Raw genomic sequence first — 56,871 nt, 5'->3', positions numbered from 1 at the left:
GATGGCCGCCGCCCCGACCATGAAGGGCAAGATTGGCGAGAATCTGCGCGCAGCGCTGGATCGCCTGCCGCTGAACCGCGATCTGGTGACCATCCGTACCGATGTGGAGCTGGAGGCGAGCCCGTCCACGCTGGCGCTGCGCGAGCAGGACGTGCCGGTGCTGACCGAACTGTATGCGCGCTACGGCTTCACCCAGGCGCTGAAGGAACTGGGCGCGCCGCTGCCTGCCCCGGCCGCCGCCAGCGAAGCCACCCCCAGCCTGCGCGGCACCGCCGCCGGTTTCGCCCGGGGCAGCGCCGAAGCGCCCGCCGCCGGCGAGCTGGACCCGGCCTTGGCGGCGCCCGGCGAGTACGAAACCGTGGTGACCGACGAACAGTTGCAGGCCTGGGTGCAGCGCCTGCAGCAGGCCGAGCTGATCAGTTTCGATACCGAAACCGATGCGCTGGACGCGATGCGTGCGCGCCTGGTCGGTATCAGCCTGGCGGTGGAGCCGGGCAAGGCGGCCTACATTCCAGTCGGCCACGACTACCCCGGTGCCCCGGCACAGCTGCCGCTGCAGCAGGTGCTGGACGCGCTGCGCCCGCTGCTGCAGGACCCGGCGAAGAAGAAGCTGGGCCAGCACGGCAAGTACGATCTGCACGTGCTGCGCCGCCATGGCGTGGAGGTGCAGGGCTACCACGACGACACCATGCTTGAGAGCTTCGTGCTCAATTCCACGGCCACCCGCCACGACATGGATTCGCTGGCCCTGCGCTACCTGGGCTACAACACCATCAAGTTCGAGGACGTGGCTGGCAAGGGCGCCAAGCAGATTCCGTTCTCGCAGGTCGGTATCGACGAAGCCAGCCGCTACGCGGCCGAGGACGCCGACATCACCCTGCGCCTGCACCATGCGCTGCGCCCGCAGCTGCTGGCCGAGCCGAGCCTGGACAGTGTGTACCGCAGCATCGAGATGCCGCTGGTGCCGGTGCTGACCAGCATCGAAGCCAACGGCGTGCACATCGACACCGCCGAACTGCGCCGGCAGAGCCAGGATCTGTCCTCGCGCATGCTGGCCGCGCAGCAGAAGGCCACCGAGCTGGCCGGCCGCAGCTTCAACCTGGATTCGCCCAAGCAGCTGCAGGCCGTGCTGTTCGACGAGCTGAAGCTGCCGGCGGTGGTGAAGACTCCGAAGGGCCAGCCCAGCACGAACGAGGAGGCGCTGGAGGCCATTGCCGACCAGCACGAGTTGCCGCGGGTGATCCTGGAGTACCGCGGCCTGGCCAAGCTGCGCAGCACCTACACCGACAAGCTGCCGGAGATGGTCAACCCGGATACCGGCCGTGTGCATACCAGCTACCACCAGTCCGGCGCCGCCACCGGCCGTCTGTCCTCGTCCGACCCGAACCTGCAGAACATTCCGATCCGCACCGACGATGGCCGCCGCATCCGCCGCGCGTTCGTCGCCCCGGAGGGCTGCCAGCTGCTGGCAGCCGACTATTCGCAGATCGAACTGCGGATCATGGCCCACCTGTCCGAAGACCCGGGCCTGGTGCGCGCGTTCGAACAGGGCGCCGACGTGCACCGCGCCACCGCCGCGGAAGTGTTCGGCCGCACCTTGGACGAGGTGACGCCCAACGAACGCCGCGCTGCCAAGGCCATCAACTTTGGCCTGATGTACGGCATGAGCGCCTTCGGCCTGGCCCGCAACCTGGGCATCGACCGCGGCCAGGCGCAGGACTACGTGGCGCTGTACTTCAGCCGCTACCCGGGCGTGCGTGACTTCATGGAGCGCATGCGCCAGCAGGCGCGCGAGCAGGGCTACGTGGAAACCCTGTTCGGCCGCCGCCTGTACCTGAACGACATCAACGCCCGCAACCAGGGCCTGCGCGCCGGCGCCGAACGCGCGGCCATCAACGCCCCCATGCAGGGCACCGCCGCAGACATCATCAAGCGGGCGATGGTGTCCGTGGACCAGTGGCTGCGCGACAGCCGGGCACCGGCGCGGATGATCCTGCAGGTGCACGATGAACTGGTTTTCGAAAGCGCGGCCGGGTTCACGGAGGAATTGCGTAAGCACGTGGTCGAACACATGTCGCAAGCGGCACAGTTGCGGGTGCCACTGGTGGTCGATACCGGCATTGGCAGCAACTGGGACGAAGCGCACTGAGTCGCATTTCGGCCTTTAGCGACGTGAATTCATTCATTTCAGGGGATTTTCTGACTCGAAGATGAATGTTTCCGGAGGAGCACACGGTTAAATGGGCGCCCTTCACGAACTGTTAGTGTTCGGGGTGTTTCTATAACTCTCGACAGGCGCAACGCCTGTTGTGGATCTCTCCCATCCCCTGGAGCAGATCTCGGAACGGGGGCTCCTCCCCAAGCGCCCGTTCCCCGGCCCCGTTGACCTCCCCCTGGTCAGCGGGGCTTTTTATTTGTGCCGCCGGAAACCGGCGGATCTGACCCGGGTGCTAGGCTGGGGTCATTGGTTCGCAGGGGAAACCGCAATGCACGATCTGTTCGCACTGGCGATGCCCTGGTGGGAATTCATCCTGCGCGCGGTGGTGGTCTACACCGTGGTGCTTGGCATGGTGCGGCTGGGCGGCAAGCGCGCGCTGGGGCAGATCACCCCGTTCGACGTGCTGCTGATCGTGCTGCTGGGCAACGCTGTACAGAACGCCTTGCTGGGCAGTGATACGTCATTGGGCGGTGGCCTGCTGCTGGCTGCCACGCTTATCCTGCTGAACTACGCCGTGGGCTGGCTGACCACGCGCAGCCGTCGCATGGAGCGGCTGATCGAAGGCGAACCGGTGGTGATTGCACGTGACGGCCGGCTGTTCGACAGCGTGCTGCGTCGTGAACAGGTCACCCGGGCCGATGTGGAAGCCGCATTGCGCCAGCAGGGCTGCCTGGGGGTGGATGAAGTCGCCCTGGCGTTGCTGGAAAACAACGGCCACATCACCATCATCCCGCGGCAGAAAGCGGCCGCGTGATACCGCGCCATAGCGCGCGTGCCCAATCGTGCGCACCGCGTTCGCAATGTCGCGCGTGCCGACCGTGGTGCCCGCTTTCGCAATGTCGCGTGCTCGACCCTGCGCCCCGCTCCGGTAGAGTCGAGCTTGCTCGACTGCTCTTGGCGCAATGCGAACAGCAGTCGAGCAAGCTCGACGCTACGGGCATCTCGGCATGGCGCTACACCCAGTCGCGCGGCACCAGGTAATCGGCCAGGCGCGCCTCGGCGCTGCCGGCTTCGGGGCTGAACCCGTATTCCCAGCGCACGCGCGGCGGCAGGCTCATCAGGATGCTTTCGCTGCGGCCGCCGCTCTGCAACCCGAACAGGGTGCCGCGGTCGTAGACCAGGTTGAATTCCACATAGCGGCCGCGACGGTACAGCTGGAACTCGCGCTCGCGTTCACCGTAGGCGGCATCCTTGCGCCGCTGCACGATCGGCAGGTAGGCCTGCAGGAAGCCATCGCCCACCGCGCGCAGGTAGTCGAAATCGCGCTCGAAATCGCCGTGCAGGTCGTCGAAGAACAGCCCGCCCACGCCGCGCGTTTCGTTGCGGTGGCGCAGGAAGAAGTACTCGTCGCACCAGCGCTTGTGGGCGGCGTAGCGTTCTTCGCCGAACGGCGCGCACAGGTCGCGGGCCACCCCATGCCAGTGCTGCACGTCCTCGTCCTGCGGGTAGAACGGGGTCAGGTCGAAGCCGCCACCGAACCAGCTGGCCACTACTTCGCCGTCGCGCTGCGCCTGGAAGAAGCGCACGTTGGCGTGGGTGGTGGGCACGTGCGGGTTCAGCGGATGGAACACCAGCGACACACCGGTGGCGCGCCAGGACGCGCCGGCCAGTTCCGGCCGGTTGGCCGACGCCGACGGCGGCAGGCGGCTGCCGGACACATCGGAAAAGCCGATGCCGGCCTGCTCGAACACCGCACCGTCGCGCAGCACGCGGGTACGTCCGCCACCGCCCTCGGCACGCTGCCACAGGTCCTCCTGGAAGCGCGCGCTGCCATCGGCGGCTTCAATAGCCGCACAGATGCGGTCCTGCAGGTCGGTCAGGTAGGCGCGCACGCGCTCGAATTCGTTCATGCCGCGTACTTTACCGCAGCGACCGCGCAGGCAAGCTCCTTCACTGCTTGTGATTGGGGGTGTGCGGGGCCGCTCTGGTGCGTTCGTCGCCTGCAGCCTGCTCCTGAACAGCGCGGTCCAGCGCCTGGCCCAGTTCCAGCAACCCCCAGTTGCGGGTCGCCAGCACGTCGCATGCCACGTGGCGGCCACCCGCATCGGCGTCGCAAAGGCTTTGAAGCATGGGGCGCACGTCCACCCTGCTGCTGTTTTCCATGACGCTGGCCAGATTTTCACAACCCTCGCGGATGCCCGCCTGGCAGACTTTCAGGTAGTGCTGGCTGGCCTCGATCCACTGTCCCCTCATTCCGGCACGGCTTCCCAGCACATTGCAGCCCTGCATCCTGCCGGCCGTGCAGCAGGCTTCGGCTTCGCCGTCGATCAACGCGCGCGGGCAATCCTGCGAGAACGGGATTTCGTCGAACACCAGCGGTGCGCTGCACCGGGCATCGCCCGGCTGCCGCTGGAAGCGCTCGAACCGCGTCGAATCGTCCAGCCCCAGCAGATCACCGTTGGCCAACGGCTGCAGCACATAGTCTCCCCCCAGCTCGTGGCGCATACGGATCTGGCCGTCCTGCACGCGTGCACGCACCCGCGAGCCGTAACCGACCTCCACCATTCCGCCGTCGCCGAACGTCAGTTCGTCCAGCAGCCCGCCGGAGGCCGCATAGTGGCCGCATGGCACGGCGCTGGCGGCCTGCGGCACCAGCTCGCCATCCAGCGGCAGCAGTGCAGCCGCCTGCCGGCAGGACGTCTCGTCGCCGCCGTCGCAGGCCACCTGCAACGCCGCCCTGCCGTCCTGCAGACTGCCGGCGGTCCACTGCAGCTTGGCGACATCCTGGCAGAAGCCACTTTCGCCCACCTGCGTGCACAGCTCCTGCAGGCGCTGCAGCCGCGCATCCGAAAGTGTGGGACTGGCGGCAGGCGAGAACACTTCAACCATGCTGGCCGCCATCGAGGCCGTGCGAATGGCAGTGGCGACGGCCTCGACGAGCTCCGGTCGCTCTTCCAGAATGGCCATGCAGGCCTCGGCATCGGCCGCAGGATCATCGTCGCGACACTGGTGGGGGAAATCCATCTCGGCCATGGCCTTCTCCATGGTGGCCTGAATCACCGCGATCTGTGCTTCGGTCGGTGTATCGCTGCCGGGTGCCTGATCGGCCTCGCGATAGCGCTCGGGCAGGCGCTGGCACAGAAACGGAACCCCTTCGGAACAGGCCGATTCCAGCGCCGGCAGGCTCAGCTCACGATAGTGCCTGTCAAGGCAGTGCTGGGCATCCGCCAGGCAGCTGCCCGGGGCGTGCTCGACCGGGGGCAGGCACGCCGCCGGTTGGATCAGGCGGTAGCGCGTGTTGCCCTGCTGCAGGACGCGGCCGCCACGCTGGACGTTCAGTCCAGATGCAACTCCGAAGGTGAGGTTGACGAGGCTCAGCTCGCCCTCGATCTCCTGGACAACGAAGGGCCGATCAGAGATGTGCGTGTGCTTCGAAACCCCTCGGTCGGGGCCGTCCACGCGCAACTGGTCGCCGCCCTCGGCCTCGAAAACGCCACAGCGTGGCAGACCAGATGCGGCCGCCTGCTGGGCGCAGAGCAACAGGAACAGCAACGCGAAACAGCGTGCACGCAGGGGGCGCGGGGCGGAATCAGACATTTCGGGGCCAGGGCAGAAAGACGCGGGCCACGATAGCCAGCCCGACCCGATACGCAATCAAACCCGCTGGAACACCTGTGCTGCGGTCAATGTGTCTGCGCTGGGCAGGTCGTTCGCGTCAAAAACGCCCGCAGCCAGCGTTTCAGCGGAACCGCGCACGGATGTCCGGGCGCAGCAGGCGCCAGCCCAGCCAGCCCTGCAGGCCGGCGAACAGCACCGACGTTCCCAGCAGCGTGAGCGTCATCAGCAGGCGCTGCACCTGCAGCTGCTGCTGCAGGTTCGCATCGTTGGCGGTCAGCCCGATGAACTGGACCATCACTACATCCAGCCACCAGGTGATGACGAAGTTGGCCAGGGCGCTCAGGCCCAGCGCCCATACGAAGGCCCACAGGCCCCAGCGGCGCTCGCGCCACAGGCCCCAGCTGGCCAGGGTGGAGCCCAGGCACAGCAGCGCAGCGATCAGGGACGTCGCCACCGGATGCGCGAGCATCCACAGCAGGCTGCCATCCAGCTGGTTTTCCCAAGCCAGCTTCACCAGCGCCTGCCACAGCGCGGTCGGCGCCAGCACGGCCGCCACCGCGGCCTGGCCGAGGAAGTAGAGCACCATCAGCAGGCACAGCCAGAACGAGCCCTGTGCCAGCGGTGTGACCCAGCTGTTGCGCGGGGGCGCGGCCGGCGAGGGAAGATCGGGAATGGAGGGAGACATCCGGTGTCCTTGCGCTGCGATGGCGCCCGCCGGGTCAGCGGGCCGTCGCCAGGGCGGCGACCGCCGGCAGGATATGGTGTTCACTCAAGGGTGCCAAGGGCAGACCGTGCGGCGGTTGCAGCGGCACCCATGCCAGTTCAGCAATCTCGGCCTGCGCGCGGGGCCGCCCCGCCACCTGTACCCACCAGGCCTGGGCCTGCACGCGGTGGCCGGGCTCATTCACGGCCCAGTCCTGGAAGGTGCCCAGTGCGATGGCCGATGCGGCCTGCAGCTGCACGCCCAGTTCTTCGTGCAGCTCACGCGCCAGCGCGATCAGCGCCGCTTCGCCGGGCTCGGGCTTGCCCCCGGGCTGGATGAAGCGCTGGGCGCCGTGCTTGCGCACCACCAGCGCCCGGCCGCGGTCATCCAGGATGACCGCGGCCACGATCTGGATCGTGGCCGCGGCGTCGCTCACTTCAGGTTCTGCTCGAACAGCTTGAGGATGCGCTTGTACTGGTCCAGCCAGGAATCGGCACGGGTGTAGCCGTGGCGCTCCAGCGGGTACGGCGCAATGGACCAGTTGTCCTTGTGCAGCTCGATCAGGCGCTGGGTCAGGTGCACCGAATCCTGGAAGAACACGTTGTCATCCATCATGCCGTGGGCGATCAGCAGGTTGTCCTGCAGGTTCTGCGCGTACTCGATGGGCGAGGACGTGCGGTACGCCTCCGGGTCGATGTCCGGGGTGTTCAGGATGTTGCTGGTGTAGGCGTGGTTGTAGTTGTTCCAGTCCACCACCGGGCGCAGTGCGGCGCCGGCCTTGAACGTGCCCGGCGAACGGAACAGCGCCATGAAGGTCATGAAGCCGCCGTAGGAGCCGCCGTAGATGCCGGCGTGGTCGCGGTCACCCTGCTGGGTGTCCACCAGCCAGTCCAGGCCGTCCTTGTAGTCTTCCAGTTCCGGGTGGCCCATGTTGCGGTAGATGGCCGTACGCCAGTCGCGGCCGTAGCCCTCGCTGCCGCGGTAGTCCATGTCCAGCACGATGTAGCCCTTTTCCACCAGCAGGTTGTGGAACATCTGCTCGCGGAAATAGGCCGGGTAGCGCTGGTGCACGTTCTGCAGGTAGCCGGCGCCGTGCACGAACATCACGATCGGGTACTTCCTGCCCGGTTCCTTGTGCTCGGGTTCGTAGTACTTGGCCCAGACCACGCCGGCGCCATGCTTGGACGGCACCGCCACCAGCTTCGGCTGCACCCACTCGCGCGCCTTGTACTCGGCCGTGCGGGTGTCGGTCAGCACGCGGGCCTGGCCACCGGCGGTCGGCAGCACCGCCAGCTGCGGCGGCAGGTAGGCGCCGGAATAGCGCACCAGCAGCTGCTGGCCATCCGGCGACAGCGAGAAGTCTTCCACGCCGTTCAGGCTGGTCAGCTCACGCACCTGGCGGCTGCCGGTGTCGACGGCACAGACTTCATAGTCATGCGGCGCCTGCTGGTTGCACAGGAAGTAGAAGCCCTTGCCGTCGGCCGACAGCACCGGCGCGGAGGTTTCCCACTTGCCGCTGGTCAGCGCCTGCGGCTTGGCCGAACCGGCCTGGGTGTACAGGTGCGAGAAGCCGGACTCTTCGGACAGCAGCCACAGGGTGCGGCCATCGGCCATCCAGCCGAAATCGTTGAAGCCCCAGTTGATCCAGGCGTTGTCGGTCAGGCGGTGGCGGTTCTGCACGCGGCCGTCGCTGCCGATGCTGACGATCCAGCGGTCCTTGTTGTCGTTGGCGCGCAGCATCACTGCGGCCTGCTGGCCATCGGCGCTCCAGCGCATGCCGCCGCCCATGAAGTCGCTCATCACCTGCACGCTGCGGTCGCCCTTCAGCGGGTCCTTGCCGGCCTTGCGGCGCAGCTCGGCCAGCGGGTCGGTGCCGATGCCCGGCAGGCCTGACAGCGACAGCTTCTGCGCCTTGCTGGTGCGCACGTCCACGTACCACAGCGTGTGCGGCTCGAAGCCGTTGCGGCCGACGCGGGTGCGGGTGTCCTCGCTTTCTTCGTAGCCTGATTCGGTCACGTACAGCGGCATCTTGCTGGTGCGGCCGTCATCGAAATCCTTGGCCTTGGTGGCCACGATCAGGTGGCCCAGGTCCGGCGACAGCAGGCTGTCGACGATCTCCACGTCGGCGCCCAGGTAGATCGGTGCGGCCGCGCGGGTCGGGTCGGCCTGGCGCCAGCGCTGGTCCTGGTCCTTCAGCGCTTCGCGCTGGTCACGGTCGCGGCGCAGGGTTTCCAGCGTGCGCAGCTGCTGGTCGCGCAGCAGGTCATCCTTGGGCTTGCTGGCCGGGTCCTTGTCGGCCTTCAGGCTGGCCACCTGCTGCACGCCGCTGGCGGCGGTCCAGTGGAACCAGTTCTGGCCCACGCGCCAGATCACGCCGTTGTCGGCGGCGAAGTTCACCCCGGCAGCGCGTTCGTTGCTGCGGGTCAGCTGGGTCAACGCGCCGCTGCGCAGGTCGCGCACGAACACATCGCCATTGCGCACGAAGGCGCTGCGGCTGCGGGTACGGTCATAGACCGGATCGGCCACGTCCAAGGTGCCGCGCTGGTCATCGGCCACCTGCGCGGCGGCGCCACCGGCCAGCGGCTGGCGGAAGGTGTCGCGCACCGGGCTGCCCTTGCGCTTGAGCTGGTATTCCACCTGCTGGCTGTTCCACGACCACCAGGCCTTTTCCACCGGCGGACCGATCCAGTCCGGGTCGGCCATGGCCTGTTCGATGGTGATGGGCGTGGGCGCGGCGTGCGCGGCCGGTGCGGCCAGGATGGCCGACAGCAGGAGGGACAGGGGCAGCACTCGGGACATGGGCGGACGGCACCAGTAGAGGAAACCGGGCAAGGGTAGCAGCCGCCCGTGCCGGGGGAGGGGGCCACAGGTCATGGCAGCGGGATCGGCAAAGCCGCTGCAACCGGTCGCCGGCCTCGCGCATCCAATCTCCTGAACCCGCATCATTCACCTAACAGGAGCCCGACCATGCAGGAACTGATCCCGATCACCCTCTTCATCTGCATCGCCTATGCGATCCATGCCCTGGCCGATGCGCGCGCGCGCAGCAAGCTGGTCGCCCCGCACGTGCCGGAGGAGGTGATCCGCTCGCTGGCGGTGCTGGAAGAAGAGCGCCGCCGCCAGGGCGCGCTGCGCTGGGGCATCAGCCTGGTCAGCCTGGCCGTGGCGATGGGCCTGCTGGAGGCGATGGGCGCGCGCGAGCTGACCTTTGGCGCGGCCGCGGCGCTGGCGGGCAGTGCCGGGCTGGGCCAGTTGCTGGCCTGGCATTTCACCCGTCCTGTGCTGCGCAAGGGCTGAGGCCGGCGTGCCACGAGCACAGGGGGCGCCCCGCGCATGAGCCTGCTGGGCGGAGCACTGGCTGCCTTGCGGGGGCGTCGCCGCGACGTCCCCGCAGAGCCCATCCCGGAGGCCGACGACGACCGCGCGCTGGTGCGGGCGATCATCGACGGCTCGCAACCGGCGTTCGCGCAGCTGGTGCAGACCCATCAGCGCACCTGCGCGCACGTGATCGGGCGCATGGTCGGCGACCGCGACCAGGTGGCCGACCTGCTGCAGGAAACGTTCCTGGCGGTGTTCCGCCAGCTGCACCGTTTCCGCTTTGAATCCTCGCTGCGCACCTGGGTTTCGCGGGTGGCCTACACCACGGCGCTGCAGTACCTGCGCCGGCGGCGTCTGGAGGCGCAGTGGATGGTGGCGGTGGAGGTGCCGGAGGAGCTGGGCGTGGGTGACGAAGGTCCCGGCCCGGCGGAACTGAGCGAGGCGCTGCAGGCCGGGCGCCAGCTGGGCGCGGCCCTTGAGCGGTTGAGTGCACCGCAACGGTTGATCGTGGGCCTGCACTACCTGGAGGATTTCGACCTGGCCGAGATCGAGCAGGTGACCGGGTTGCCACGCGGTACCATCAAGAGCCACCTGTACCGCGCACGGCAGACCCTGAAGCAGGAGCTGACCCGACGCGCCACCGCCGGAGAGCTGTTGTGAGCGAAGCCAACGACCCCCGCGATGCCGATGCGCGCGCGCTGTCGCAGGCGCTGCGCGAGCAGGAACGGCAGGTACCGGTGCCGGATGTGAGCGAGGCGCTGCAGCAGCGGCTGCAGGCGGAAACGCGCGACAGTGGCGTGGGCTACGTGGTGGCACAGGTGCTGCTGGTGTGCGCGCTGCTGGCGGCGGGCGCCTGGTATTTCTGGCGCTGACATCTCCCGCTGGGCATGGCCCGGCGCTACCGCGGCCGATTGCAGGGTAGCGCCGGTCCATGCCCGGCGTCTGCCCCCTGCGACAAAGTGAAGCAGCGCGTCACCCGGTCGCATCCTGCCTTAACCAAATCCTCCTAAAGTGGTCCGGTATCCCACCCGTACCCGGCAGGAGGCGTCCCTTGGACGCGTTGTTGTTGTCGCGGATCCAGTTTGGATTCGTCATCAGTTTCCATGTGCTGTTCCCCGCCTTCACCATCGGTACCGCCAGCTGGCTGGCCTTCGTTGAATGGCGCTGGCTGCGCACGAAGTTGCCCGTGTGGCGCGACCTGTATTTCTTCTGGCAGAAGATCTTCGCGGTGTCCTTCGGCATGGGCGTGGTCAGCGGCATCGTCATGGCCTTCCAGTTCGGCACCAACTGGCCACGGCTGAGCGAAGTGGCCGGCACGGTGATCGGCCCGCTGCTGACCTATGAAGTGCTGACCGCCTTCTTCCTGGAGGCCAGCTTCCTGGGCGTGATGATGTTCGGCTGGGGCCGGGTCTCGCCGCGCCTGCACTTCCTGTCCACCTGCATGGTGGCGCTGGGCACGCTGTTCTCCACCTTCTGGATCCTGTCGTCCAACAGCTGGCTGCACACGCCGGCCGGCTACGAGATGGTCAACGGCATCGTGCACCCGGTGGACTGGTGGAAGGTGGTGTTCAACCCGTCCTTCCCGTACCGCCTGGCGCACATGGCGCTGGGTTCGTTCATCACCACCTGTTTCGTGATTGGTGGCGTGGGCGCGTGGTACCTGCGCAAGGGCACGCACGTGGAAGCAGGGCGGCGCATGCTGATCGCCGCCGTGGCGTTCGCGGCGCTGACCGTGCCGGTGCAGATCTTCGTTGGCGACATGCATGGCCTGAACACGCTGAAGCACCAGCCGATGAAGATCGCGGCGGTGGAGGCGCACTGGCATGAAACCAGGGAAGGCGAGGGCGTGCCGCTGGTGGTGTTCGCCCTGCCCAATGAAAAAGAGCAGCGTAACGATTTCGAGGTCGCCATTCCCAGGCTGGGCAGCGTGATCCTGACCCATTCGCTGGATGGCAGCTTCGATCCGCTTACTTCCGTGCCGGCCAGCGAGCGGCCGCCGGTGACGCCGGTGTTCTTCGCGTTCCGCATCATGGTCGGGCTGGGCACGCTGATGCTGCTGCTGGCCTGGGTGTCGGCCGTGCAGCTGTGGCGGAAGAAGCTGCTGGATTCGCCGTGGCTGCTGCGTGGCTGGAACTGGATGCTGCCCAGCGGCTTCATCGCGCTGGTGTCCGGTTGGTTCGTGACCGAGATGGGCCGCCAGCCGTGGGTGGTGTACGGCGTGCTGCGTACCGCCGATGCGGTGGGCCCGCAGAGTGCGTGGATGACCGCGCTGTCGCTGGCGGTCTATGTGGTGGGCTACGCCTTCGTGTTCGGCTGGGGCATCTGGTACCTGGTGAAGATCCTGCGCCATGGCCCGCAGCCGTATGAACAGGGCCCGTCGCTGGACCACGGCAGCCACACCCCGGCGCGCCCGCTGTCGGCCGCCGACGAACCGTTGGAGGAGCGCTGACATGGACCTGATGACCTGGCTGCCGGTGGCATGGTTCGCGGTGATCGGTTTCGGCGTGCTGATGTATGTGGTGCTGGACGGCTTCGTGCTGGGCATCGGCATCCTGGCCCCGTTCGCCGAGGACGAGGAGCAACTGGACCTGATGATGAACACCGCCGCGCCCATCTGGGACGGCAACGAAACCTGGCTGGTGCTGGGCGGTGCCGGCCTGCTGGCCGCGTTCCCCAAGGCCTATGCGGTGCTGCTGTCGGCGCTGTATCTGCCGGTGCTGCTGCTGGTGGTGGCGCTGGTGTTCCGCGGCGTGGCCTTTGAATTCCGCTTCAAGGCGCACCGTTCGCGGCGGCTGTGGAGCGTGGCCTTCGGCCTGGGCTCACTGCTGGCAACCTTCGCCCAGGGCGTGATCCTGGGCACCCTGGTGCAGGGCATTCCGCTGCTGGACGGACGTTTCAGCGGTGGTGCGTTCGTCTGGTTCAGCCCGTTCGCGATGCTGACCGGGGCCGCACTGGTGGCCGGCTACGCACTGCTGGGCAGCACGTGGTTGATCCTGAAGACCGAGGGCCGCGTGCAGGCACTGGCCCGGCAGCTGACCCGGCCGCTGGTGGCCGCGGTGATCGTGGCGATGGGCCTGGTCAGCAGCTGGCTGCCGTTCCTGCATTCGCGGCTGATGGACCGCTGGTTCAGCGATGGCAACTTCTGGTGGCTGTCGCCGGTACCGCTGCTGACCCTGGCGGTGGCCGCCGCGCTGTGGCGCAGCGCCACCCACCCGCGCCGCGACCTGCCGCCGTTCCTGCTCAGCCTGGGCCTGTTCGTGCTCGGCTTCGCCGGTCTGGTGCTGGGCATGTGGCCGTACCTGCTGCCGCCGTCGATGACCCTGTGGCAGGCCGCCGCCCCGGCCTCGTCGCTGGGCTTCAGCCTGGTCGGGCTGGTGCTGCTGTTGCCGGTCATCCTGGGCTACACGGCCTGGTCGTACCGGGTGTTCCGCGGCAAGGTGCACGCCGGCGCCGGCTACCACTGAGGCATGACCCACGGCAGCGGACGGTGACCGCTGCCCGTTGGGGTTTGTGAAACATGTATTCCCTGCGCCGGACGTGCTAGCGTGCGCTCCTTTCCGGCCGCCAGGGGGGCTGCCGGCGACGTCCTGGACGGACGCACGGCTGCAGGAATGGGGGGGCTGCCGCGCGTCGCCGTAACTGGCTCGTGCCTATTGTTTGCCCATCCAAACATCACCGGTAATGATTGAATTTTCCGTAGTCGACTGGGCTGCCTGGGCACCCGGGCTGACCGAACGTAGCCACTGGATGGGCTGGGCACAGGCGCCGTTCCTGCCGCAGGGCGAGGGCACGCCGGCGCTGGCCGAAATTCCCGCCATGCAGCGGCGCCGCATCGAGCGCCTGGGCCGCATGGCCATCCAGACCGCCTGCTGGTGCGAAGACGGGCAGGGCGCCGACAGCCAGGTGCCGCTGGTGTTCGCCAGCCGCCACGGCGACGTGGCCCGTTCCATGGAACTGCTGGGGTCGCTGGCCGCCAACGAGCCGCTGTCGCCCACCGGCTTCGGTCTGTCGGTGCACAACGCGATTGCCGCGCTGTATTCCATCGCCCGCGGCCACCGCGGCAACTACCTGGCCCTGGCCGCCGGCCAGGCCACCGTGGAAGCGGCCTGCCTGGAAGCGGCGGGGCTGTTGGCTGACGGTGCGCCGGAAGTGCGCATCGTGGTCTATGAATCCGCGTTGCCCGACATTTACGCGGAATTCGCCGACGAACCTGACCCGTTCTTCGCCTGGTGCTGGCGTCTGGCGCCGGCCGCCGCCGCGGGAACCGGCCTGCGCCTGGCCTGGCAGGCGGCCGAGGGGGAGCCGCAGACCCGCGCAGGCCTGCTGCCGCACGCGCTGGACCTGCATCGCTTCCTGTTGGGTGACGACGCCTCCCTGGAGCATGTCAGCCAGGGCCAGCGCTGGTGCTGGAGCCGCCGTGTCTGAGGCGCTGCGCCGCCTCGATCACGCCTGGCGGGTGTTCGGCACCGGCCTGAGCTTTGCTGCCTTCGGCGTGGGCGGGCTGCTGCTGGGCGTGTTCGTGATGCCGCTGCTGCTGCTGATGCGCGACCCGGTGGCGCGGCGGCGGCGTGCGCGGCGGGTGGTGCAGGGGGCGTTCGCCAGCCACGTCTGGCTGATGTGCCGGCTGGGGGTGATGACCCTGCAGGTGGACGGGCGCGAGCGCCTGCAGCGTGACGGCCTGCTGGTGCTGGCCAACCACCCCACGCTGATCGACGTGGTCTGCCTGATCGCCCTGCTGCCCAACGCCGACTGCGTGGTGAAGCGGGCGGTGGCCTGCAACCCGTTCATGCGCGGCCCGGTGCGCGCCGCCGGTTACATCGCCAACGACGATGGCGCCGGCCTGGTGGATGACTGCGTGGCGGCCGTGCACGCTGGCGGCACCCTGGTCATCTTCCCGGAAGGCACCCGCACCGTGCCGGGCCAGCCACTGCGCCTGCAGCGCGGCGCGGCCAACATCGCCGTGCGCGGGCGGCTGGACATCACGCCGGTGCGCATCACCTGCACTCCGCCCACGCTGACCAAGGGCCAGAAGTGGTATCGTGTGCCCTCACGTCGTTTTCACGTTCAGCTGCAGATCGGCGAGGATATCGCGATCGCGCCGTTCCTGGCCGAAGATGACTCGCCGAGGGGGGATGCCTTGGCGGCCCGTCGCGTCACCGACCACCTCACTCGTTATTTCGACCTGTCTGGAGATCCGACCCGTGCAAGCACTTGAGCACGAGATCAAGGAATTGATCATTTCCTCGCTGTCACTGGAGGACATCACGCCGGAGGACATCGATCCGACCGCGCCCCTGTTCGTTGAAGGCCTGGGCCTCGATTCCATCGACGCGCTGGAACTGGGCCTGGCGCTGCAGAAGAAGTACGGTGTCAGCCTCTCGGCCGACTCTGAAGAAACCCGTCGCCATTTCTCCAGCGTGCGCGCGCTCGGCGAGTTCGTCGCCGCCCGCCAGTCGTAAGGCGCAGGAACAGCCATGACCAAGAATGAACTTTTCGAGCGCATCGTCCGCATCCTGACCGACAGCTTCGAGATCGAGCCGGCCCGGATCACCCCGGAGGCGCGCCTGTATGACGACCTGGACATCGACAGCATCGATGCGGTCGACCTGATCGTGCAGCTGAAGCCGCTGCTGGGCCGCAATCTGCAGCCGGAAGCCTTCAAGGCCGTGCGCACCGTGCAGGACATCGTCGATGTCGTGCATGGCCTGTTGCCTGGTCAGGCTGCCGCCTGACCGCAGCGCAGACGGCACGGCCATGGCTCGGGCACGCGTGGTCGTGGTGGCAGTGCTTTCGCTGGCCTATCCGGTGCTGGTGTATGCCGCAATGGGGCGCTTCGAGCCCCGCTGGCTGTCGCTGCTGCTGTTCGGCCTGGCGCTGCTGCGCGCGCTGACCACCCGGCAACCGCTGTGGTGGGCCGCCGCCGCCGGTGCCGGCCTGCTGGCCGGGCTGGCCACCGTGCTCAACCAGGCGCTGCCGCTGAAACTGTACCCGGCGCTGGTGAACGTGGTGATGCTGTGCGTGTTCGCCACCAGCCTGCGCTTCGGCCCGCCGCTGGTAGAGCGCCTGGCGCGGCTGCAGGAACCGGACCTGCCCCCGTTTGCGGTGGTCTATACCCGTCGCGTCACCCAGGTGTGGTGCGGCTTTTTTGTTTTCAACGGAGGCCTGGCCCTGCTCACCGCGCTGTATGCGTCGGATCGGGTCTGGATGCTCTACAACGGACTGTTGGCGTACGTAATGATGGGCGTGTTGTTTGCAGGTGAATGGCTGGTGCGGCGGCGGGTAAAGGCGGCACATGCGCATGGCTGACTGGATCGCCTTGGACCGCCTGATGGTCACTGCGCAGCCGGGTCGCCCGGTCGGTCTGTGTGGTGAGGTGGCGCTGGACCACAGCGCGCTGCGCCAGCGTGTGGTGGCCTGGCGTGATGCGTTCGCCGCAGCCGATGGCCGCGACTGGGCGCTGTATTTCGACGATGCGATCGCCTTCGCCGCGGCCCTGTTCGGCGCGTGGCATGCCGGCAAGCGCGTGTTCCTGGCCGCAGACAACCTGCCGGCCACCCTGCAGGCGCTGCAGCCGCAGGTCGCAGGCTTTGCCGGCGACGTCTCGGCCGATTACCGGCCACTGCTTCCCGCTGCCCCCACCGAGGGCGCACTGCACGCGCTGGACGAGCGCGCCTGCGAACTGTGCGTGTTCACCTCCGGCAGCACCGGCCAGCCCAGCGCCATCAGCAAGCGCATGGACCAGCTGGCGCGCGAGGTCGATGCGCTGCAGGCGGCCTTCGGTGCGCAGGTAGACGGCGCGCAGGTGCACGGCACCGTGTCCCACCAGCACATCTACGGTCTGTTGTTCCGCGTGCTGTGGCCGCTGGCGGCGGGCCGGTTGATCCAGCCGCGCCGGTTCTTCCATGAAGACCTGGTGGCGACCCTGGCCGCGGCCGACAGCGTGCTGGTGGCCACCCCGGCGCACCTCAAGCGCCTGCCCGAGCAATTGGACTGGGCCAGCCTGCATGGGCGCCTGCGCGCGGTGTTCTCCTCGGGCGGCCCGCTGCCCGAAGACGCCGCACGGCAGGTGCGTGGCTGGCTGGGCGTGGCCCCCACCGAGATATATGGCAGCAGCGAGACCGGCGGCATCGCCTGGCGCCGCTGGGACACCGACATGCCGCCGTGGCAGCCGCTGCCGGGCGTGCAGTGGCGCATCGAAGAGGACTGCCTGGCCGTGGCGTCGGCGCACCTGGAAAGCGCCGATTGGTGGCGTACCCAGGATCGGGTGGAGGCCTTGGCCGATGGCCACTTCCGCCTGCTGGGGCGTGCCGACCGCATCGTCAAGATCGAAGAGCGCCGGGTCTCCCTGGACGCACTGGAGCGTGCGCTGCGCGACGATCCGGAAGTGGAGGATGCGCGCGTGCTGGTGCTGCAGGGGCACCGGGAACAACTGGCGGCGGTGGTGGTGCCCACCGATGCCGCACTGGTCGCTGCCGGTGACGGCGCGCGCCGTGCGCTGGGCCAGCGACTGGGCGCACGCCTGGCGCAGGGCCACGATGCCGTTACCCGCCCGCGCCGTTGGCGGCTGGTGCAGTCACTGCCGATCAATGCCCAGGGCAAGGTGACCCAGGCGGCACTGGCGGCGTTGTTCCAGCCGTTGCTGCCGGTGCCGCAGTGGGACCAGCGCGGCGAGACCAGCGCGACCCTGCGCATGACCCTGGACCCAGCGCTGCGCGCGTTCCAGGGCCACTTCCCGCAGGCCGCGATCCTGCCGGGCGTGGCCCAGCTGGACTGGGCGGTGCGCTTCGGCCGCCAGGCATTCGCGCTGCCCAGTGGGTTCATGCGCATGGACGTGGTGAAGTTCCAGAAGGTGGCGCGGCCCGGCGATGAGCTGTCCCTGCACCTGGACTGGGATGCGCCGCGCGGCGTGCTGACCTTCCGCTACACGTCACTGCACGGCGTGCATGCCAGCGGCAAGGTGATCCTGACCGATGCGCACTGAGCCGGCGCCGACTGGTGGCGCCTTCGCGCCGCTGGTGGTCATTCCCGTGTACGACCACGAACACGCCATCGGTGTGGTCGTGCAGGGCGTGCAGGCGGCCGGCCTGCCGTGCCTGCTGGTGGATGATGGCTCGTCGCCGGCGTGCGCGGCCGTGCTGCGCGCGTTGTCCACCCAGCCCGGCGTCGATCTGCTGCGGCTGGACCAGAACCAGGGCAAGGGCGGGGCGATGCTGGCCGGCTTTGCCGAAGCGGCGCGCCGCGGCTACAGCCATGTGCTGCAGATTGATGCCGACGGCCAGCATGACACCGGCGACCTTGCGCGCTTCATTGCCGCTGCGCGCGCGCGGCCGCAGGCGGTGATCTGCGGCATTCCCGCCTACGATGCCAGCGTGCCCAAGGCACGCCTGTATGGCCGCTACGCCACCCACATCTGGGTCTGGATCAACACATTGTCGCTGCACCTGCGCGACACGATGTGTGGCTTCCGCGTGTATCCGCTGCCGCCGGTACTGGCGCTTGTCGGCCAGGAAACGATCGGCCAGCGCATGGATTTCGATACCGAGATCATGGTCCGCCTGTACTGGCGGCAGGTGCCGGTGGAGCACCTGGCCACGCGCGTGACCTATCCGGCCGATGGCGTGTCCCATTTCGATGTGTGGCGCGACAACGTGCGCATCAGCCGCATGCACACGCGCCTGTTCTTCGGCATGCTGCCACGCGCGCCGCGCCTGCTGTGGCGCCGCCTGCGGGGGCAGGGCTGACATGGCGCGCACGCAGGACGCACCGCATTGGGCCGACATCGGCGAATCCACGTCGGTGGCCGGTGTGCTGTTCCTGTGCTGGGTGCACCGCTGGTTCGGGCGCTGGCCGTTCCACCTGTGCGTGTGGCCGGTGGTGGCCTGCCATTGGCTGGGCAACCGGGTCGGCCGCCAGGCCTCCCTGCAGTATCTGCAACGGCTGCAGGCGCACAGCGGTGCGCTGGGCCACGCGCCCACCTGGCGCGACAGCCTGCGCCACTTCTTCAGCTTCGCCGATACGATGCTGGACAAGCTGCTGGGCCTGGGCGGCCGCTACCCGCCTGAACGCATCCACCTGCAGCGCGACCTGGTGCTGGGCAAGATCGCGCGCCGCGAAGGCGGCCTGATCCTGACCGCGCACATCGGCTGCCTGGAACTGTGCCAGGTGCTGGCCGAACAGGTCCCCGGCTTCCGCATCACCGTGCTGGTGCACACCGCGCATGCGCAGCGCTTCAATCGCCTGCTGCAGCGGTTGGACCCGCTGGCGGCGGTGGAGCTGGTGCAGGTGACCGAAATGGGCCCGGCCACGGCAATGATGCTGGCCGACAAAGTCGCCTCTGGTGGCTTCGTGGCCATTGTCGGTGACCGCGTGCCGGTGCAGGGCGGGCGCAGCGTGATGGCCGATTTCCTGGGCCACCGCGCGCCGTTCCCGATCGGTGCCTACGTGCTGGCGTCTGCGCTGGCCTGCCCGGTCTACACCATGTCCTGCCTGCACGATGGCGATGGCTATCGCGTGGCGTTTGAACAGTTCGCCGAACGCGTGGTACTGCCGCGTGGTTCGCGTGATGCCGCCCTGGCCGAACAGGCGCAGCGCTTCGCGCGCTGGCTGGAACTCCAGGTCATCCAGTCCCCGTTGGACTGGTTCAATTTCTTCCCCTTCTGGGATCAGGCCCCCCATGACGACTGACGCCGTACCCGTGTGCCGTTTCGGTGATGCACCGTTGACCATTGAAGACGTGGTGGCGCTGGCCCAGCGCCAGTGCGAAGCCGCCCTGAGCGAGGCACCCGCATTCCGCGCGCATATCCAGCGTGGTGCCGATTTCCTCGACCGCCTGCTGCGCGAGGACGGGGTGATCTATGGCGTGACCACCGGCTACGGCGATTCGTGCACGGTGAACATTCCGCCGGCGCTGGTGGCCGAACTGCCGCACCACCTGTACACCTACCACGGCTGCGGCCTGGGCCGTTACCTGGACCCGGCAGAAACGCGCGCCGTGCTGGCCGCGCGCCTGGCCTCGCTGGTGCGTGGCATGTCCGGCGTCAGCGTGCCGCTGCTGGAAGGCCTGGCCACGCTGCTGCGGCACGACGTGCTGCCGCTGATTCCGGCCGAAGGTTCGGTCGGCGCCAGTGGCGACCTGACCCCGCTGTCCTACGTGGCCGCCGTACTGTGTGGCGAGCGCGAGGTGCTGTTCGACGGCCAGGTACAGCCGGCCGGCCCGGTGCTGGCGAAGATCGGCATGACCCCGCTGAAGCTGCGGCCGAAGGAAGGCCTGGCGATCATGAACGGCACCGCGGTGATGACCGGCCTGGCCTGCCTGGCCTGGCAGCGCGCCGACTACCTGGCGCGCATGGCCACGCGCCTGACTGCGTTCAATGTGCTGTCCAGCGACGGCAACGCGCACCACTTCGATGAAACCCTGTTTGCCGCCAAGCCGCACCCGGGCCAGGGCCGCATTGCCGCACGCCTGCGCAGCGACCTGCACAGCGAGCGCCCGCCGCGCAACGAACAGCGCCTGCAGGATCGCTATTCGCTGCGCTGCGCGCCGCACGTGATCGGGGTGCTGGAAGACAGCCTGCCGTTCCTTCGCCAGCTGATCGAAACCGAACTGAACAGCGCCAACGACAACCCGCTGATCGATGCCGACGGCGAACGCATCCTGCATGGCGGTCATTTCTACGGCGGCCACATCGCGCTGGCGATGGACACGCTGAAGAACACCGTGGCCAACGTGGCCGACCTGCTGGACCGGCAGCTGGCGCTGGTGGTCGACGCCCGCTACAACCACGGCCTGCCGGCCAACCTGTCGGCGGCCACCGGCCCGCGGGCGGCCATCAACCATGGCCTGAAAGCGCTGCAGATCAGCGTATCGGCGTGGACCGCCGAAGCACTGAAGCAGACCATGCCGGCCAGCGTGTTCTCGCGCTCCACCGAATGCCACAACCAGGACAAGGTCAGCATGGGCACCATCGCCGCGCGCGACTGCCTGCGCGTGATCGAGCTGACCGAGCAGGTGGTGGCCGCCATGCTGATCGCCGCCCGCCAGGGCCTGGCGCTGCGCGAGCGGGTTGGCCTGAACGCGCAGTTGCATGGCAGTCTGGCCGACATGTACGCCGACCTGGGGCAGCGCATCGCCCTGGTTGAAGAAGACCGCGCGCTGGATCGCGAACTGCGGGAACTGCTGGTGGAGATCCGCGCGCAACGCTGGGAACTGTATGCCGGTGAATGAACACACGGAACTGGTCGGGGAAATCACCCTGACCCCCGCCTTCCATGACTGCGATCCGATGAACGTGGTCTGGCACGGCAACTACTTCAAATACTTCGAGATCGCGCGCTGCGCGCTGCTCGGCCGCTACGACTACGACTACCCGCAGATGCTCGAATCGGGCTACCTGTGGCCGGTGGTCGATGCACGGGTGAAGTACGTGCGCCCGCTGCTGTTCAACCAGCCGCTGCGCGTCGTTGCGCGCATCGTGGAATGGGAGAACCGGCTGAAGATCGAGTACGAAATCTTCGACGCGGGCAGCGGCCAGCGCTTGACCCGTGCAATGACCATCCAGGTCGCGGTGGACGCGGCCAGCAAGGAAATGCTGTACCAGTGCCCGCCGGTGCTGTGGCAGCGCCTGGGAGTGCCTGCACCATGAAGACCCTGTTCACCGTTCCGCGCGCGCTGCTGTGCGCGCTGCTGTTGGCCGCCGCGCCGCTGGTCCAGGCCGCCGATCCGGCGGTGGATGCGATCACCCAGGCGGTGGCGCGCCCCGACGTGCTGCGTGGCCAGTTCACCCAGGAAAAGCAGGTCAGTGGCTTCAAGAACCCGCTGCGCTCGCAGGGCCAGTTCGTGGTCGCACGCCAGCACGGGGTCATCTGGACCACGCTCAAACCCTTCCCGTCGGAAGTGGTGGTCACCGCCGACCGCATCCTCAGCCGCCAGCGTGATGGCAGCACCCGGGTCGAACTGGATGCGCGGCAGCAGCCGGCCATGCGCTCGGTGAACGCGATCATGTTCGCGCTGATGAGCGGTGACGTGCAGGCGCTGTCCAGCCAGTTCAACGTGCAGGCCAGCCGCGAAGGGCAGGGCTGGAAACTGAAGCTGACCCCGAAGTCGGCGATGCTGGCCAAGGCCTTCGAATCGCTGACCCTGCAGGGCGACCGCTACGTGCGCCAGGTGCAGATCGTGGAGGCCAACAAGGACCGCACGCAGATCCAGTTCAGCGCGCTGAGCGAAGCACCGGCCACGCTGACTGCCGACGAGGCGCGCCGCTTTGACTGATCTGGGTAGCGCGAACGGAGCGGACCGCCTGCGCCGCTGGTGGCACTGGCTGGGCATTGCCTGGCTGCTGGTGCTGCTGGTGCTGGGCGTGCAGCAGTGGCGGCTGTGGAGCGAACAGTCGCGGATCGACACCGACATCCTCGCCCTGCTGCCGCAGGACGCGCACGACCGCCTGCTGAGTGATGTCACCCGGCGCATCGCCGATGGCAGCTCGCGCCAGGTGGTGGTGCTGCTGGGCAGTACCGATGGCGCCGCCGCCAAACGCGCGCAGGCCGCCTTCGCCAAGGCCATGGCCAGCGATGCCGACAGCGGGCTGCTGGTACCCAGCGGTTCGATCGAAGGCTGGTTCGATGAAGCGCGCGCATTCTACGCGCCGTATCGCGACCGCCTGCTGACCCCGTCCCAGCGAGAACAGCTGCAGCAGGCCGAACCGGGCGCGCTGGCCGAACAGGCGCTGGGCGCGCTGTACGGTCCGATGGGCGCACCGCGGCTGACCGATTGGCGGCAGGACCCGCTGTCGTTGTGGCCGCAATGGTGGCAGCAGCAGGCACAGGGCTCCGGCCTGCGCCTGGGCGATGACGGCCTGCTGGAAGCCGAAGGCAAGCATTGGGCGGCATTGCAGTTCGATACGCCGGGCTCGGCCTTCCAGCTCGATGGCGAACGCCATATCGATGGCCTGCTGGAACGTGCCGGCCAGGCCGCCAAGGCGGCTGCACCGGATCTGGAGATCCTGCATGCCGGCGTGCCGCTGCATGCCGAGGCGGCCGCCGTACAGGCCAACCAGGAAATCAACACCATCGGCTGGGGCTCGCTGGCCGCCGTGCTGCTGCTGGTGTGGCTGGCGTTCCGTTCGCTGCGGCCGATCCTGCTGGTGGCCGCATCGCTGCTGATCGGCTGTGGCGTGGCGCTGGCGGTCACCGTGCTGGTGTTCGGCAAGGTGCACGTGCTCACCCTGGTGTTCGGTGCATCGCTGGTAGGCGTGGCCGAGGACTACGGCATCCATTGGTTTGCCTCGCGCCAGGCCGAACCGGCCGACCGCCGCTGGAAGCTGCTGCGGCACCTGCTGCCCGGCTTGTGGCTGGCCCTGCTGACCAGCGCGCTGGCGTACCTGGCGCTGGGCCTGGCCCCGTTCCCCGGCCTGCGGCAGATGGCGCTGTTCTCGGTGGTGGGCCTGGCCGCCGCGTTCCTGACGGTGATCTTCTGGTTCCCGTGGCTGGACGGCGGTGACATCCGCCAGACCCGTTTCTCGCAGTGGCTGGGCAACACCCTGGAGCGCTTCCCGCGCCTGCACGGTACGCGCCCGGTCACGGTGTTCATCGTCGCTGCACTGGCGCTGTCGGCCATCGGCATCGCGCGCCTGCAGAGCAACGACGATCTGCGCAGCCTGCAGTCGTCGCCGCCGGCGCTGATGGCCGAGCAGATCCGCCTGAGCCAGTTGCTGGGCATGCCCAGCCCGGCGCAGTTCTACCTGGTGCAGGGTGCCGATGACGCACAGCTGCTGCAGCGCGAAGAAGCGCTGACCGAGCGCCTGCGCGTGCTGGCCAGCGACAAGCGCATCGGCGGCTACCGTGCGATCAGTGACTGGCTGCCGTCGCCGGCGCGCCAGCAGGCCGATGCCGCGCTGACGGCGAAGGTCGAACCGGGCGTGTTGTCGGCGGTGGGCGAAGCGGTGGGCGAACCGCTGCCGCGCCCGGATTTCGCTGCCGGTCCGCTCACTGCGCAGGCCTTCCTGGCCTCGCCGGCGTCCAAGCCGTTCCGCCACCTGTGGGTGGGCAACGTGGGTGGGCAGAAGGTCAGCGTGGTGATGGTCGATGACCTGTCGCGGGCCGATGCACTGGCCACCCTGCAGGGCGCAGCCGACGGCCTGCCCGGCGTGCGCTGGGTCGATCGCACCGCCGATTTCTCCAAGCTGCTGGGCCATTACCGCAAGCTGATGGGCGGCCTGCTGCTGGTCGGCATCGCGCTGGTGTTCGGCGCGCTGTGGCTGCGTTATCGCCGCCAGGCATGGCGGGTGTTCGCGCCCACCCTGATCGCCGGTGCGCTTACCCTGGGCCTGCTGGGCCTGTTCGGGCAGCCACTGCAGCTGTTCAACGTGCTGGCGCTGATGCTGCTGCTGGGCATGGGCATCGACTATGGCATCTTCCTGATCGAGCACCGCGGCGATGCCAGTGCCTGGCTGGCGGTGTGCGTGGGCGCGGCCAGCACTTGGCTGTCGTTCGGCCTGCTGGGCCTGTCGCAGACCCCGGCGCTGCGCGCCTTCGGGCTGACCCTGCTGTTCGGCATCGGCCTGGTCTGGCTGATCTCGCCGCTGTTCCGGCCACCGCCGCACGATCTGCCGCCGGCATGAGGCCGGCACCGCCGTTTTCCCTTCTTTCCACCTGATCGAGCAACAAGGACGCCCCGATGAACACTGCTGTGGATGCTGTCGAACGTACTGAAATCCTGATCATCGGTGCGGGTCCTGCCGGCTCGGTGGCGGCTGCGATGCTGCGCCAGCAGGGGCGCCAGGTGCTGATGCTGGAGCGCCAGCAGTTCCCGCGCTTCTCCATCGGTGAAAGCCTGCTGCCGCAGAGCATGGAATACATCGAGGCGGCCGGCCTGCTGCAGGACGTGGTGGAAGCCGGGTTCCAGTACAAGAACGGTGCGGCCTTCGTGCATGGCCAAGCGCGTACCGCCTTCGATTTCCGCAAGAAGTTCTCACCGGGCTGGGGCACCACCTACCAGGTGCAGCGCGCCGACTTCGACAACGTGCTGGCGCGCGGCGCCGAGCGCATGGGCGCCACGCTGCGCTTCGGCGATGAAGTGCTGGCGGTCGAGCCGGGCGAGCAGCCGGCGGTCAGCGTGCGCCGTCCCGACGGCAGCGAGTACCGTATCGAAGCGGATTTCATCCTCGATGCCTCCGGCTTCGCGCGGCTGCTGCCGCGCCTGCTGCAGCTGGAATCGCCGTCGAACTTCCCGGTGCGCGGCGCGATCTTCTGCCACGTGCGCGACAACATTCCGGCCGAGGCCGATTTCGACCGCAACAAGATCCTCATCACCACCCACCCCGAGCACATCGACGTCTGGTACTGGACCATTCCGTTCTCCAACGGCTGCTGCTCGCTGGGCGTGGTGGCCGAACCGTCGTTCTTCGAACGCTATGAAGGTGACGATCTGCAGAAGCTGCAGGCCATCGTGGGCGAAGACCCGAACCTGACCCGACTGCTGGCCAACGCCGAATGGGCGGTGCTGCCGGTACGCCGCATCACCGGCTATTCGGCCAACGTCAGTTCGCTGTGGGGCCCGGGCTACGCGCTGCTGGGCAATGCCGGCGAGTTCCTCGATCCGGTGTTCTCCTCCGGCGTCACCATCGCGTTCAAATCGGCGCAGCTGGCCAGCGACTGCCTGAAGCGCCGCTACGCCGGTGAGACCGTCGACTGGGAAGCAGAGTTCTCGATTCCGCTGCGGGCCGGCGTGAAGACCTTCCGCCGCTTCGTCGAAGCCTGGTACCAGGGCGGTTTCCAGAAGATCATCTACCACCCCGACCAGCAGCCTGCCGTGCGTGACATGATCAGCTCCATCCTGGCCGGCTATGCGTGGGACACCAAAAACCCCTACGTGGCCGATGACAGCGGCCGCCGCATGCGTGTGCTGGAGGAACTGTGCAGCGCCTGATCGTCCGTTTCACGGCCGTGCTGCTGTGCGTGCTGCTGGCCTCCTGTGCCAGCCACATGCCGCGGCCTCTGGTCGAGCTGCCGCCGCTGCGCCTGCCGCCGGCCAGCCTGCCGGCGCCGCTGGCGCTGCAGCAGCAGCTGCATTTCCGCTTCGGCAGCCACGAGCGCGACCTTGATGCGCTGCTGGAAGCCGATGCCCAGCAGGTGCAACTGGCGGTGCAGGCGATGGGCCAGACCGGCGTGCGCCTGCAATGGGATGGCCAGCAGCTGACCCAGCAGCGGGCGCCGTGGCTGCCGCCGCAGGTGCGTGCCGAGCGCGTGCTTGACGACCTTCAGTTCGCGCTGTGGCCGACCGCTGCCATTGCGGCGGCGTTGCCGGCGGGCTGGCAGGTGGCCGACGACGGCCAGCAGCGCACGCTCTCACGCGACGGCACGGTGTGGCTGCTGCTGCAGCGCCACGCCGATGGCAGCGTGGAGCTGGACAACCGCGCAGAGGGCTACGCCCTGCGCATTGAATCGATCGACATGGCCGGGCAGGACGAATGACCGCACCGATTTTCCTGAACGACCTGGGTCTGGTCTGCGCCCTGGGCGCGGGCCGGGCCGACGTGGCCGCCGCACTGTTTGCCGACGCCCCGGGCGGGCTCAGCGACAACGACACCCTGCTGCCAGGCCAGACCCTGGCCCTGGGTGAAGTGCGCACGCCGCTGCCCGCGCTGGACGATGTTCCGGTGGCACTGCGCGGCCGCAACAACGCGCTGCTGGAGGTCGCTCTGGCGCAGATCGCGCCGTCGGTGGCGGCGGCCATTGCGCGCTACGGCGCACCGCGTGTTGCCGTGGTGCTGGGCACCAGCACCTCGGGCATCGGCGAATCGGAACAGGCACTTCGCACCCGTGCCGAGCAGGGTGAGTGGCCGCAGGGCTTCGACTACGCGCAGCAGGAAATGGGCACCGCCGCCCAGTTCGTGCGCCAGCGCAGTGGTGCGCAGGGCCCGGCCTGGACACTGTCCACCGCGTGTTCGTCCAGCGCCAAGGCGCTGATGTCGGCCGCGCGCATGCTGCGTGCCGGCATCGTCGATGCGGTCATCGCCGGTGGCGCCGATTCGCTGTGCCGTTTCACGGTTGCCGGCTTCAGTGCACTGGAATCTGTCTCGCCGCAGCGCTGCAATCCGTTCTCGCAGCACCGCAATGGCATCAACATCGGTGAGGGCGCTGCGCTGTTCCTGCTGACCCGCGAGCCGGGTCCGGTGCAGCTGGCCGGCTGGGGTGAATCGGCCGATGCCCATCACATGTCCGCGCCCGATCCGCAGGGTCTGGGCGCCATCGATGCCCTGCAGCAGGCGCTGCAGCGCGCTGGCTGGGCCGCGCAGGAGGTGGACTACGTGAACCTGCACGGCACCGCCACCGGTCACAACGACGCCATGGAAAGCCAGGCCGTGGCGCAGGTGCTGGGCACGCGCGTGCCGGCCAGTTCCACCAAGCCGCTGACCGGGCACACGCTGGGCGCCTCCGGCGCGATCGAGGCCGCACTGTGCTGGATCGTGCTGGCCGACAATCCGCAGCAGCAGTTGCCCGCGCACTGGTGGGACGGCGTGGCCGACCCGGCGCTGCCGGCGCTGTCGCTGGTGACGCCCGGCCAGCGCCTGGCCGACGCGCCGCGGCGTGCCCTCAGCAATTCCTTCGCCTTTGGTGGCAGCAACGCCGTGCTGGCGCTGGAGCGCCTGTGAGCAGGCCGTTGTACGCCATCGAAGACGTGGTGCCGCACCGCCAGGACATGTGTCTGCTGGAGCGCATCGTGCGCTGGGACGATGAGGGCATCGAGGCCGAGCTGGTCGTGCCCGAGGCCGGGTTGTTCGTCGAAGACGGCGGCATTCCGGCCTGGGTGGGCATCGAATACATGGCCCAGGCCATTGCCGCGTGGGCGGGGTGCCGTGCACGCACCGCCGGGCGGCCGCCGCAGCTGGGCTTCCTGCTCGGCAGCCGCCGCTACAGCAGCCAGCGCAGCAGCTTCCCCAGCGGCACCTGCCTGCGCGTACAGGCGCGCTGCGAGCTGTTGGGCGACAATGGGCTGGGAATGTTCGCCTGCCGCATCCTGGCCGGCGACGAAGAATGGGCAGTTGCCAACGTGTCGGTGTTCGAACCGACCGACTCGATGGCCTATCTGGAGAGTGGACAGGCATGACAGGGAATCGGAGTGTGCTGGTGACCGGCGCCAGCCGGGGTATCGGCCGGGCCATTGCGCTGCGTATCGCGCGCGACGGCTTCGACGTGGTGGTGCATTGCCGCAGCCGCGTGGACGAAGCGCAGGCCGTGGCCGCCGAAATCCAGACACTGGGTCAACAGGCCCGCGTGCTGGCCTTCGACGTGGCCGACCGCGCCGCCGCGCGTGCGGCGCTGGAAGCCGACGTGGAGGCGCATGGCGCGTACTACGGGGTGGTCTGCAATGCCGGCATCGCCCGTGATGGCGCGTTCCCGGCGCTGTCCGAAGACGATTGGGACCAGGTCATCCACACCAACCTGGACGGCTTCTACAACGTGCTTCACCCGCTGATCATGCCGATGGTGCGCCGTCGCAAGCCGGGCCGCATCGTCACCCTGTCGTCGGTGTCCGGCGTGGCCGGCAACCGCGGCCAGGTCAACTACAGCGCGGCCAAGGCCGGCATCATCGGTGCCACCAAGGCACTGGCGCTGGAACTGGCCAGCCGCCAGATCACCGTGAACTGCGTGGCCCCAGGCCTGATCGAGACCGACATGCTGAATGAAGAAGTGGTCGAACACGCGTTGAAGCTGATTCCCGCCGGCCGCGTGGGCCGCCCGGACGAAGTGGCCGCCACCGTGGCGTTCCTGCTGTCCGAGCCGGCCGGGTACATCACCCGCCAGGTCATTTCGGTGAACGGGGGCATGATCTGATGGCCGCCGATCGTCGCGTCGTGGTCACCGGTGCCGCCGCCATCAGTCCGCTCGGCCACGACTGGCCGACCATCCAGGCGCATCTGCGCAGCTGCCGCAATGCCGTGCGCAGCATGCCCGAATGGGACGTGTATGCCGGCCTGAACACCAAGCTGGCGGCGCCGGCCCAGGACTACGACCTGCCGCCGAATTACAACCGCAAGACCACCCGTTCCATGGGCAAGGTCGCGATCATGTCGGTGCGCGCCACCGAAGTGGCGCTGCGCGAAGCCGGGCTGTTCGAGCACCCGGTGCTGCGCAGCGGCCGCGCCGGCGTGGCCTACGGGTCGTCGTCAGGCAGCCACGAAGCCACGGGCGAATTCGGACGCATGCTGCACGAATTCACCACCGATGGCATCAGCGCGACCACCTACCTGAAGATGATGAGCCACACCGCGCCGGTGAACATCGGCGTGTTCTTCGGCTTGTCCGGCCGTGTGTACACCACGTCCAGCGCCTGCACGTCGGGCAGCCAGGGCGTGGGCGCCGGCTACGAAGCGATCCGCAGCGGCAAGCAGACGGTGATGGTGGCCGGCGGCGCCGAACAGCTCGATGCCACCGCTGCGGCGGTGTTCGACACGCTGTTCGCCACCAGCGTGCGCAACGACGCCCCGCAGACCACCCCGCGCCCGTTCGATGCCGGCCGTGATGGCCTGGTGCTGGGCGAGGGCGCCTGCACGCTGATCCTGGAAGACCTGGAACACGCGCAGGCGCGCGGCGCCACCATCCTGGCCGAGATCGTGGGTTACGGCACCAACAGCGATGGCCAGCACGTCACCCAGCCCAGCGCCGACACCATGGCCCAGGCCATGCGCCTGGCCCTGGAAGACGCCGGCCTGGAGCCGTCGCAGATCGATTACGTGAACGCCCATGGCACCGCCACCGACCACGGTGACATCGCCGAAACCCAGGCCACCGCCCAGGTGTTCGGCAACCGCGTGCCGATCAGCTCGCTGAAGAGCTACGTCGGCCACATGCTGGGCGCGTGTGGTGCGTTCGAGGCCTGGATGAGCATTGAAATGATGCGCGCCGGCTGGTTCGCTCCCACCCTGAACCTGGGCGAGGTCGATCCGCGCTGCGGCCAGCTCGATTTCATCACCGGCCAGGGCCGCGAACTGCAGGCCGAGTACGTGATGAGCAACAATTTCGCCTTCGGCGGCATCAACACCTCGCTGGTGTTCCGCCGCTGGAGCGAGTGACCCGCTGTACCCGCACCCCAACAAGGAGATGTTCCGATGCGCCGCACCCTGCTGATCGCCGCCGCCACCGCGCTGCTGGCCCTGTCCTCCACCGCCTCGGCCCGCGACACCCGCGTCGAGCAGTCCCTGCGTGACCTGGTCAGTTCGCAGGCCGCCAAAGATGCCGGCATCGACGGCAGCGTCCGCTTCTACCTGGCTGGCCAGCCGGTCAGCGTGCAGCAGCGCCTGGGCGAAGATGTGACCAACAAGAAGACCAACGCCGCCAACAAGAGCGACGAAGAAGCCTGCCGCTGGGTAGCCCTGTCGGCGCTGCGCGCGCTGCAGGACGGCGCCAAGTCGCGCGGCGCGAACGCTGTGGTCGACATCGTCAGCTACTACAAGAAGAACGAGTTCAAGAGCGCTACCAACTACGAATGCTACGCCGGCGCGATCCTGGCTGGCGTGGCGCTGAAGGGCACCTACGCGAAGGTCAAATAAGGCCTGCGCGTTGCCCGGCGCTGGCTGAACGCCACCGCCACATTGCTGAACCCCGGTGGGGAAACGCCGTCGATCGCGCCGCCATCGTCGCGTGACGGCTTTCCCCGCCCCCGGCTTTCCGACACAATCATGGCTCTTCCCGGGTTATCGTCCCGCGGACATGCACGCCTACGTCTATAAAAGCCAAAAAAAGCCGGATACCTACGTCTATCTCGCCCGCCGGGATGACTTCAGTGCGCTGCCTGCGCCGCTGGCAGCGTCGCTGGGCGCGCTCACCTTCGTGCTGGATATCGCGCTGGATGCCTCGCGCCGCCTGGCCCAGGCCGATCCGGCCAAGGTCCGCAGCGAACTGGTCGAACGCGGTTTCTATCTGCAGGTGCCGCCGTCGGTGGCCAGCCTGATGCCGCGCCACTATGACTGAGCTGTCCCGTTCGCGCGCCCTGACCGCGGCCTTCGGGCTGGGCGCCCTGCTGGCGCTCGGTTCGGCCCTGGGCGGCCTGCCCGGTGCCGTGCTGGCCGCGTTGGCGCAGCCGGCGTTCGCGCTGGGCGTGTCGTGGTGGCGGCGCAGCCGCGCGCTGCTGCCGCTGCAGCAGACCCTGCGCCAGGACGTGCCGGCGCTGCTGGCGCTGTGGTTCGCTGCGCCGCTGCTGCTGGCGTTGCTGTTGGCCTGGCCGCTGGCCGCGCTGCGTGACAGCGGCAGCCTGGCTGCCGTACTGGGCCTGAGCGTGCTTGTCAGCGCCGCACTGCTGGCCGCCTGGCGTACCTGGCCGCTGTGGAACGATGTCGAACGCCTGGATGGCGGCCTGGGCCCGCATTGGCAGGCACTGGCCGGGCGCGATCTGAGCGCCTGGCGTGGCCTGGGTGTGGCCGCCATCGTGGTGGCGCTGGCCGCGCTGGTGGTGTTGCCGGCCTGGCCCGCACTGCTGCCTGAAAGCGCGCGCTGGCCGTCCACCCTGGCCGTGCTGCTGCTGTCGCCGCTGCTGCACCTGCTGCTGCAGAAGGTGCAGCCGGCGCCCCTGGTGGCGCTGCGCGCCGCTGTGTTCGAAACCGCCAGCGATGATCCGGCACCGCTGTTCACTGGCGCGGCCGACAGCACGCCGCTGGAGGCCATGGCGCCGCACGAACTCACCCCGTCGTTGTTCGAAGCGGCCCGCCACGGGCGTGTCGATCGCGCATTGCAGCTGCTGCAGGCCGGGGCCGACGCCCATGCGCTGCCCGATACGAACTGGCGCGACCAGCGCAGCCTGGCCGTGCTGGCCGCGGTACTGCCCGACCTGCGCCTGCTGCGTGAACTGATCGGGCGAGGGGTTGATGTGAATGCCCCGCACCGCGGCATGACCCCGTTGCTGGCCGCCACCCGTGATAGTTGGCATGGTCGCCCCGAAGCGGTGATGACCCTGCTGGCCAACGGCGCCGATTCGCGCGCCACCGACAGCGACGGCAATACGCCGCTGCACCATGCCGCACGCAGTTCCGACCCGGGCGTGGCCGCGCTGCTGCGCGATGCCGCCGCCGAAGTGGACGCGCTGAACCAGGAAGGCTGGTCGCCGCTGGCCGTTGCCTGCCAGGTTGGCAACTGGCGCCTGGCGCGCTTCCTGCTCGAGCGCGGTGCGCGTACCGAACCCGCCGATGGCACCCCGGTGCTGCTGGCCGCGGCGGCCACCGAAGACGACGACCCCGCCGGCGTGCAGCTGCTGCTCAAGCACAAGGCCCGTGCCGATGCGCGCGACCGCCAGCGCCGCAGCGCGCTGCATGACGCTGCGCTGGCTGGCCACGTGGACATCATCGCGGTGCTGCTGGGTGCCGGTGCCAACCTGGAAGCGCGCGACGCGCTGGGCCGTACGCCGTGGCTGGAAGCAGCCCGCGCGGGCCGTGCTGCTGTCATCGAACACCTGCTGCCGCACAAGCCCGACCTGACCGCCGTCGATGGCGAAGGCCGCAACGCGGTGCTGCTGGCCGCCATGGCCGACGATGTGTCGCCGCTGCTGGTCAAGCGCCTGGTGGACCTGGGCATCGCCGCCGATGCCAGTGACCCGCTGGGCCGGCGTGCCGTCGATTACGCCGCCGAAGCCGGGCGCTGGGCCATCGTGGCCCTGCTTGATCCGAGTTACCCGCTGCCGGCGGCGGTCAGTGATGGCCTGGCCGAACGTGGCGATGCGGCAACGGCCACCGGCCTGCTGCCGGACCGCCCGCCGCTGACCCTGCTGCGCGAAGCGCTGGGCTTCGGCAATACCGAAGGCATGGCCGCACTGGCCAGGCTGTGCCAGCCGGAAGAACTGGGTGGTCTGCTGCTCGACCCGGAGCTGGCGCTGGAACCGCGCGCGGTGGACTGGCTGCTGGGCCATGGCGCCGACCCGTATGTGCGCGACGCCTGCGCCGATACCCCCATGTTCGCCCTGCTGGCGCGTGGCATCGATGCCGTGCCGGCCCTGCAGGTGATGCTGCAGCGTGGCCTGTCGCCGGCCGGGCGCGGTGGCCTGGCCCGTTTCCTGGCCGCGTGCGCACAGCATGACCAGGCCGCCCGTGGCCTGGAACAGCTTGCGTTGGAACTGCTGGAGCGCGGTGCCGATCCGTTCGCGCCTTCGCCGGCCGGTGATCCGCCGTTGTCGCTGGCCGTGCGCCTGGGCTGGCTGCGCCTGCAGCAGGCCCTGCTGAACGCGGGCGTGGACCGCGAAGCACGCGACAGCCACGGCATGACGGCCCTGCACCTGGCCACTGCGCTGGCCCGCGAAGGCGCATTGAAGCTGCTGGTGCAGCACGGGGCATCGCCGGAAGCCCGTGCCGCCGACGGCCAGACCCCGTTGGGTGTGGCGCTGTCGATCGGCCGTCGCGACCTGGCCGACTGGCTGGACTGGCGGGTGTGGCCGCTGCCGCGCCGCACCCTGCGCGAAAGCGATCTGCCGGCCGCGGCCATGGCCGGCGACGTCGACGCCGTGCGCCGCTTGAACGATCTGGGCTTTGCCATCGATGCGGTGGATGCGCAGGGCTGTACCGCGCTGCTGCGCGCTGCCGGCGGCGGCCACCTGGCGGTGGTTGATCTGCTGCTGGCCCGTGGCGCCGATCCCCAGCATGGTGCCGCCAGCGGTGCCACGCCATTGTCGGCGGCCGTCAGCATGCGCCAGGTCGATATCGTGTCGGCCCTGCTGGATGCCGGTGCGCAGCTGGAACACCGCCTGCCCGGCGGCGTGACCGTGTTGATGCTGGCCTCGGCGCTGGGCCTGCCGGACATCGTGGCGCGCCTGCTCACCGCCGGTGCCGACGTGCACGCCGGTGATGCCCAGCAACTGGGGCCGCTGCACTGCGCCGCACTCTATGGTTTCAGTGCGCGCGACCGCTCCCGCCTGCTGGCCCTGCTGGACACGCTGCTGCTGGCCGGTGCGGAGCCGGACCAGGCCGCCGCCGGTTCGGTCACCCCGCTGCTGCTGTTGCTGGGCGCGCGCGCCGAGCCGGGCACGGCCTGCGACGAACAGGTGGTGATGGCGGCGGTGGAACGACTGCTGGATGAAGACGTAAGCCTGGACGTGCGTGACCCGCGCGGATTCGGCCCGCTGCATCTGGCCGCGCTGCATGGCCTGCCGCTGCTGGTGCAGCGCCTGCTGCGCGCCGGCGCCGATCCGGAAGCACGCGACAGCTTGAACCGCAGCCCGCGCGAAATCGCGGTCATGCGCGGTTTCATCGACGTGGCCGGCGAGTTCGAGCCGCGCGTCCCCGGCGTGTCCTCCATGGCCCGCTTCCTGCGCGACAACGGCTGAGGCACGGGGTCGGATCCCTTTCCGCAGGAAAGGGCTCTGACCCCTGCATGGCGTCATGCACGCTCATCCACGCATGGCGTGGATCTACTTGTCGCGCTCGGCGTCGGCTTCGAACAGGTGCATCAGGTCGTTGCGGGCATCGCGCGAGGTCTGGATCACCGCGGCTTCGTCGTCGTACACCAGATACTGGTCGCGCAGCAGCTGTTCGTCGTGCTCGCGGAAGCGCTGCACATGGCGCTCGGCCACATCGGCAGCCACACCGAGCGCGGTCAGCACGCGGCCGCTCATTTCCAGGCTGGTGCCGAACACTTCGCGGAACGGTTCGGCCGACATGTCCATCAACCGCCACGCATGCTGGCGGTTGCGCGCACGCGCCAGCACCTTCGCTTCCGGGTACAGGCGGCGCACCATGCGCACCGCGCGCAGGTTGGTTTCCGGGTCGTCCACGGTGATCACGAACACATCGATGTGCTCGCCACCGGCGGCGCGCAGCATCTCCGGCCGGGTCGGGTCGCCGTAGTACAGCTGGTTGCCGAAGCGCCGCAGGTCGGCCACGGTGTCCGGGTTCGCTTCCAGCGCCACGAACGGCACCTTCTGCGCGGTCAGCAGGCGCGCGATCACCTGGCCGAAGCGGCCCATGCCGGCAATCAGCACCTTGGGCTGATTGTCCGGTACCACCTTGTCGGCCGGCGCGGCGTCACGTGGCGCCGCGCGCTCGCGCCCCAGCAGCTTCAGCAGCGCGATCATCAGCAGCGGCGTGATCGCCATCGACAGGCCGACCACCGCCACCAGCCGGTCGTGGTTCGCATTGCCCAGCAGGTGCGCGCGCTGCGCTTCGTTGAACACCACGAAGGCGAACTCGCCGCCCAGCCACAGCACACTGCCCAGCAGCAGCGACTGCCGCGACGTCAGCCGGGCAACCCGGCCGATCGCATACAGCACGCTGAACTTCACCAGCAGCAACGCGCCCACGCCGGTGGCGATCAGCCAGGGCTCGGCGGCAATGCGGTCCAGGTCGATGCCCATGCCCACGGCAATGAAGAACAAGCCCAGCAGCAGGCCCTTGAACGGTTCGATCTGCGCTTCCAGTTCGTGCCGGAACTCCGAATCGGACAGCAGCACGCCGGCCAGGAACGCGCCCAGGCTGGGGCTCAGGCCGGCCTCCTGCATGAACCACGCCGTGCCCAGTACCACCAGCAGGGCGGTGGCAGTGAACACTTCGGGGCTGCGCGTGCGCGCGATGACGCCAAACACCCGCCGCAGCACCGGGCGCCCGCACAGGATCACCACCGCCAGCGCGCCCAGCGCCACCGCCGCATCTTCCCAGCGCAGGGTCTGGTTGCGCGCCCCGCCCAGCAGCGGAATGGCAGCCAGCAGCGGAATGGCGATAAGGTCCTGGAACAGCAGAATGGCAAACCCCAGCCGCCCATGATCGCTGTTCAGCGCCTTGTGTTCGGACAGCAGCTGCAGGCCCACCGCGGTGGACGACAGGGCCAGTGCGATGCCCACCACCAGCGCGCTCTTCCACTGGAAATGGTCCAGCAGCAACAGCCCGCCCAGCAGCAGCCCGGACACGGCGACCTGCGCTGCACCGGCACCGAACACCGAGCGCCGCATCACCTTCAGGCGCGAGGGTGACAGTTCCAGCCCGATCACGAACAGCAGCATCACCACGCCGATCTCGGCCGCGCCCAGGATCCGGTCGGCATCCTGCACGAAGCCCAGCCCGTCCGGGCCCAGCACCACGCCGGCCGCCAGATAACCCAGCACCGCGCCGAAGCCGAACTTCTTGAATACCGGCACCGCGATCACCGCGGCCAGCAGCAGCACCAGTGCCAGTTCCAGACCACCGCTATGCATGGGAATACCTGGTCATCGCAGTGGCCGGGGCGCGTCCGTTCGGTTGGGGGAAGGGCGGTGGAGTGCCCTGCGCGCATTATGCGCGCCTGCCCGTGCACGAACGACAACGGCACCGCAACCGGCAACCGGCCAGCGCCGCAACCGGGGTTGACCGCGGCAGTGGGCAGGTCCAGACTGCCCGCCGCTGCCGGTGTCTTGCGGCAGTACACCCATCCGGAGTCCCCAACCCATGTCCAGCGACAGTAGAAGTCGACCTCGTTCGACGCCAGCGATGGCAACCGCCTGACATCGGGACGGTCTGCCTGCGTTGGCGTTGCGCGAGGTCGCACCCACGAAAGGCAGATCCATGAACCAGAAGCAATTGCTGCGTCCGGTGGCCGATGCCGCCGCACTGGCCGCCCCCCTGGCCGACTACAACACCGCCGACGCGGTGGAATACCTCAACACCCTGGAGCTTGAGCGCGCCGCTGACACGCTGGCCGCATTGCCGCTGCCGCGCGCGGTGAAAATGCTGGAAGCTCCGGAGCTGCACCGCAGTGGCGAACTGGTGGCCGCGCTGCCGCCGGCCCGTGCCGCAGCGCTGCTCGGCCTGATGGCCGACGACCGCGCCACCGACATCGTGCACGAGCTGGACGACGACGAGCGCGCGCGGCTGATTCCGCTGCTGGGCAGTGAAGCCCGCCAGGCCATCCAGACCCTGCTCAGCTACCCGCCCAACACGGCCGGTGCGCTGATGACCACCGAGTTCGTGGCGGTGCCGGCCAGCTGGACCGTGGCCCAGACCCTGCAGCACATCCGCCAGGTCGAGCGCACCCGCGAAACCGTGTACGCCATCTACGTGCTGGACCCGACCAGCCAGCAGTTGCAGCAGGTGGTGACCATGCGCCGGCTGATCACCGGCCTGCCGGAGGAATCGATCCTGGACGTGGCCCAGGTCAACCCGCCGGTAACCGTCGATGCCCTGCTGGACCAGGAAGAAGTGGCGCGGCTGATCCGCCGCCACGACCTGCTGGCCATTCCCGTGGTCGATGCGCAGCAGCACCTGCTGGGCATCGTCACCGTCGATGACGTGCTGGATGCCCTGATTGAAGAGTCGACCGAGGACGCGCACAAGTTCGGCGGCATGGAAGCGCTGGACAAGCCGTACATGCAGATCGGCTTCTTCGAGATGCTGCGCAAGCGCGCCGGCTGGCTCAGCGTGCTGTTCCTGGGTGAAATGCTGACCGCCAGCGCCATGCAGCATTACGAGGATGAACTGGCCCGTGCCGTGGTGCTGACCTTGTTCATTCCGCTCATCATGAGTTCCGGTGGCAATTCCGGTTCCCAGGCCACCTCGCTGCTGATCCGCAGCCTGGCCCTGCGAGAACTGCGCCTGCGCGACTGGTGGAAGGTGGCCCTGCGCGAAGTGCCCACCGGCATGGTGCTGGGCGCGATCCTGGGCTGCCTGGCCATCGTGCGCATCGTGATCTGGCAGCTGGGAGGCCTGCACGACTACGGCGAGCACTGGGTGCTGCTGGCCATCACCATCGGTGCGGCGCTGGTGGGCATCGTCACCTTCGGTTCGCTGTCCGGTTCGATGCTGCCCTTCATCCTCAAGCGCCTGGGTTTCGACCCGGCCAGCGCCTCGGCCCCGTTCGTGGCCACCCTGGTGGATGTCACCGGCCTGGTCATCTACTTCAGCATCGCCGCCATGATCCTGCACGGCACGCTGCTGTAAGCGCCCAGGCAGGTGCCGACCTTGGTCGGCACGCAGGGGTCAGAGCCCTTTCCTGCGGAAAGGGATCCGACCCCTTCACCAACGCGGGGTCGGATCCCTGCGCGCAGCGCTGGGCTCTGACCCCTTCACCACGGAATTTCGGTACCGTAGGCGCATGAGTACCTACCACCTGCAGTCCGTGTTCCGCCCGCAGTCGGTTGCGGTGATCGGCGGCAGCCCGCGCGAACGCTCGGCCGGCCGCGCGGTGATGCGCAACCTGCGTGGCACCGGCTTCCCCGGCAAGGTGGCGTGGATCAACCCGCGCCATGCCGAAATCGATGGCATCCGCACAGTGAAGCGGCTGAAGGACCTGGACTGGGTGCCCGACCTGGTGGTCATCACCGCGCCGGCGGCCATCGTGCCGCAGGTGGTGCGTACCGCCGCCGAGCGCGGCGTGCAGGCGGCCATCATCCTCACCGCGCACCTGGGCGAAGGCCCGGGCTCGCTGTCCGAACAGGTGGAAACGGTGGCGCGCAAGCACGGCCTGCGCATCCTCGGCCCGCACTGCCTGGGCGTGATCGCGCCGCACGCGCGGCTCAATGCCAGCATCGCCGCGCATTTCCCGCAGGCCGGCGACCTCGCGTTGATTTCCGAATCTTCGGCGATTGCCGCGGCGCTGGTGGAGTGGGGCGTGGCACGTTCGGTCGGCTTCTCCGCCGTGGTATCGCTGGGCGACACCCTGGACGTCGACTTCGGTGACCTGCTCGATTACTTCGCCACCGACTATCGCACCCGCGCCATCCTGCTGTACGTCGAACACATCAAGGACGCACGCAAGTTCATGTCGGCCGCGCGTGCCGCTGCGCGTGCCAAGCCGGTGGTGGTGGTGAAGTCCGGCCGCGCCGAGCGCGTGCAGCCTGGCAGCGCCGATACCCACGTGCAGGCGCTGGCACGCGCCGATGATGTCTACGGCGCCGCCTTCAACCGCGCAGGGCTGCTGCGCGTCAGTGCGCTGGACGAGCTGTTCACCGCCGCCGAAACCCTGGGCCGCCTCGGCACGTTCCCGGGCCGCCGACTGGCCGTGCTCAGCAATGGTGGCGGCGTCGGCCGCTTGGCCGTGGACCAGCTGGCAGCGCTGCGTGGCACCCTCGCGCAGCTGTCCGACAGCACGGTGGAGACGCTGGACAAAGTGCTGCCGCAGGGCTGGTCGCGCAGCAACCCGGTCGACATCGTGGTGGACGCCGATGGTGACCGCTACGCCGCCGCCATCGAAGCGCTTCTGGCCGACAGCGAGAACGATGCGGTGATGGTGGTCAACGTGCCCACCGCGTTCACCTCGTCGGCCGATGCGGCGCAGGCGCTGACCCGCACCCTGGGCCTGCGCCCGCGCCACCACCGCGACAAGCCGGTGTTCGCTGTGTGGCTGGGCAACGATGACCAAGCCACCGCAACGCTCAATGCCGCGCGCGTACCGACCTATCCGACCGAGGCCGAAGCCGTGCGTGGCTTCCAGCATCTGGTGCACTACCGCGAAGCGCAGAACGCGCTGATGGAAACGCCACCCAGCCTGCCCCAGGATTTCAGCGTAGATACCGCGCGTGCGCGTGCGCTGGTCGAATCTGCACTGGGCAACGGCCAGCAGTGGCTCGATCCGCTGGCTACCCATGAACTGTTGAAGGCCTACGGCATTCCGTCGGCGCCGGTACTGCATGCGCGCGATGCGCACGAGGCGATGGACCTGGCCCAGCCGCTGCTGGAGCGCGGCGCCACGGTCGCATTGAAGATTCTGTCACCGGATATCCCGCACAAATCGGAGGTGGATGGCGTGCGCCTGAACCTGGCCACGCTGCCGGCGGTGCAGAGCGCGGCCAACGCGATTCTTGCCCGCGCGCGCCAGCTGCGCCCCGATGCGCGCATCGACGGTCTGCTGGTGCAGCCCACCATCGTGCGGCCGAAGGCGCGCGAGATCATCGTCGGCATTGCCGATGATGCAACCTTCGGGCCGGTGATCGTGGTCGGTCGCGGTGGCACGGCGGTGGAAGTGATCAACGACAAGGCGCTGGCGCTGCCACCGCTGGATCTGCGCCTGGCGCACGAGCTGATCGGGCAGACCCGCGCCTCGCGCATCCTGAAGGCCTACGGCGATGTGCCGGCGGCCGACGAACGCGCGCTGGCGCTGGCGCTGGTGAAGCTGGCGCAGCTGGCCGCCGACATTCCTGAAGTGCGCACGCTGGACATCAATCCCTTGCTGGTGGACAGCAAGGGCATCCTGGCCCTCGATGCACGCGTGGCGATCGCACCCTCGCGCATCCTGCACAAGGGCCGTGGCCATCCGCGCTTCTCGGTGTTCCCGTACCCGAAGGAGTGGGAACGCACCATCGATCTGTCCGATGGTGGGCGCGCCTTCGTGCGCCCGGTACGGCCGGAAGACGATGCGCTGTTCCGCGCGTTCTTCGCCAGGGTCAGCGACGAAGACCTGCGCCTGCGTTTCTTCCAGTCGGTGAAGCACTTCAGCCACGAATTCATCGCGCGCCTGACCCAGCTCGACTATGCGCGCTCGATCGCGCTGGTGGCCATCGATCCACGCAGCGGCGACATGCTGGGCGCGGTGCGCCTGCATGCCGATGCCGATTACCATCGCGGCGAGTACGGCATCCTGATCCGCTCGGACCTGAAGGGGCACGGTATCGGCTGGCGCCTGATGGCGATCATGATCGAGTACGCCAAGTGGCTGGGCCTGGACGTGGTGGAAGGGCAGGTGCTGCGCGAGAACAGCACCATGCTGGCGATGTGCCAGAGCCTGGGCTTCAAGGCGAAGCTGGACCCGGACGACCCCACTGTAATGGTGGTGACCCTGCCGGTGCAGCAGGTCGAAGTGCCTGCCCCGGACTTGTAGAGTCGAGCTTGCTCGAGCAGCCTTTCGTAGAGTCGAGCTTGCTCGACTGATGTGTGCAGCGCAGTCGAGCAAGCGAGCAAGCTCGACTCTACAGCCCAACAGCCCGTTCCGGCATGGCCACGCCGGCCCGCCGGCGCGACAATAGCCCCATGACCGAACGCATCCCCCTGCTGCTGCTGCCCGGCCTGCTCAACGATGCCGAGCTGTGGCGCGCGCAGCTGGCCGACCTGGCGGACATCGCCGATTGCACCGTGGGCGACCAGACCCGTGGTGAAACCCTGCAGGCGGTGGCCGAGGACGTGCTGGCGCAGGCCCCCGAGCGCTTCGCCTTGGCCGGCTTCTCCCTGGGCGGCTTCGTCGCCCAGCAGATCCTGCGCATCGCGCCCGAGCGCGTGCTGCGGCTGGCGCTGGTCGATACCTCGATCCATGCCGATTCGCCCGAGCGCGCCGAACAGCGCCGCAGCCAGCGTGCCAGCGTGCGCCTGCCGGGCAGGTTCCATGGCTTTGGCGATGCGCTGATGCGCAGCTACATCGATGCGTCGAGGCTGGACGACTACGTGCTGGTGCAGCGCGTGCGTGACATGACAGCACGCCTGGGCGCCGAGGTGTTCCTGCGCCAGAGTGGGCTGGAACGCCGCGACGGCCATGACGTGCTGGCCGCGTACCGCAATCCGCTGCTGATCGTCTGCGGTGCCAACGACCGCATCACGCCGCGGGCGGTGAGCGAGGAAATGCACGCGCTGGTGCCGCAGTCGCAGCTGGTGGTGCTGCCCGATTGCGGGCACCTGGCACCGATGGAAAAGCCGGACGAAGTGAGCGCGGCGATGCGTGGCTGGCTGTTGCAGGCCTGATGGATCCGCCGGGCATGGCCCGGCGCTACCCACCCGTATCCGGTAGCGCCGGGCCATGCCCGGCGGCCGTTCCTCAATCCCAGGCCGGGGCGATGCCTTCCGGGTTGGCCAGGCGATGGCCGCGGTCCAGCTTGGCGATCTGCGCCATGTCATCGTCGGTCAGGCGGATCGCGGCGGCTTCCAGGTTGCTGGCCAGGTTCTCGCGCTTGGTCGATGAGGGAATGACCGCAAAGCCCTGCTGCAGCGCCCAGGCCAGCGCAACCTGCGCCGGGGTGGCCTGGTGGCGGCCGGCAATGACCTGGATCACCGGGTCCTTCAGCACTTCGCCATAGGCCAGGCTCATGTAGGCGGTAATGCGGATGCCGTTGTCCTGCAGGAACTTCACCAGCAGGCGGTTCTGCAGGTACGGGTGGATCTCGATCTGGTTGGTGGCGATGGCATCGGCGCCCAGGATCTCGATCGCCTTGCGGGTCTGGGCGATGGTGAAGTTGGAAATGCCGATCTCGCGGGTCAGGCCCTGCGCCTTGGCCTCGGCCAGTGCGGGCAGGTATTCCTCCATCGGCACATCCACCTTGTCGTTCGGCGAAGGCCAATGGATCAGCGCCAGATCCACATGGTCGGTGCGCAGCTTCTGCAGGCTGGTGCGCAGGCTGGCCAGCAGCGCATCGTGCTTGAACTCGCTGATCCACACCTTGGTGGTCAGGTAGATATCCTCGCGCGGCACGCCGGATTCGGCGATCGCCTGGCCGACTTCGGCCTCGTTGTCATAGATCTGCGCGGTATCCACGGCGCGGTAGCCGACGTCCAGTGCGTTGCGCACCGAATCGATCACGGTCTGGTCTTTCAGGCGGAAGGTGCCAAGGCCAAAGGCGGGGACAGTCATGGGAAGCTCCAACGGGGGGAAAGGAGTGAACAGGAAGGGTAGGGCAGCGGCCGTATGCATGCCGGCAACGGTGCATTGCATGGCCGGTCAGTGTGCGGCGGCGGCAATGCCCTCGGCGCGGTGGTCCACGCCATCGCGGCGGTCCAGGCGGCCGCTGAGTGCGGTCAGTGCATAGGCAACCACCACCACCAACGCACCCAGCCACGGGGTATGCATCAGGCCGATGTGCTCCACCACCAGGCCACCCAGCGAGGCGCCCAGGGCGATACCGATGTTGAACGCGGCGATGTTCAGGCCCGAGGCCACGTCGGTCGCCTGCGGTGCATAACGCTGCGCCTGCTTGACCACGTACACCTGCAGGCCCGGCACGTTGCCAAAGGCCACTGCGCCCAGCGCCAGCACGGTCAGCAGCATCAGCCAGATGTTGTGGGCGGTGAAGGTCAGCACGAACAGGACGATGGCCAGCAGCGCGAAGATGCGCTTCAGCGCCGGCACCGGGCCCAGCCGGTCGGCCAGGCGGCCGCCCCACAGGTTGCCGATTGCCACCGACACGCCGTACACCAGCAGCACCAGGCTGACCGCATTGGCCGAAAAGCCGGTGACGTCCTGCAGGATCGGCGCCAGGTAGGTGAAGGCCAGGAAGGTGCCGCCGTAGCCCAGTGCGGTCATCGCATAGACCAGCAGCAGGCGCGGCTGGGCCAGCACACCCAGTTGCTGGCGGAAGCTGGCCGGTGCGCTCTGCGGCACCGTGCGCGGCACGAACAGCAGCGCGCCCAGCAGGGCCACCACGCCCAGCGCGGCCACGGCCAGGAAGGTGGCACGCCAGCCCAGGTGCTGGCCGATGAAGGTGCCCAGCGGCACGCCGGTCACCAGCGCCACGGTCAGGCCGGTGAACATGATGGCGATGGCACTGGCGGCCTTTTCCTTCGGCACCACCGCGGTGGCGATGATCGAGCCGATGGAGAAGAACACGCCATGGGCCAGGCCGGTGAGGATGCGCGCGGTGATCAGCGAGGTGTAACCCGGTGCCATCCAGGCAATCACGTTGCCCAAGGTGAACAGCACCATCAGCGCCACCAGCAGCTGCTTGCGCGGTACGCGCCCGGTCAGCGCGGTCAGTACCGGCGCGCCGATGGCCACGCCCAGTGCGTACAGCGAAACCAGCAGGCCGGCCGAGGGCAGGCTGACGCGCAGGTCGGCGGCGATGGTCGGGATGAGGCCGACGATGACGAATTCGGTGGTGCCGATGGCGAACGCGCCGAGCGTCAGCGCCAGCAGGGCCAGGGGAATGCCACGGGTCATGACAGGGTCCAGAGGAGGAGAAGGCGGGCAGTGTGCGCGGCCTACCTTTGCTGAAAAACCAGTCTTCACGCCAATCACTCTTGCCTGCTGGTCAATAATGGCGGCATGAAGACCACCCTCGACGAAATGCAGGCCTTCCTGGCGGTGATCGACAGCGGTTCGATCAGCGCCGCCGCCGAGCAGCTGGGGCAGACCCCTTCGGGGGTCAGCCGCGCGCTGGGCCGCTTGGAAGAAAAGCTGGGGACCACCCTGCTGACCCGCACCACGCGCCGGCTGCACCTGACCGCCGAAGGCGAGGCCTACCTGCGCCACGCGCGGGCGATCATCGATGCGGTGGAATCGGCCGAGGAGCAGATGGCCGCTCGCCGCGAGCGCCCGGTCGGTCGGCTGCGGGTGGATGCGGCGATGCCCTTCGTACTGCATGTGATTGCACCGCTGGTAGCCGGCTACCGCGCCCGCTATCCCGAGGTGCAGCTGGAGCTCAACAGTTCCGAGCGCTATATCGACCTGCTGGAGCGGCGCACCGACCTGGCCATCCGCATCGGTCCGCTGGCCGATTCAACCCTGCATGCGCGGCCGCTGGGCCGCTATCGCTTGCAGCTGGTGGCCAGCCCGGCCTACCTGGCCGCCCACGGCGAGCCCAGCAGCGTGGCGGCGCTGGGGCAGCACACGCTGCTGGGGTTCAACGAACCGGAATCGTTGAATCGCTGGCCGCTGCCGGGCGATGCCGACGGGCAGTTGCTGGTGCGCCCGGACGTGGCCGTTTCCAGCGGTGAAACGCTGCGCCGGCTGGCGGTCGAAGGCGTGGGCATCACCTGCCTGTCCGACTTCGTGACCGCACGCGACCGCGCCGCCGGCACGCTGGTGCCGGTGCTGTCCGCGCAGACGCTGGATGTGTACCAGCCGATCCACGCGGTGTACTACCGCAACACGGCCGTATCGGCGCGCATCACCTCGTTCCTCGATCATCTGGGCGAGGCGATGGCGCACGGCCAGGACCCGCGCTGGTAGCGCCGGGCCATGCCCGGCGGAACCCTCACGCCGCGCGTGCCAATGCTTCCTTCGTCGTGGTGGTGGTCGACAGGTCGAACACATCCACCGCGTCGATCAAGCGGTCGGCCTGCTGTTCCAGGCTGCGTGCGGCGGCACTGGCTTCTTCCACCAGCGCGGCGTTCTGCTGGGTGGTGCCATCCATCTGGATCACCGTCTGGCTGACCTGTTCGATGCCCACGCTCTGTTCCTGCGATGCGGCGGAAATCTCGGCCATGATGTCGGTCACCCGCTGCACCGACGCCACGATCTCGGCCATCGTGTTGCCCGCCTGGCGCACGTGCTGCGCACCCTGGCCGACCTGTTCCACCGACGCTTCGATCAGCGTCTTGATCTCCTTGGCGGCACCGGCCGACCGCTGCGCCAGCGTGCGCACTTCACTGGCCACCACCGCAAAGCCACGGCCCTGGTCGCCTGCGCGCGCCGCTTCCACTGCGGCGTTCAGGGCCAGGATATTGGTCTGGAAGGCAATGCCGTCGATCACGCTGATGATCTCGGCGATCTGCCGCGACGACGCTTCGATTGCATCCATGGTCGCCACCACCTGACCGACCACCGCGCCGCCCTGCGAGGCCACGCCATGTGCGCCGATCGCCAACTGGTTGGCCTGGCGTGCGTGCTCGGCGTTCTGGCGCACGGTCGAGGTCAGTTCTTCCATCGACGCGGCGGTTTCTTCCAGATTGGCCGCCTGCTGTTCGGTACGCCGTGACAGATCGTTGTTGCCCGCGGCGATCTCGGCCGCTGCACTGTGGATGCTGCCCGAAGTGTGCTTGATGTCGGTGACGATGGTGGCCAGCTGCGCGGCAGTGGTGTTGGCATCGCCGGCAATGCGGGCGAACACGCCCTGGAAATCGCCGTGCATGCGCGCGCCCAGGCGACCATCGGCGATGGCGCGCAGCATGCTGGAGACCTCGCCCAGGTTGTGCTCGGTGGTCTGCATCAGGCGGTTCAGGCCCTCGACCATGCTGCGGAAGTCGTGCTGGAAACGGCTGCTGTCGCCGCGCTGGCTGAAGTCGCCCGCCGCTGCGGCTTCGGCCAGACCGCGGATCTGCCCGTTGATCGCGCCCAGGTTCGCTTTCACTGCATCCAGCGCCTGGGTGATCACCGCCTTCTCGCCCGGCAGGCGTTCCATGTCCTGGCTCAGGTCGCCCACGGCATAGCGGCCCATGATCGTGATCGCACGCATTTTCACCTGGATGTGCGCGTCCACCAGCGCATTGGTATCGGCCACCATGCGCCCATAGGCACCGGGGAAAGCGCTGGCATCCATGCGGTGGCTGATGGTGCCGGCCTCGTGCTGCGCGGCCATGCCGGCCTGCGCGGCAAGCACGCCACGCAGGGTGTTCTGCACGGCCTGCATGGCCTGCGCCAGGCGACCGATCTCGTCGCGGCTGCGGACCTGCACCGCGTGGTCCAGATCGCCAGCGGCGACCGCGCGTGCGGCGGCTTCCACCGCCAGCACCGGTTGCACCACCGCGCGCCGCAGCCACCAGCCCAGGGCCAGCAGCAGGGCGATGGCAGCGCCTATCGTCAGGCCACCGCTGACCACCAGCAGGTGCCGCGCCGCCTGCGAACGCGCGGCCACCGCGGCCTCGGCCACCTTGGCCGTGTGGTCACCCAGCGCATCCAGTGCGGCGGCGACCGGGCGGTCCTTGCCGCGCACCAGGGTGTCGCCGGCGGCCGGGTCGTACTGGGCCTCGGCGAAGGCCTGCAGCGCACCGTGGTAGGTCTGTTGCAGCTGCGTGTGCTGCGCGCTGAACGCCTGCGCCAGTTCGCGCGTGCGTGCATCGGGGCTGGCCGCCACACGCTGCGCGAGCTCGGCCACCACGCGGCCTTCGTTGTCGAACGCCTCCAGGTGGCGCTGCCGCAGCGCATCGTCATGGCCGCGCAGCAGCACGTTCTTCCACTCCTGCACCTGGCTGCGGAACTCGCGTTGCAGGCGCTCAGCGTCGCGGCTCAGCGCGACCTCCGGCGGCACTTCGGTGGACAACTTCAACCAGGCCGAGGCCAGGCCGGCCAAGGCACACAGCAGGACGACAGCCAGACCAACAGAGACGGCACCGAGCAACTTGGACTGCAGTCGCGGCGCAGCGGACGACACGTTCATGGAAGGGGCTCACGGATGAATGGCGATGCGGTATCGACCGTTCTTGATACCTCTGAAGTGGGATTCAGATCACATTACCGTTCCGTTTAGAGAGGTGAAGAATCTGTTTCATAGGACAGATGTGTCCAGGCGAGACGAAAGCGGACTGTAGACGGCAGGTTTAAATGTAACTATTGTAGTTACATGAAATCCGCCAATCCACTGTCCGACGCGCTGCATGTCATGGCCCATCTGGTGGGTCAGCACGGCCCGCGGACCTCCGAACAACTGGCGGCCTGTCTGCCCACCCATCCGGTGGTGATCCGTCGCCTGCTGGCACAGCTGCACAAGGCCGGGCTGGTGCACAGCAGCCGTGGGCACGGCGGCGGCAGCCAGCTGGCGCGCAATGCGGCCGCGATCACCCTGCATGACGTCTACGTGGCGGTGGGCTCACCGCCGCTGGTGCAGGTTGGTACACGCGACGGCGGCGGCGGCTGCCCGATCCAGCAGCTGGTCAACCAAGCCCTGCTGGACGGCGCACGCGAGGCCCAGCGCTTGCTGGAAGCGCGGCTGCAGGCCAGCACGCTGGACCAGCTGGGCGCCGACTTCGCCCTTCACCTTGCCCATCATCGTTCCCTGGAAGGTCCCCATGAATCCTGACGTCCTCATCGTCGGCGGCAGCTACGCCGGCATTGCCGCCGGCCTGATCCTGGCGCGCGCACGGCGTCCGGTCACCGTCATCGACAGCGGCCTGCCGCGCAACCGCTTCGCCAGCCACTCGCACGGCGTGCTGGGCCAGGACGGTATCAGCGGCGCCGAGCTGCTGAAGAACGCGCGCCAGCAGCTGCTCGATTACCCCACCGTGCGCTGGCTGCACGGCGAAGCGGTGGACGCGCAGGCCGGCGCAGACGGCGTGCAGGTGCGCACCGCAGATGGACAGGTATTGGCGGCGCGCAAGCTGCTGCTGGCCACCGGCATTGCCGACCAGCTGCCGGATCTTCCCGGCCTGGCCGAGCGTTGGGGCAGCACCGTGCTGCATTGCCCGTACTGCCACGGGTACGAGGTGGGCGGCGGCGCCATCGGTGTGCTGGGTGGGCACCCGCTGTCGGCGGCCAAGGCACCGTTGTTCGCCGAATGGGGCAACGTCACCTTCTTCAGCCAGGGCCTGCCGATCAGCGCTGACGAACGCGCGGCCATGCAGCAGCGCAACGTGCAGGTGGAAGACACGCCGGTGGTCGGTGTGCGCGGGGATCAGGACAGCTGGCTGGAGGTGGAACTGGCCGACGGGCGCCGCATTGCCCAGCGGGCGCTGTTCGTCGCCGCGCCGCAGGTCATGGCCACGCCGCTGGTGCAGCAGCTGGGCTGCGCGTTGCTGGAACACCCGATGGGCGTGCTGGTGGAGGTGGATGCAATGAAGCAGACCCGCGTTGCGAACGTCTACGCCGCCGGTGATGTCACCACGGTGGGCAACATCACCCTGTCGATGGCCGAAGGCGTGCGCGCCGGCATCGGTATTCACCATGCCCTGGTGGGCGAGGACAGCAGCGGGGTCGGATCCGGGGTCGGATCCCTTTCGCAGAAAGGGCTCTGACCCCCGCATCCACGCATGGCGTGCATCTACCACCGTGCAGGGCGTGGATTCGATGTGCCGACCAAGGTCGGCACCCAACGGAGCGGTGGGAACCCTCAGCCCTTCACGCACAGCACCTGGCGCAGCGTGTGCACTACTTCGACCAGGTCCCGCTGTGCGGCCATCACATCATCGATCGACTTGTACGCCGCCGGTGATTCATCCAGCACGCCGCTGTCCTTGCGGCACTCCACGTGCGCGGTGGCTTCGCGGTGCTGGGCCAGGGTGATCTGCTGGCGCGCGGCACCCCGGCTCATCACCCGGCCGGCACCGTGGCTGCAGCTGTGGAAGCTGTCCGCGTTGCCCTTGCCGCGCACGATGTAGCTGCGCGTGCCCATGCTGCCGGGAATGATGCCCAGTTCGCCGGCCCGGGCGCTGACGGCACCCTTGCGCGTCACCAGCAGTTCCTGCCCGGCGTGCGACTCCTTCTGCACGTAGTTGTGGTGGCAGTTCACCGCCATCGCCGCCAGCTTGAACTTCGGCAGGCGCTGGCGCATCTCGGCCAGCACGCGCGCCATCATCGCCTCGCGGTTCTGCCGTGCGTAGTCCTGCGCCCACGACACCGCCTGCACGTAATCGTCGAACAGCGGTTCGCCTTCCATGAAGAATGCCAGGTCCTTGTCGGGCAGATGGAAGCCGAGCACGCGGCGCTCCAGTTCACGCCGGGCCTGTTCGATGAAGTAGGTGCCGATCAGGTTGCCGGTGCCACGTGAACCGCTGTGCAGCATCACCCACACCGCATCGGTTTCGTCCAGGCAGAGTTCGATGAAATGGTTGCCACCGCCCAGCGTGCCCAGCTGGCAGTCCAGCTTGTCGGTGCGGATCCTCCGGTGCTTCTCCTTGATGCGCTCCAGCCCCGCGGCCAGCCCCGACTGCACCAGCCGGGTGCCGATGCTGTCGGGCAGGCGCTGGTGTTCGCCGCCACGGCCGTTGCCGACCGGCACACTGCGTTCGATGCCGCTGCGCAGTTGGCGCAGGTCATCGGGCAGGTCGTTGGCGCGCAGCGTGGTACGCACAGCGGCCATGCCACAGCCGATGTCCACGCCCACCGCGGCCGGAATGATCGCGCCCCGGGTGGGGATGACCGAGCCCACGGTTGCGCCCTTGCCCAGGTGTACGTCGGGCATGACCGCCACCCACGGCCCGACGAACGGAATCGCGGCGATGTTGCGCAGCTGCGCGTGGGCCTCGGCTTCCAGCGGAACGCCGTCCACCCAGCCCTTGATCGGCGTGCTGCCTTCGGCATGTAGCCATTGATAATTATGTTGAATGTCCATGTCGTGATGAATGTCCTGCACAGGACCGCACCACGGCGCGGCCGTGGGCATTTCCCTGTGGTTGCAGTGCGGGCACGCAGGCGTGCGCGGCGCAATGCCGATACGTGTGACGACGCAAACGAAAACGCCCCCGGAACTGCATTCCGAGGGCGTCGCCAAACCTCGGAGATCGGGGCGACCGATCTCCGCAGCGCGGGTATCAGGCCGTTGCCAGCGGGAATTCCTTCACCGACGCACGAATCGCCACGCCCATGCGCAGGCATGGCAGCAGATTGGCGATGGCGACGGCGGGTGTGTTCAAGGAAGGAATCCGGTAGCTGTTGAAACGTGGCGCGCACCATAAACCACGAACCCGTGGTGCGCAACCACGCAATGCAGAGCGATTGATCCGTTGCCTCAGCCTTCGGCGCTGGCGGCATCGAGCTGCGCGATGTCCTGCATGCTCAGGCCAACGTTGGCCGCAGCCAGCAGATCGTGCAGCTGTTCAACGCTGGTGGCGCTGACAATCGGCGCGGTGACCGACGGCCGTGCGATCTGCCAGGCCAGCGCGATCTGCGCGGCACTGGCATTGTGCTTGCTGGCCACATCATCCAGCGCCTGCAGGATGCGCAGGCCGCGCGGGTTCAGATAACGCTTGACCACCATCTCGCCACGCGCCGGGCTCTTGGCTGCATCGGCGGCGGTGCGGTACTTGCCGCTCAGGAAGCCGCTGGCCAGCGCGTAGTAGCCGATCACACCAATCTGTTCGCGCTGCACCAGCGGCTCCAGTTCGGTTTCATAGCCGGCGCGGTCGTACAGGTTGTACTCCGGCTGCAGGGTTTCGTAGCGCGGCAGCTTGTAATCGCTGGATACCTTCAGCGCATCGGCCAGGCGCGTGGCGCTGTAATTGGACGCACCGATGGCGCGCACCTTGCCGGCCTCGATCAGGCGGCCGAATGCAGCCAGGGTGGCTTCCAGCGGGGTGGATTCGTCATCCTCGTGGGCCTGGTACAGATCGATCACATCGGTCTGCAGGCGACGCAGCGAATCATCCACCGCCGCATCGATATTGTCCGGGGTCAGGCCGGGGCGCTCGGCCCACTTGGCCACCTTGGTCGCCAGGATGACCTTGTCACGTTTGCCGCTGCGGGCGAACCATTTGCCGATCAGCGTTTCCGATTCACCGCCCTGGTTGCCCGGTACCCACGCCGAATACACATCGGCGGTATCGACCAGGTTGAAGCCGGCATCAACGAAGGCATCGAGCAGGGCGAAGCTGGCCTTTTCATCGGCGCTCCAACCGAACACATTGCCGCCGAAGGCGAGCGGACGTACATGCAGGCCGGAACGGCCGAGTTCGCGGGTTGCCGTCATGGACACGGACTCCTTGGGGGAAGTCCTCCAGCATAGAGCGCCCCCTGTGACCGTGCTGCGGCGGTGACCACAAAACAGTGTTCCGCAACGCGCACGTCGCTAACGTTTTGTGAACACCTGCGGCGCGGCGACTGCTAGTCTCGCCGCATCTTCCGCTGGAGTCGTCCCGATGAATGCTGTTTCGTCCCTGCGTGGTTGCCGCCTGCTGCTTGCTTCGGCGCTGCTGGTAGCGGTTCCCGCCATCGCCGCGCCCGCTGCCGTCGTGGCGCCGGCCAAGATCCAGGTATCGCCGGCACTGGAAGCTGCGATCAAGGCGCCTACCCGCGATGCCAACAACGTAAAGCGTGACGGATACCGTCATCCTGCGCAGACGCTGGCGTTCTTCACCGTGGCACCGGAAAAGACCGTCATCGAAATCACCCCCGGCAACGGCTGGTACTCGGAAATCCTGGCGCCGCTGCTGCGCGACAAGGGCCATTACATCGCCGCGGTGGTCGATCCGCAGGCGGTGGCTGAAGGGCGTGGCCGCGATTACCAGCAGCGCAGCCGCGACGGCCTGGAAAAGAAGTTTGCCGGCGCGCCGGCGCAGTTCGACAAGACCACCGTGGTGGCCTACGACCCGGCCAAGCCGGTGTTTGGTCCGGCGGCGTCGGCCGATGTGGTGCTGACCTTCCGCAACGTGCACAACTGGCGCAAGGCCGGGCAGGCACAGGGCATGTTCCAGGGCTTCTTCAACGTGCTCAAGCCGGGCGGCGTGCTGGGCGTGGTCGAGCACCGCGCCAAGGCCGACGTGGCCGACGACGATGACACCGGCTATGTCGGCCAGCAGCAGGTGATCGCGATGGCCGAGGCCGCCGGCTTCAAGCTGGACGCGCGTACCGAAGTGAACGCCAACCCGCGTGACACCAAGGACCACCCCAATGGCGTGTGGACCCTGCCGCCGACCAACCAGCACGACAAGGCCGACGACGCCAAGTACCAGGCCATCGGTGAAAGCGACCGCATGACCCTGCGGTTCGTGAAGCCGTAAGGGGGTAGCGCCGGTCCACGCCCGGCGAGCGCGCAGCGCGGCGTGGGACAATAGCCCATCGCCGCCTGCCGCCCCCTGCAATGCTGATCGCCTTCAACAAGCCCTTCAACGTGCTCTGCCAGTTCACCGACCGCAGCGTGCCGCCGCGGCCGACCCTGGCCGGGTTCGGCCTGCCGCCGCGCGTGTATGCCGCCGGTCGCCTGGACCATGACAGCGAGGGCCTGTTGCTGCTGACCGACAACGGCACGCTGGCGCACAAGCTCACCGACCCGCGGCACAAGGCCGACAAGACCTACTGGGTGCAGGTGGAAGGCACGCCCAGCGACGAGCAGTTGCAGCGGCTGCGTGATGGCGTGGTACTGAATGACGGGCCGACCCTGCCGGCGAAGATCGAGCGCCTCGATCCGGCGCCGGCGCTGTGGCTGCGCGATCCGCCGGTGCGGTTCCGAAAGACCGTGCCCGACAGCTGGCTGGCGATCACCATCCGTGAAGGCCGCAACCGCCAGGTGCGGCGCATGACCGCTGCGGTGAATCTGCCGACCCTGCGCCTGGTGCGCGTGGCGATGGGCCCGTACCGGCTGGACGATCTGCAGCCGGGGCAGTGGCGGCAGATCGGCTGAAACGAAAAGGGTCGGAGCCCTTCCTGCGGAAGGGATCCGACCCTTGATCGGGGTCAGACCCCTTCCGCAGGAAGGGCTCTGACCCCTCTGATGGGGCTCAGGTATCGCTGCCGATGTCGCTGTGCTCGTCCACCACGGTGTCGTTGCGGCGGTCACGCGCATGGATGCGTTGCGCCTGGCCATTCACCACATGGCCGTTGGCCGCCTTCTTCTTCTGCTGCTTGCGGTACAGCGCGTAGCCCAGCAGGCCCACGCCCACCGCTGCGGCGGCAATGGTCACCGCCGGGTTGCGGCGGGCGAACTTGGTGGCCACCTTGCCCCCGGTCTTCACCGCACCCAGCGCAGCGCCGGTCTTGATCCAGTCACTGGCCTGCGGGCCCAGATGGCGCAGGCTGCCGCCGGCACTCTTCAGGCCGTCGCCGGCACTGTGGGCCAGGTCCAGGGCGCGCTCCAGGGCGCGGTCGGTGATTACGGTCAGCTTGCTCATGCGGGGGTCCTTTGCCTCGGGTCGAAGTCCAGTGTGTCGTGCTGCCTGTAAACGGTATGTCAGGCAGGCGGGCATGCGCCTTGACGCGGCCGCCGCCGTTCAGCATCCGGCAGGCCGGGGGTCGGATCCCTTTCCCTTGGGAAAGGGCTCTGACCCCGCTGGGTGAATATGGGGTCAGAGCCGTTTGCGTTGCAAAGGGATCCGACCCCATCACTCAGGTACCGCGCGGTTTGGCGCGGTGGGTGGCGGTGGCCGTCCACGGGTCATCCGGCCACGGGTGGCGTGGGTAGCGCCCCTTCATTTCCTTCTTTACCTCGGCATAGGTGTTTTCCCAGAAGTTGCGCAGGTCCTGGGTGACCTGCAGCGGGCGGCCGCCGGGCGACAGCAGGTGCAAGGTCAGCGGTACCCGGCCATCGGCAATGCGCGGGGTGTCGGCCAGGCCGAACAGTTCCTGCAGCTTCACCGCCAGTACCGGTGGCTGCGGTTCGCCGGTTTCACTGTCCAGGCCGTAGCTGATGCCGCGTTCCAGCCCCGACGGCACGCTGATGCGGGTGGGTGCATGGCGCTCCACCAGCTGCCGTTGCGCCCATTCCAGCGGCGATTTCAGCGCTTCGCCGAAACTGCTCTCGTCCAACGCATCCAGGCGGGTCTTGCCGGCGAACGCCGGTTGCAGCCACTGCGCGCGGCTGGCCAGCAGGGCGTCGTCACTGCAATCGGGCAGGCCCAGCTCGGGCATCCAGCGTCGCAGCGACTCCACCCGTGCCTGCCATTGGCGCAGGCCCTCAGTCCACGGCAATGCCTGCAGGCCCAGTTCGGCCACGGCATCGGTCAGCGCCTGCGCCGCGTGCTGCGGGTCCACCCGCCCGGCCGAACGGCTGTCCAGCACGATGCGGTCGAAGCGGGTTTCGCGCAGCGCCACCAGGGCACGCCGTTCGCTGTCCCAGCGCACGGTGTCCTCGGTTACAAAGCGCTGTGGCCACGCGCTGCGCAGATAGCCTTCATCCACCGGTGCGGCGCGCAGCAGCAGCGCATCACGTGCCTCGAAGCGCAGTTCGCTGGCTACCAGCCACGGTTCACCGCGCAGGTCGCTCAGCTCGTGCAGGCGCGCGCTGCGGCCGTTGGCCAGCAGGTAGCGCAGCGGGTCGGACGGATGCTGGAAGGCGATGCGGTCGGGGAAGGCGTGGGCCAACAGGTCGCCCAGTTCGTGCGCTTCAATGCTGGCCGGTGGCAGCGCATCGCAGCGCAGGCGTCGGCGCCACTGCTTGGCGGCCGCATCGATCGCGGCCAGGCCGCTGCGGTTGGCATCGGTCGGCGCACGGCCGTTGCGGAACGCCGCCAGGGCCCGCCAGCGTGCCGCCAGCGCATCACCGCCCTGGCGAAGGGGATCACGTGCTTCCAGCAGCGCGGCCAGATCGGCGGCCAGCGCTTGCGCGCGACCTGCCGGCGCGGCCAGCAGCATGGCCGCCAGCCGCGGATGCGTGCCCAGCGCCAGCACACGGCGGCCCAGCGCGGTGATCGCCCCGCTGCTGCTGAGTGCGCCCAGCCGTTGCAGCAGCTCGCGCGCGGCGGCCATCGGCCCGCTCGGCGGGGGATCGACGAAGCGCAGATCGCTGCTGCCCCAGGCGGCCAGCTCCAGCGCCAGCCCGGCCAGTTCCACCTGTTCGATTTCCGCACGCCGCTGCGGCTCCAGCCGTTGCGACTGCGGCCACAGCCGCCAGGCCACGCCTTCGGCCACGCGGCCGGCGCGGCCGGCACGCTGGTCGGCCGAGGCCTGGGCGATGGCCACCACGTCCAGCCGGGTGAAGCCGCTGTTGGGGTCGTAGCGTGGTTCGCGGGCCTGGCCACTGTCGATCACCACGCGCACGCCGGGCAGGGTCACCGACGATTCGGCCACGTTGGTGGCCAGCACCACGCGGCGGCGGCCATCGCTGGCCGCCTGCAGCACGCGCGCCTGCTGTTCCACCGGCAGTTCGCCATGCAGGGCCAGTACCTCCACGCTGCTGTCCAGCGCGTCCTGCAGGCCGGCCTGTACGCGCGCGATCTCGCGCTGGCCGGGCAGGAACACCAGCGCGTCGCCGGGGTGCTCGGCCAGGGCCTGCTGCACCGCGCGGCGCACCTGCAGTTCCAGGGTCTCGTCGCGGCGTGCCGGAAAGTGGCTGATCGCCACCGGGTAGCTGCGACCTTCGCTGCTCAGCCGCGGAGCATCCAGGAAGCGCGCCAGGCGCTCGCCATCCAGCGTGGCCGACATCACCAGCAGGCGCAGATCGTCACGCAGCTGCGCCTGCACGTCCAGCGCCAGTGCCAGCCCCAGGTCACCACTCAGGTGGCGTTCGTGGAATTCATCGAACAGGATCGCGCCCACCGTCTCCAGCATCGGGTCGTCCTGCAGCATGCGGGTCAGGATGCCCTCGGTGACGACCTCGATGCGGGTGCGCGCCGAGACCTTGTTCTCGAAGCGGATGCGGTAGCCCACCGTGCCGCCCACCTCCTCGCCCAGTTGCCGGGCCATGAACAGCGCCGCGCTGCGTGCGGCCACCCGGCGCGGTTCCAGCAGGATGATCCTGCGGTCCTGCAGCCACGGCGCATCCAGCAGGGCCAACGGCACCTGGGTGGTCTTGCCGGCGCCGGGCGGGGCTTCCAGCACCAGGCGCGGGTGGTCGGCCAGGTGCTGCTGGATCTGCGGCAGCAGCGGCGAAATCGGGAAGAGCGGGGCATTCATGTGCAAAGGATAAGGGGCGCAGCGCGGCGCAGGTACAATGCGCGGGTTTTCCTGTCCCTGCTGCCCCCATGCACCTGATCGATATCGGCGCCAACCTCACCCACGATTCCTTCGACCGCGACCGCGATGCCGTCCTGGACCGCGCGCGCCAGGCCGGGGTGGTGCAGATGGTCATCACCGGCGCCAGCCGTGAGCATTCGCCGCTGGCCCTGCAGCTGGCGCAGCAGCACCCGGGCTTCCTGTTCGCCACCGCGGGCGTGCACCCGCACCACGCGGTGGAATACACCGACGAATGCGATGCGGAAATGCGCGCGCTGCACGCGCATGCCGAGGTAGTGGCCGTGGGCGAATGCGGGCTGGATTACTTCCGTGATTTCTCGCCGCGTCCGGCGCAGCACCGTGCGTTCGAGCGCCAGCTGCAGCTGGCGGCCGACAATGGCAAGCCGTTGTTCCTGCACCAGCGCGACGCGCACGCCGATTTCATGGCGCAGATGAAGAACTTCGACGGCCGCCTGGGCCCGGCAGTGGTGCATTGCTTCACCGGCGAACGTGACGAACTGTTCGATTACCTGGACCAGGATTGGTACATCGGCATCACCGGTTGGCTGTGCGACGAGCGCCGTGGCGCGCACCTGCGCGAACTGGTGAAGAACATCCCGGCCAACCGTCTGATGATCGAGACCGATGCACCGTACCTGCTGCCGCGCACCCTGAAGCCGATGCCGAAGGACCGCCGCAACGAGCCGATGTTCCTCTCGCACATCGTCGAGGAACTGGCCCGCGATCGTGGCGAAGATGTGGCCGTGACCGCGGCCAATGCCACTGCAGCCACGCGCACGTTCTTCCGGCTGCCCGACGCGGGTTGACCGCGAGGGCGGCGTGGCGAAGCCCCGCGCGTCGTGATGCCGAACGGACCGACGTTACGCCGTGATGTCGAACGCATCGATCATGCGCCGTGATGTCGAACTGACCGACGTTGCGTCGTAGAGTCGAGCTTGCTCGACTGCTGTTGGCAGAAGCAGTCGAGCAAGCTCGA

The 56,871-nt window shown here is 68.5% G+C and carries 50 protein-coding genes (1 of these 50 only partly in view); 37 read left to right on the top strand and 13 right to left on the bottom strand.

The annotated features are described in order from the left end of the window. Positions 1 to 2,149, top strand: the 3' portion of a protein-coding gene (polA, locus tag RTY46_RS08275) for a DNA polymerase I (RefSeq protein ID WP_312707714.1). 626 nt of this gene lie to the left of the window's left edge; only the last 2,149 of its 2,775 coding nucleotides appear in the window; the start codon falls outside the window, past its left edge; its stop codon occupies positions 2,147 to 2,149. Between the two features lie 337 nt (positions 2,150 to 2,486). Next, positions 2,487 to 2,972 (top strand): YetF domain-containing protein, encoded by a 486-nt coding sequence (locus RTY46_RS08270; protein WP_312707713.1) that lies wholly within the window; start codon positions 2,487 to 2,489, stop codon positions 2,970 to 2,972. 199 nt (positions 2,973 to 3,171) lie between these two features. Here RTY46_RS08270 and hemF read toward each other — a convergent pair whose 3' ends face one another. The 5 genes from hemF to RTY46_RS08245 form a co-directional block, all read right to left on the bottom strand. Further along, positions 3,172 to 4,068 (bottom strand): oxygen-dependent coproporphyrinogen oxidase, encoded by an 897-nt coding sequence (gene hemF / locus RTY46_RS08265; protein ID WP_312707711.1) that lies wholly within the window; start codon positions 4,066 to 4,068, stop codon positions 3,172 to 3,174. Positions 4,069 to 4,108: 40 nt separating this feature from the next. Beyond that, positions 4,109 to 5,755 (bottom strand): hypothetical protein, encoded by a 1,647-nt coding sequence (locus RTY46_RS08260; protein ID WP_312707710.1) that lies wholly within the window; start codon positions 5,753 to 5,755, stop codon positions 4,109 to 4,111. 142 nt (positions 5,756 to 5,897) lie between these two features. Continuing rightward, positions 5,898 to 6,461, bottom strand: coding sequence for a hypothetical protein (locus tag RTY46_RS08255; protein ID WP_312707709.1), 564 nt, complete (start codon positions 6,459 to 6,461; stop codon positions 5,898 to 5,900). 34 nt (positions 6,462 to 6,495) lie between these two features. Then, entirely contained in the window at positions 6,496 to 6,915 is a 420-nt protein-coding gene (locus RTY46_RS08250) for an NUDIX domain-containing protein (RefSeq protein ID WP_312707708.1), read from the bottom strand. Further along, a complete protein-coding gene (locus tag RTY46_RS08245) occupies positions 6,912 to 9,278 on the bottom strand; it encodes a S9 family peptidase (RefSeq protein ID WP_312707706.1) in 2,367 nt (788 codons plus the stop codon). Before RTY46_RS08245 ends, RTY46_RS08250 begins: the two co-directional genes overlap by 4 nt. Before the next feature lie 168 nt (positions 9,279 to 9,446). Here RTY46_RS08245 and RTY46_RS08240 point away from each other — a divergent pair, with 168 nt between their 5' ends. The 26 genes from RTY46_RS08240 to RTY46_RS08115 all read left to right on the top strand — a co-directional run bounded on the left by RTY46_RS08240 (position 9,447) and on the right by RTY46_RS08115 (position 34,095). After that, positions 9,447 to 9,776, top strand: a complete 330-nt coding sequence (locus RTY46_RS08240; protein ID WP_312707704.1) for a hypothetical protein — start codon at positions 9,447 to 9,449, stop codon at positions 9,774 to 9,776. A 36-nt stretch (positions 9,777 to 9,812) separates the two neighbouring features. Further along, positions 9,813 to 10,457: a sigma-70 family RNA polymerase sigma factor gene (locus tag RTY46_RS08235; protein ID WP_312707703.1), complete on the top strand. Its 645-nt coding sequence runs from the start codon at positions 9,813 to 9,815 to the stop codon at positions 10,455 to 10,457. Further along, positions 10,454 to 10,669, top strand: a complete 216-nt coding sequence (locus RTY46_RS08230) for a hypothetical protein (protein ID WP_312707702.1) — start codon at positions 10,454 to 10,456, stop codon at positions 10,667 to 10,669. The genes RTY46_RS08235 and RTY46_RS08230 overlap by 4 nt, the downstream gene beginning before the upstream one ends. A gap of 179 nt (positions 10,670 to 10,848) precedes the next feature. Beyond that, on the top strand, positions 10,849 to 12,246 hold the full coding sequence (locus RTY46_RS08225) for a cytochrome ubiquinol oxidase subunit I (protein ID WP_312707701.1): 1,398 nt from the start codon (positions 10,849 to 10,851) through the stop codon (positions 12,244 to 12,246). Position 12,247: 1 nt separating this feature from the next. Beyond that, a complete protein-coding gene (cydB, locus tag RTY46_RS08220; RefSeq protein ID WP_312707699.1) occupies positions 12,248 to 13,261 on the top strand; it encodes a cytochrome d ubiquinol oxidase subunit II in 1,014 nt (337 codons plus the stop codon). Positions 13,262 to 13,478: 217 nt separating this feature from the next. Beyond that, the gene (locus tag RTY46_RS08215) at positions 13,479 to 14,222 is read left to right on the top strand and encodes a beta-ketoacyl synthase chain length factor (protein WP_312707698.1); all 744 of its coding nucleotides are present in this window, start codon (positions 13,479 to 13,481) and stop codon (positions 14,220 to 14,222) included. After that, complete coding sequence (locus tag RTY46_RS08210; RefSeq protein WP_312707697.1) at positions 14,215 to 15,012, top strand: lysophospholipid acyltransferase family protein; 798 nt, start codon at positions 14,215 to 14,217, stop codon at positions 15,010 to 15,012. Before RTY46_RS08215 ends, RTY46_RS08210 begins: the two co-directional genes overlap by 8 nt. Continuing rightward, positions 14,999 to 15,256 carry a phosphopantetheine-binding protein gene (locus tag RTY46_RS08205; RefSeq protein ID WP_005411610.1) on the top strand — a complete coding sequence of 86 codons (258 nt, stop codon included), beginning with the start codon at positions 14,999 to 15,001 and terminating at the stop codon, positions 15,254 to 15,256. Before RTY46_RS08210 ends, RTY46_RS08205 begins: the two co-directional genes overlap by 14 nt. Before the next feature lie 15 nt (positions 15,257 to 15,271). Further along, positions 15,272 to 15,529, top strand: a complete 258-nt coding sequence (locus tag RTY46_RS08200) for an acyl carrier protein (protein WP_108751324.1) — start codon at positions 15,272 to 15,274, stop codon at positions 15,527 to 15,529. Positions 15,530 to 15,551: 22 nt separating this feature from the next. After that, positions 15,552 to 16,103, top strand: a complete 552-nt coding sequence (locus RTY46_RS08195; RefSeq protein ID WP_312707696.1) for a hypothetical protein — start codon at positions 15,552 to 15,554, stop codon at positions 16,101 to 16,103. After that, positions 16,096 to 17,778 carry an AMP-binding protein gene (locus RTY46_RS08190; RefSeq protein WP_312707695.1) on the top strand — a complete coding sequence of 561 codons (1,683 nt, stop codon included), beginning with the start codon at positions 16,096 to 16,098 and terminating at the stop codon, positions 17,776 to 17,778. The genes RTY46_RS08195 and RTY46_RS08190 overlap by 8 nt, the downstream gene beginning before the upstream one ends. Continuing rightward, positions 17,768 to 18,538, top strand: a complete 771-nt coding sequence (locus RTY46_RS08185; protein WP_312707694.1) for a glycosyltransferase family 2 protein — start codon at positions 17,768 to 17,770, stop codon at positions 18,536 to 18,538. Before RTY46_RS08190 ends, RTY46_RS08185 begins: the two co-directional genes overlap by 11 nt. A gap of 1 nt (position 18,539) precedes the next feature. Further along, positions 18,540 to 19,481 (top strand): acyltransferase, encoded by a 942-nt coding sequence (locus tag RTY46_RS08180; RefSeq protein ID WP_312707693.1) that lies wholly within the window; start codon positions 18,540 to 18,542, stop codon positions 19,479 to 19,481. Then, positions 19,471 to 21,021, top strand: a complete 1,551-nt coding sequence (locus RTY46_RS08175) for an aromatic amino acid ammonia-lyase (protein WP_312707692.1) — start codon at positions 19,471 to 19,473, stop codon at positions 21,019 to 21,021. Before RTY46_RS08180 ends, RTY46_RS08175 begins: the two co-directional genes overlap by 11 nt. Continuing rightward, positions 21,008 to 21,439, top strand: coding sequence for an acyl-CoA thioesterase (locus RTY46_RS08170; RefSeq protein WP_199932956.1), 432 nt, complete (start codon positions 21,008 to 21,010; stop codon positions 21,437 to 21,439). Before RTY46_RS08175 ends, RTY46_RS08170 begins: the two co-directional genes overlap by 14 nt. Further along, on the top strand, positions 21,436 to 22,065 hold the full coding sequence (locus tag RTY46_RS08165) for an outer membrane lipoprotein carrier protein LolA (protein ID WP_312707691.1): 630 nt from the start codon (positions 21,436 to 21,438) through the stop codon (positions 22,063 to 22,065). The genes RTY46_RS08170 and RTY46_RS08165 overlap by 4 nt, the downstream gene beginning before the upstream one ends. Continuing rightward, positions 22,058 to 24,412, top strand: coding sequence for an MMPL family transporter (locus tag RTY46_RS08160; RefSeq protein WP_312707690.1), 2,355 nt, complete (start codon positions 22,058 to 22,060; stop codon positions 24,410 to 24,412). Before RTY46_RS08165 ends, RTY46_RS08160 begins: the two co-directional genes overlap by 8 nt. A gap of 56 nt (positions 24,413 to 24,468) precedes the next feature. Next, positions 24,469 to 25,719: an NAD(P)/FAD-dependent oxidoreductase gene (locus RTY46_RS08155; RefSeq protein WP_312707689.1), complete on the top strand. Its 1,251-nt coding sequence runs from the start codon at positions 24,469 to 24,471 to the stop codon at positions 25,717 to 25,719. Then, positions 25,707 to 26,264 (top strand): DUF3261 domain-containing protein, encoded by a 558-nt coding sequence (locus tag RTY46_RS08150; protein WP_312707688.1) that lies wholly within the window; start codon positions 25,707 to 25,709, stop codon positions 26,262 to 26,264. Before RTY46_RS08155 ends, RTY46_RS08150 begins: the two co-directional genes overlap by 13 nt. Beyond that, positions 26,261 to 27,445, top strand: a complete 1,185-nt coding sequence (locus tag RTY46_RS08145; RefSeq protein WP_312707687.1) for a beta-ketoacyl-[acyl-carrier-protein] synthase family protein — start codon at positions 26,261 to 26,263, stop codon at positions 27,443 to 27,445. Before RTY46_RS08150 ends, RTY46_RS08145 begins: the two co-directional genes overlap by 4 nt. Before the next feature lie 47 nt (positions 27,446 to 27,492). Further along, complete coding sequence (locus RTY46_RS08140) at positions 27,493 to 27,900, top strand: hypothetical protein (protein ID WP_312707780.1); 408 nt, start codon at positions 27,493 to 27,495, stop codon at positions 27,898 to 27,900. Further along, complete coding sequence (locus RTY46_RS08135; RefSeq protein ID WP_312707686.1) at positions 27,897 to 28,628, top strand: 3-ketoacyl-ACP reductase FabG2; 732 nt, start codon at positions 27,897 to 27,899, stop codon at positions 28,626 to 28,628. The genes RTY46_RS08140 and RTY46_RS08135 overlap by 4 nt, the downstream gene beginning before the upstream one ends. Then, the gene (locus RTY46_RS08130; protein ID WP_312707685.1) at positions 28,628 to 29,866 is read left to right on the top strand and encodes a beta-ketoacyl-ACP synthase; all 1,239 of its coding nucleotides are present in this window, start codon (positions 28,628 to 28,630) and stop codon (positions 29,864 to 29,866) included. Before RTY46_RS08135 ends, RTY46_RS08130 begins: the two co-directional genes overlap by 1 nt. Before the next feature lie 36 nt (positions 29,867 to 29,902). Next, complete coding sequence (locus RTY46_RS08125; protein ID WP_312707684.1) at positions 29,903 to 30,343, top strand: excinuclease ATPase subunit; 441 nt, start codon at positions 29,903 to 29,905, stop codon at positions 30,341 to 30,343. Positions 30,344 to 30,503: 160 nt separating this feature from the next. Next, entirely contained in the window at positions 30,504 to 30,764 is a 261-nt protein-coding gene (locus RTY46_RS08120; protein ID WP_312707683.1) for a YcgL domain-containing protein, read from the top strand. Further along, positions 30,757 to 34,095: an ankyrin repeat domain-containing protein gene (locus tag RTY46_RS08115; RefSeq protein ID WP_312707682.1), complete on the top strand. Its 3,339-nt coding sequence runs from the start codon at positions 30,757 to 30,759 to the stop codon at positions 34,093 to 34,095. Before RTY46_RS08120 ends, RTY46_RS08115 begins: the two co-directional genes overlap by 8 nt. A gap of 84 nt (positions 34,096 to 34,179) precedes the next feature. On the opposite strand, the gene RTY46_RS08110 is transcribed toward RTY46_RS08115, so the two are convergent. Next, complete coding sequence (locus RTY46_RS08110; protein ID WP_312707681.1) at positions 34,180 to 35,955, bottom strand: monovalent cation:proton antiporter-2 (CPA2) family protein; 1,776 nt, start codon at positions 35,953 to 35,955, stop codon at positions 34,180 to 34,182. A gap of 346 nt (positions 35,956 to 36,301) precedes the next feature. On the opposite strand from RTY46_RS08110, the gene mgtE reads away from it, so the two are divergent. The 3 genes from mgtE (at position 36,302) to RTY46_RS08095 (ending at position 41,398) form a co-directional block, all read left to right on the top strand. After that, positions 36,302 to 37,672 (top strand): magnesium transporter, encoded by a 1,371-nt coding sequence (gene mgtE / locus RTY46_RS08105; protein WP_312707679.1) that lies wholly within the window; start codon positions 36,302 to 36,304, stop codon positions 37,670 to 37,672. Between the two features lie 154 nt (positions 37,673 to 37,826). Next, positions 37,827 to 40,547 (top strand): bifunctional acetate--CoA ligase family protein/GNAT family N-acetyltransferase, encoded by a 2,721-nt coding sequence (locus RTY46_RS08100; RefSeq protein ID WP_312707678.1) that lies wholly within the window; start codon positions 37,827 to 37,829, stop codon positions 40,545 to 40,547. Between the two features lie 149 nt (positions 40,548 to 40,696). Continuing rightward, positions 40,697 to 41,398 (top strand): alpha/beta hydrolase, encoded by a 702-nt coding sequence (locus RTY46_RS08095; protein WP_312707677.1) that lies wholly within the window; start codon positions 40,697 to 40,699, stop codon positions 41,396 to 41,398. Positions 41,399 to 41,471: 73 nt separating this feature from the next. Here the strand turns inward: RTY46_RS08095 and dkgB are convergent, their stop codons facing one another. Together dkgB and RTY46_RS08085 are read right to left on the bottom strand one after the other, a co-directional pair. Next, positions 41,472 to 42,281 (bottom strand): 2,5-didehydrogluconate reductase DkgB, encoded by an 810-nt coding sequence (gene dkgB, locus RTY46_RS08090; RefSeq protein ID WP_312707676.1) that lies wholly within the window; start codon positions 42,279 to 42,281, stop codon positions 41,472 to 41,474. 87 nt (positions 42,282 to 42,368) lie between these two features. Continuing rightward, positions 42,369 to 43,583: an MFS transporter gene (locus RTY46_RS08085; RefSeq protein ID WP_312707674.1), complete on the bottom strand. Its 1,215-nt coding sequence runs from the start codon at positions 43,581 to 43,583 to the stop codon at positions 42,369 to 42,371. Between the two features lie 105 nt (positions 43,584 to 43,688). Between RTY46_RS08085 and RTY46_RS08080 the strand changes: the two genes are divergently transcribed. After that, on the top strand, positions 43,689 to 44,594 hold the full coding sequence (locus RTY46_RS08080; protein WP_312707673.1) for a LysR family transcriptional regulator: 906 nt from the start codon (positions 43,689 to 43,691) through the stop codon (positions 44,592 to 44,594). A gap of 25 nt (positions 44,595 to 44,619) precedes the next feature. Here RTY46_RS08080 and RTY46_RS08075 read toward each other — a convergent pair whose 3' ends face one another. Then, positions 44,620 to 46,740 carry a methyl-accepting chemotaxis protein gene (locus RTY46_RS08075; protein ID WP_312707672.1) on the bottom strand — a complete coding sequence of 707 codons (2,121 nt, stop codon included), beginning with the start codon at positions 46,738 to 46,740 and terminating at the stop codon, positions 44,620 to 44,622. A 183-nt stretch (positions 46,741 to 46,923) separates the two neighbouring features. Here RTY46_RS08075 and RTY46_RS08070 point away from each other — a divergent pair, with 183 nt between their 5' ends. Both RTY46_RS08070 and RTY46_RS08065 read left to right on the top strand, forming a co-directional pair. Then, a complete protein-coding gene (locus tag RTY46_RS08070; protein WP_312707671.1) occupies positions 46,924 to 47,379 on the top strand; it encodes an Rrf2 family transcriptional regulator in 456 nt (151 codons plus the stop codon). Continuing rightward, the gene (locus RTY46_RS08065; RefSeq protein WP_312707670.1) at positions 47,369 to 48,310 is read left to right on the top strand and encodes an NAD(P)/FAD-dependent oxidoreductase; all 942 of its coding nucleotides are present in this window, start codon (positions 47,369 to 47,371) and stop codon (positions 48,308 to 48,310) included. Before RTY46_RS08070 ends, RTY46_RS08065 begins: the two co-directional genes overlap by 11 nt. A gap of 95 nt (positions 48,311 to 48,405) precedes the next feature. Here the strand turns inward: RTY46_RS08065 and RTY46_RS08060 are convergent, their stop codons facing one another. Beyond that, positions 48,406 to 49,626, bottom strand: a complete 1,221-nt coding sequence (locus tag RTY46_RS08060; protein ID WP_312707669.1) for an RtcB family protein — start codon at positions 49,624 to 49,626, stop codon at positions 48,406 to 48,408. A 396-nt stretch (positions 49,627 to 50,022) separates the two neighbouring features. Further along, positions 50,023 to 50,979 (bottom strand): aldo/keto reductase, encoded by a 957-nt coding sequence (locus RTY46_RS08055; protein WP_312707668.1) that lies wholly within the window; start codon positions 50,977 to 50,979, stop codon positions 50,023 to 50,025. 169 nt (positions 50,980 to 51,148) lie between these two features. On the opposite strand from RTY46_RS08055, the gene RTY46_RS08050 reads away from it, so the two are divergent. Both RTY46_RS08050 and RTY46_RS08045 read left to right on the top strand, forming a co-directional pair. Further along, the gene (locus tag RTY46_RS08050; protein WP_312707666.1) at positions 51,149 to 52,009 is read left to right on the top strand and encodes a methyltransferase; all 861 of its coding nucleotides are present in this window, start codon (positions 51,149 to 51,151) and stop codon (positions 52,007 to 52,009) included. 80 nt (positions 52,010 to 52,089) lie between these two features. Next, entirely contained in the window at positions 52,090 to 52,629 is a 540-nt protein-coding gene (locus RTY46_RS08045; protein WP_312707665.1) for a pseudouridine synthase, read from the top strand. Between the two features lie 97 nt (positions 52,630 to 52,726). Here the strand turns inward: RTY46_RS08045 and RTY46_RS08040 are convergent, their stop codons facing one another. Both RTY46_RS08040 and hrpB read right to left on the bottom strand, forming a co-directional pair. Then, positions 52,727 to 53,116 carry a hypothetical protein gene (locus RTY46_RS08040; RefSeq protein ID WP_108751293.1) on the bottom strand — a complete coding sequence of 130 codons (390 nt, stop codon included), beginning with the start codon at positions 53,114 to 53,116 and terminating at the stop codon, positions 52,727 to 52,729. A 214-nt stretch (positions 53,117 to 53,330) separates the two neighbouring features. Next, complete coding sequence (hrpB, locus tag RTY46_RS08035; RefSeq protein WP_312707664.1) at positions 53,331 to 55,835, bottom strand: ATP-dependent helicase HrpB; 2,505 nt, start codon at positions 55,833 to 55,835, stop codon at positions 53,331 to 53,333. Positions 55,836 to 55,903: 68 nt separating this feature from the next. Here hrpB and RTY46_RS08030 point away from each other — a divergent pair, with 68 nt between their 5' ends. Further along, positions 55,904 to 56,701 (top strand): TatD family hydrolase, encoded by a 798-nt coding sequence (locus RTY46_RS08030; RefSeq protein WP_312707663.1) that lies wholly within the window; start codon positions 55,904 to 55,906, stop codon positions 56,699 to 56,701. Positions 56,702 to 56,871 lie beyond the last annotated feature (170 nt).

Source organism: Stenotrophomonas sp., from assembly GCF_032056425.1.
Lineage (GTDB): Bacteria > Pseudomonadota > Gammaproteobacteria > Xanthomonadales > Xanthomonadaceae > Stenotrophomonas.
This window is presented reverse-complemented; position numbering and strand designations above follow the sequence as displayed.

Excerpts from the sequence above, each read along its gene's own strand:
- RTY46_RS08190 (WP_312707695.1), top strand. The coding sequence starts at position 16,096 with ATGGCTGACTGGATCGCCTTGGACCGCCTGATGGTCACTGCGCAGCCG.
- RTY46_RS08200 (WP_108751324.1), top strand. The coding sequence starts at position 15,272 with ATGACCAAGAATGAACTTTTCGAGCGCATCGTCCGCATCCTGACCGAC.
- RTY46_RS08060 (WP_312707669.1), bottom strand. The coding sequence starts at position 49,626 with ATGGACATTCAACATAATTATCAATGGCTACATGCCGAAGGCAGCACG.
- RTY46_RS08095 (WP_312707677.1), top strand. The coding sequence starts at position 40,697 with ATGACCGAACGCATCCCCCTGCTGCTGCTGCCCGGCCTGCTCAACGAT.
- RTY46_RS08115 (WP_312707682.1), top strand. The coding sequence starts at position 30,757 with ATGACTGAGCTGTCCCGTTCGCGCGCCCTGACCGCGGCCTTCGGGCTG.
- RTY46_RS08125 (WP_312707684.1), top strand. The coding sequence starts at position 29,903 with ATGCGCCGCACCCTGCTGATCGCCGCCGCCACCGCGCTGCTGGCCCTG.
- RTY46_RS08100 (WP_312707678.1), top strand. The coding sequence starts at position 37,827 with ATGAGTACCTACCACCTGCAGTCCGTGTTCCGCCCGCAGTCGGTTGCG.
- RTY46_RS08045 (WP_312707665.1), top strand. The coding sequence starts at position 52,090 with ATGCTGATCGCCTTCAACAAGCCCTTCAACGTGCTCTGCCAGTTCACC.
- RTY46_RS08240 (WP_312707704.1), top strand. The coding sequence starts at position 9,447 with ATGCAGGAACTGATCCCGATCACCCTCTTCATCTGCATCGCCTATGCG.
- RTY46_RS08235 (WP_312707703.1), top strand. The coding sequence starts at position 9,813 with ATGAGCCTGCTGGGCGGAGCACTGGCTGCCTTGCGGGGGCGTCGCCGC.
- RTY46_RS08135 (WP_312707686.1), top strand. The coding sequence starts at position 27,897 with ATGACAGGGAATCGGAGTGTGCTGGTGACCGGCGCCAGCCGGGGTATC.
- RTY46_RS08030 (WP_312707663.1), top strand. The coding sequence starts at position 55,904 with ATGCACCTGATCGATATCGGCGCCAACCTCACCCACGATTCCTTCGAC.
- RTY46_RS08055 (WP_312707668.1), bottom strand. The coding sequence starts at position 50,979 with ATGACGGCAACCCGCGAACTCGGCCGTTCCGGCCTGCATGTACGTCCG.
- RTY46_RS08110 (WP_312707681.1), bottom strand. The coding sequence starts at position 35,955 with ATGCATAGCGGTGGTCTGGAACTGGCACTGGTGCTGCTGCTGGCCGCG.
- dkgB (WP_312707676.1), bottom strand. The coding sequence starts at position 42,281 with ATGACTGTCCCCGCCTTTGGCCTTGGCACCTTCCGCCTGAAAGACCAG.
- RTY46_RS08245 (WP_312707706.1), bottom strand. The coding sequence starts at position 9,278 with ATGTCCCGAGTGCTGCCCCTGTCCCTCCTGCTGTCGGCCATCCTGGCC.
- RTY46_RS08255 (WP_312707709.1), bottom strand. The coding sequence starts at position 6,461 with ATGTCTCCCTCCATTCCCGATCTTCCCTCGCCGGCCGCGCCCCCGCGC.
- RTY46_RS08170 (WP_199932956.1), top strand. The coding sequence starts at position 21,008 with ATGCCGGTGAATGAACACACGGAACTGGTCGGGGAAATCACCCTGACC.
- cydB (WP_312707699.1), top strand. The coding sequence starts at position 12,248 with ATGGACCTGATGACCTGGCTGCCGGTGGCATGGTTCGCGGTGATCGGT.
- RTY46_RS08040 (WP_108751293.1), bottom strand. The coding sequence starts at position 53,116 with ATGAGCAAGCTGACCGTAATCACCGACCGCGCCCTGGAGCGCGCCCTG.
- RTY46_RS08130 (WP_312707685.1), top strand. The coding sequence starts at position 28,628 with ATGGCCGCCGATCGTCGCGTCGTGGTCACCGGTGCCGCCGCCATCAGT.
- RTY46_RS08180 (WP_312707693.1), top strand. The coding sequence starts at position 18,540 with ATGGCGCGCACGCAGGACGCACCGCATTGGGCCGACATCGGCGAATCC.
- RTY46_RS08145 (WP_312707687.1), top strand. The coding sequence starts at position 26,261 with ATGACCGCACCGATTTTCCTGAACGACCTGGGTCTGGTCTGCGCCCTG.
- hemF (WP_312707711.1), bottom strand. The coding sequence starts at position 4,068 with ATGAACGAATTCGAGCGCGTGCGCGCCTACCTGACCGACCTGCAGGAC.
- RTY46_RS08050 (WP_312707666.1), top strand. The coding sequence starts at position 51,149 with ATGAATGCTGTTTCGTCCCTGCGTGGTTGCCGCCTGCTGCTTGCTTCG.
- mgtE (WP_312707679.1), top strand. The coding sequence starts at position 36,302 with ATGAACCAGAAGCAATTGCTGCGTCCGGTGGCCGATGCCGCCGCACTG.
- RTY46_RS08075 (WP_312707672.1), bottom strand. The coding sequence starts at position 46,740 with ATGAACGTGTCGTCCGCTGCGCCGCGACTGCAGTCCAAGTTGCTCGGT.
- RTY46_RS08065 (WP_312707670.1), top strand. The coding sequence starts at position 47,369 with ATGAATCCTGACGTCCTCATCGTCGGCGGCAGCTACGCCGGCATTGCC.
- RTY46_RS08120 (WP_312707683.1), top strand. The coding sequence starts at position 30,504 with ATGCACGCCTACGTCTATAAAAGCCAAAAAAAGCCGGATACCTACGTC.
- RTY46_RS08270 (WP_312707713.1), top strand. The coding sequence starts at position 2,487 with ATGCACGATCTGTTCGCACTGGCGATGCCCTGGTGGGAATTCATCCTG.
- RTY46_RS08195 (WP_312707696.1), top strand. The coding sequence starts at position 15,552 with ATGGCTCGGGCACGCGTGGTCGTGGTGGCAGTGCTTTCGCTGGCCTAT.
- RTY46_RS08260 (WP_312707710.1), bottom strand. The coding sequence starts at position 5,755 with ATGTCTGATTCCGCCCCGCGCCCCCTGCGTGCACGCTGTTTCGCGTTG.
- RTY46_RS08080 (WP_312707673.1), top strand. The coding sequence starts at position 43,689 with ATGAAGACCACCCTCGACGAAATGCAGGCCTTCCTGGCGGTGATCGAC.
- RTY46_RS08185 (WP_312707694.1), top strand. The coding sequence starts at position 17,768 with ATGCGCACTGAGCCGGCGCCGACTGGTGGCGCCTTCGCGCCGCTGGTG.
- hrpB (WP_312707664.1), bottom strand. The coding sequence starts at position 55,835 with ATGAATGCCCCGCTCTTCCCGATTTCGCCGCTGCTGCCGCAGATCCAG.
- RTY46_RS08165 (WP_312707691.1), top strand. The coding sequence starts at position 21,436 with ATGAAGACCCTGTTCACCGTTCCGCGCGCGCTGCTGTGCGCGCTGCTG.
- RTY46_RS08215 (WP_312707698.1), top strand. The coding sequence starts at position 13,479 with ATGATTGAATTTTCCGTAGTCGACTGGGCTGCCTGGGCACCCGGGCTG.
- RTY46_RS08140 (WP_312707780.1), top strand. The coding sequence starts at position 27,493 with ATGTGTCTGCTGGAGCGCATCGTGCGCTGGGACGATGAGGGCATCGAG.
- RTY46_RS08155 (WP_312707689.1), top strand. The coding sequence starts at position 24,469 with ATGAACACTGCTGTGGATGCTGTCGAACGTACTGAAATCCTGATCATC.
- RTY46_RS08175 (WP_312707692.1), top strand. The coding sequence starts at position 19,471 with ATGACGACTGACGCCGTACCCGTGTGCCGTTTCGGTGATGCACCGTTG.
- RTY46_RS08070 (WP_312707671.1), top strand. The coding sequence starts at position 46,924 with ATGAAATCCGCCAATCCACTGTCCGACGCGCTGCATGTCATGGCCCAT.
- RTY46_RS08085 (WP_312707674.1), bottom strand. The coding sequence starts at position 43,583 with ATGACCCGTGGCATTCCCCTGGCCCTGCTGGCGCTGACGCTCGGCGCG.